Raw genomic sequence first — 56,998 nt, 5'->3', positions numbered from 1 at the left:
CACGGCATTGAGCACTGTGGTTTTATCGTATTCCCGCAGGTCAAACAGCTCCATGCCCACGTTACCAAAACGACGAGAAGGGGCGTAATCACGCATTAATTCCACAATATTATGATGGCTGGAATCGCGGCAAATACGCTCATAAACCGCCAGGACATCCGCTTCAGGTCCTTCAAGCACCTGAAAAAAATGGGTACCGTTAAATAGTAAAATACCGGTCACGCTGGATGACTCATTTATTTTGTTAGCTTTAGTGACTAATCCTTCCAGCATCTTAAGCGGAACGTGGTCAGCGATGTGACTGCGATAGATAATTGTAGACAGCATAAAGTCTTCCAGATTCTTGTTTTTTTACCGCACACATTGCCAGAGCGTTTATCAGGCAAAGCCTGATCCTGCTGTCATATCATCGCAAAATGTGTCTGTGCCATGCTCTTCACCAGCACTGCACCAGGGGGCGCTTACCTGTGATGTTCCGTTGTCACAGAAGAGTTAACGCGATCGATCCGTGGGGTGGATAACAGACCGGGTCGGCGGTAAACAGATTTTTTATTATTCTGTTCTTTACCAGCGTGTTACGCATAGTTTCTATTATATCAGTAGTTCAGCCGTTAGGTATTGAATAGTAGTATCTTTTTTGCATTTTATCGCCCACTAATAAATCCGGCTGGCGCAGTCTGCGATCAGGTTATCTGGCGTAATCAAATTATCCCTTTGGCCTTACGTCCATAACCGGGCAGAAAATAGCAGCGTGTTGATTTGATATGTTTTTTTAAGCGGTATGTACAGTGACGGGTTTAAACGCAATGATTAAAGGATCAGACCTGATTTGGCGAACAATGCCATTTACTGAAACCGGATGCTCATAAGAAGTTAACCTATGCGAAACCGCCCACTGCGAATAAATCTCAAAATCACGGTTTTATAATTATCTCTGTAGTTTTAGGGATAATTCTCAGCTAAGGTCAACAACGCTACATTATTAAATTAAATCGTAATTAACTCTTTTTCTACCTCATTGGCACAGCGACCACCAGGTGCAATCTTATGCTTAAATCAAGCTACTATTATGTCTGTCCTTACACCCGAGGCGGATGGATAATTCATAAAGAAGGTTGTATTCATCTGGATAACGGCCGTGGACGTGAATTTATTGGTTCGCTGTATACCCGTCAGCAAGCCTTAACGGTGGCCAAAATTCATCACCCCGACGTCATCCTGTGTACCGCCTGCCTGAGCCCGTACGTGTGCCCCAGTGCTGGCAGAAGCCTGGCAGCACGCAGTCGGGCCATGCCCATGCGTCATACGCCAAAGTCGTCCTGAACGGAGTATGCTGCGCCAGCGCTGAGCGTGCGTTTCATCTTGTCGGCATAAGGTGTCGGAAGGGCGTGAAAAATCGGGTCATGAAGGCGGGGCGTTCACTGCCGCGTTAAGAGCGAATAACCGCTAAACATGCATCGTATTAATAGTGCAGGGCACGCAGTATAATAAAGCAGCTGCGAACAGCTGCTTTATTCATATTAAGCCTGTTTAGGCTGTCCGTTAGAAGCGGTCAGGCCACCATCAACCGGGAGATTAGCGCCTGTAATATAACGCGCGTCCTCACTGGCAATAAAGGCTATTGCATCAGCAATATCTTCAGGCTCACCCGCACGCCTTAACGGAATGCGATCGTAGAAGCGCTCAAGCAGCGCCTGATCGTTTTTCACGCCTTCGGTCAGATCGGTGAAAGTGAAGCCGGGACAAATTGCATTTACCCGCACGCCGTCAGCGCCGTAATCCATTGCCAGTGACCGGGTAAAGTTGGTCACTGCGCCTTTGGCGGCGTTGTACACGCTCATTCCCCAGTCGCCACCCAAACCGGATACCGATGAGATATTCACCACGTTGCCTTTGGATTTGAGCAGGGCGGGCATGAAGAAGTGAACGCAGTGGAATACGCCGTCGAGATCGACACTCATCAGCTTCTTCCAGTCGGCAGGTTCGATCTCATGGATGCGCCCCTGCACGATAATCCCGGCATTATTGACCAGCACGTCAACCCGGCCATATTTCTCTTCGACGCGGGCTGCCAGGGCTTTTACCTGATCGGCCTCGGCGACATCGCAGGCGGTAGCCAGATGACTGTCGCCAGGCAACTGCGCTAACACTTTTTGCAGCTTATCCTGATGACGTCCAACCAGTACGACAGAGGCGCCTTCCTGTGCAAAACGCCTGGCACTCGCTTCACCAATTCCTGAACCGGCTCCTGTCACTACAACGATTTTACCTGTAAATCTGGACATTTTGCCTCCTTAATGGCGTCGCTTGCTGTTATAACCCTGTTCAGCCTGGCAGCCCTGTGGCCCAGGTCAAGCGCAACGGGACCGGATGCGTATTGTTTAACCGCTAAGCGCCCGAATCGCGTTGCGCAGGACGCCGTTACGGCCTTCTGAACAGGGCCATGCTCCGGCCTTCCAGCTCAAAGTCCTTCTCTTTGGTGATCACCATTCCGTGTTTGCTCACATCGCTGGTGGTCAGCTCCAGTACCCATCCGCCTTCCCCAAACTGAGGAATACGGAATGGGACGTTGCCTTCAAACGGGTTGATCAGCATGAGCACGTCATACCAGACACCGTCCTGATGTTGCAGGTCCGGGCGGCCGATATAGACACCGAGCGTTGAGCCTTCGTCCCACTGTTCCGCCTGCTGTAATCCACCACCGGCATTGAACCACTTAATTTCCATTCCATCGCGCCAGCTTTCACGTCGTAACAGCGGCTGGGTTTTACGCAGCGAGATGACATGGCGCGTGAACTCACGCAAGGCTTCAGCGGAGGCGGGCAGGTTGTCCCAGTGAACCCATGAAATTTCACTGTCCTGACAGTAACCGTTGTTGTTTCCCATCTGGCTGCGACCAAACTCATCGCCCGCCAGCAGCATCGGTGTACCGTGCGAGAAAAATAACGTGGCAAGAAAGTTACGCTTCTGACGCTCACGAACCGCATTGATGCCCTCGTCGTCCGTGGGGCCTTCGGCACCATAGTTATACGAGCGGTTATCATTGTGGCCGTCGTTGTTGTCCTCACCGTTATCGGCATTGTGCTTCTCGTTGTAGGACACCAGGTCGTTCAGCGTGAAGCCATCATGCGCGGTGATAAAGTTGACGCTGGCCCAGGGACGGCGTCCGCGCTGGTCATAGAGATCGCCGGAGCCAAGCAGGCGGGCAGCAAAGTCGGTTGAGACATTGTTCCCTTTCCAGTAATCGCGCACGGTATCGCGATACTGATCGTTCCATTCTGCCCAGCCCGGTGGGAAGCCGCCGACCTGATAACCGCCAGGGCCGATGTCCCAGGGCTCACCAATAAGTTTTAACCGGGAGAGCAACGGGTCCTGGGTGATGGCGTCGAAGAAGCCGCCACGTGGGTCGAAGCCTTCCGGTTCGCGGCCCAGAATGGTGCCAAGGTCGAAACGAAAACCGTCGATATGCATGGAGTCGGCCCAGTAACGCAGGGAATCTGTGACCATCTGCAACACGCGCGGATGAGAGGTATTCACGGTGTTTCCTGTGCCGGTGTCGTTGATGTAGTAACGATGCTGGTCCGGCAAGGTGCGGTAGTAAGAGAAGTTGTCGATGCCTTTAAAGGACAGGGTTGGGCCAAGCTCGTTGCCCTCGGCGGTGTGGTTGTAAACCACGTCAAGGATCACTTCGATGCCCGCATCATGAAAGGCGCGCACCATATCCCGGAAACCCTGAATGCCGCGCGGACCGAAATAGCGCGTCGCCGGGGCAAAAAAGTTCAGCGAATTATAGCCCCAGAAGTTTTTCAGCCCTTTATCCAGCAAGTGTTGGTCGTCTGGAAACCAGTGCACTGGCAACAGTTCAACCGAGGTAATGCCCAGGCTTTTGATATAGCCCACCGTCGATGAATGGCTCATCCCATCGTAAGTGCCGCGCATCTCCGGCGGCAGCGCCATGTTCATTTGGGTGAAGCCCTTCACATGGGTTTCATAAACGATCGTTTCGGACCAGGGAACCTGAGGGCGGTTTTGGTCCTGCCAGTCAAATTCATTCGGGTCAATCACGCGGCATTTCGGCGTGAAGGGCGCGCTGTCGCGATCGTCAAACGTCAGGTCTTTGTCTTCGTGGTACAGATCATAAGCGAAGTGCGCCTCGTTCCACGCAATATCCCCGGCCAGCTCGCGCGCATAGGGATCGACCAGTAATTTATTCGGGTTAAAACGATGACCGTTTTCCGGATCGTAAGGGCCATAAACGCGGTAGCCATACAGGGTGCCTGGCGGTAAACCAGGCACGTAACCATGCCAAACCTCATGGGTAAACTCAGGCAAATCCAGTCTGGCTATCTCATTTTTTCCGCTTGGGTCGTAAAGACACAGTTCTACGCGTTCTGCGTGGGCAGAAAACAGCGCGAAATTTACCCCTTTACCATCGAAGTTTGCCCCAAGCTGTAGACTCGATCCCGACGTGATTTCAAAACGATGATTTGACATCTATCCCTCTCAATTAACGAACCCAGTTACGGCGTTTCAGTCCATGTACTGACCTGCTTTCAGCAAGCGAATAATGCCAGTGCCCAGTAATTATTTAACGTTTCAAGCGTAATGCGATCGGTCAGGGTGATTTCCTGGCCACTTAACACATCACGGTAACGGCGATGTGCCAGTTCGTCAGGCAACACAATCTCTGTGGCGGCCCAGCGCGCCGACGGGGGCGTTTCCAGGTTTTGCTGTGGGTTAAACATCAGCCGGGAGGTGATCACGATAACAGCGTCATTGCCGCGCGTACGGGCAAAGGCCAGTAGCCTGTCCGAATGCGCGCCCTGTGCCGTCAGCGGCAGGTAAGCGCCTCGGGCGAACAGTTCAGGCCGATCCCGACGGGCATTCAGTAGCGCAACCGTCGCTTGCTGGTTAACCTGTCCCTGAAGCCAGCCATCAAGCGTAGCGGGCAGGGCGGTCGTCGCAGCCGCTAACATCTGTTGGAGGGCGGCATAATCAGGCTCACGACGGTTGTCAGGATCGACCAGGCTGAAGTCCAGTGCTTCGCTTCCCTGATAAATATCCGGCACGCCAGGCGCGGTCAGCTTGATGACTCTCTGGCTCAGGCTGTTTATCAGCCCGGTCTGGATAAAGGGCTGCAACGCCTCGACGAAATCCTGCAGGAAAGCCTGATTAGTCGGTGAAAGCAGATGACGCGCGTAGTCCAGCACCGCCTGCTCATAGGCCGTATTGTTCTCTGTCCAGTCAGTACGCAGTTTGGCTTCACGCAGCGCTTTTTCCACATAGCCCGCAAAGCGTTCGGCTAAGGCTTCAAGTCCCGCGCTATCCTGAGGGTCCAGGGTCGGTGGCCAGACGCCAGCCAGCGCCTGATACAGCATCCACTCCACGGACGCCTCCGGTGCAGGGCCATCCTCAAGGGGACGTACCGCCTGACGATTAAGCCCGCGCCAGCGTTCCACGCACGTCGCCCAGCGCTGAGGGGCTTCTGTCAGGGTATAAAGGCGGGCACGTGCGTCCTCGCCTCGCTTGGTGTCATGCGTCGAGCTGGCGGTAAGGGCATCCGGCTGGCGCGCAAGACGCGTTTGCATCTCATGGTGAAACTGTTGCGGGTCAAACTGCTGCTGCAAGGGTTCTGCGCCGACTTCATTAAGCGCCAGCGCCCGGTTCTGTCGGTAGAACAGCGTGTCCTCGATGGATTTCGCCATCAGTGGGCCGGTGAGCTGCTGGAAACGGGTACGGAAGCTGTCCGCCAGCCCGGTGACCTTAGCGTCAACGTTGCCCTGCATAATCTGTAGCAGGAAATCGAGCGTGCGGCTGTCCGGCGCCTGTGCTGACACCTTCACGTTGCTGGCGATATCCTGTAGCCGTTGCAGGTCATCTGCGGGCAGGCCGTGCGCATTCCCGTAGGTGCGGTAAACCGGAAAGGCCACCAGCAGCTCACGCAGTGCGGCGCGCAGCTGATCCGGGTTAACCGTCATCTGTTCACCTGCGGCAATAGCGGTAGCCAGATCCATCAGGCGCGAAAATTCACCCGCAAAGTTGCGGTCTGCCATCAGGCATTTCGCGTTGCGGAGTTCGTCTGCCATCTGGACAGCGTTGCCACTGACGCTCTCATAGGCCTGGCGGAGCGTGTCGAGATGATGATTATCAACCAGGACATGGGACAGCGCGGCGATAAACTCGTAGCCGGTGGTGCCCGAAATCGGCCAGTCGGCGGGGATCTGTTCTCCCTCACCCAGGATTTTCTCGACGGTGATATAACATGCCGCACCGGCCTCGTGGCGCAGCTGTTCAAGGTATCCTTTTGGATCGGCCAGCCCGTCAACGTGATCGACACGCAGGCCGTCAACCGCGCCGCTGTGCACCAGTTCCAGAATAAGCCGGTGTGCATCCCTGAACACTGCCGGATCTTCCACCCGCACACCGACCAGGCCAGTAACCTCAAAGAAACGGCGGTAGGAGAGATCCTGGGCGGCATCGCGCCACGACATCAGTCGCCAGGGTTGCTGTTGGTGCAGGGCCGCCAGCTCGGCTTTGCTGCGAAGCTGGAGAACCGCCTCTTCACGTCCCTGCCAGCTTTCCGGGGTCAGGGGATAGTAGCTCTCAAAATAGGCCAGTGCCGGTTTGCCGGTTTGCGGATCGCGTTTGACGGCGAGGTCTCCGTTTTCCAGCACGGTGTCGAGATCATCGCCCAGAAACGGCAGCGTCAAACGGCGTGACCAGTCGATATCAAAATAGTGGGCATAGCGACTGTTTTGGCCGTGCTCCAGCACGTCGTACCACCAGCCGTTTTCCAGCGATGCCGCCATGTGGTTGGGAACGATATCAATGATGAATCCCATACCGGCCTGTTTCAACGCCTGCGCCAGACGATCAAACCCCGCGCGGCCACCAATGGCCGGATCGATTTGATTCACGTCGGTCACGTCATACCCGTGGGTGGATTCACGGGTCGCGGTAAAGACTGGCGAAGCATAGAGATGACTGATGCCGATGTGTTTCAGATAAGGAATCAGCGCTGCTGCGCGGTCAAAGGTCATGCCATTTCGGAACTGAATACGGTAGGTCGCGGTTGGAATACTCATTTATGCTCTCCGGCAGCCAGACGAACAATCATTGCGTTTGGCGGCAGATTGTCTGCCGGTTGCGGCCAGGCAAAAAGGGTTTCACCCGGCATCTCTGGCAGGGGACGATCCTGTTCACCGATATTCAATGCCAAAGAGAGGGTTCCGGCTGGGAACGTCCAGCTTACGGCAACGAATCCCTCTGCGGTTTCCAGCACCTTCCCGCTATGCCCGCCCGCCGTTGCCAGCAGCGGCACAATGTACTGCTGCCGGATGGCCAGAAGCGAACGGGTCAGCTTCAGCCAACGTTTTCCTTCTTCACTTTCCAGCTTGCGCCAGTCCAGTTTTGATCGGGTAAAGGTCGCTTCGTCATTGGGATCGGGAACGCTTTCACCTTCATGGCCCGCGTGTCCTTCAAACTCTCTCGCCCGGCCTTCTCGCACCGCTTTGGCCAGATCGCCATGGAAATCGGTAAAGAACAGGAAAGGATGGGTTTCGCCGTACTCTTCCCCCATAAACAGCAAAGGGATATGAGGCGACAGCAGGAGCGTGGCCAGCAGCACCTGGGTACGTTCGGCCCCGGCCAGCGAAATCAGCCGTTCTCCCTGCGCGCGATTGCCGACCTGATCGTGATTCTGGATAAAGTCCACAAAGGCCACCGGGGGTTGACCGGTGCTGTCAACGCCGCGCTTTTCACCGGACTGCACGGAGACCTCGCCCTGATAGACAAAGCCCTCAGCCAGCGCGCGCGCCACGCGTTTCTCTGGCTGTTCGGCAAAATCCTGGTAATAAGCATGCGTTTCGCCCGTGGCAAACACATGAACGGCATTGTGAAAATCATCATTCCATTCCCCGGTAAACAGCGGGGCGGAGCCATCTTCTGCTCTGGGATGCAGAAAGATAACGTTGCGACAGTCTTCGGTGGTGAGGTGAATCTGGCGATCGGGAATATCGGCACGAATGCGTTCGGCAATGTCAGTCAAAACATGCTTGTCTGAAATGTCTTCAATCTGGTCGATGGCGTCAAAGCGCAAGCCGTCAAGATGGTACTCCTGCAGCCAGTAGAGCGGGGCTTCAGCGATATAACGCCGCACCGCATCCACATCATAAGCAATACCTGCGCCCCACGGCGTCATCCGGTCTTTATGAAAGAAGTCAGGCGACAGCAACGGCAGATAGTTACCATCCGGGCCAAAGTGGTTAAGCACAATATCCAGTACCACCGCAATGCCATAACCGTGGGCTGCATCAATAAACGCCTTAAAATCGTCAGGCGTACCGTACGCGGCGTGAGGTGCGTAAAGCAGCACGCCATCGTAACCCCAACCACGTTGACCGCCGAACTGAGAGACGGGCAGCACTTCAATCATGGTGATGCCGGTTTCAGCCAGGTAAGGCAGTTTCTTTATCGCGGCCTGGAAGGTTCCTTCTTCGGTGAAGGTGCCCATATGCATTTCATAGACCACGCTTTCCTGCCACGGACGACCTTGCCAGTTGGTGTTCTGCCAATGATAGTGACCAGGATCGATGACCAGAGAAGGGCCGTTGACGTCGTCTTGCTGCGCGCGTGAAGCCGGATCGGGAATCACCGTGCCATCCTTCAGCACGAAATTATAGGCTGCTCCCGCCTGTACACCGCTGACCTGCTGCTCAAACCAGCCGTCTTCGGCTGGCGTCATCGCGATATCATTACCGGAAAGTCTTAATGTGACCTGCTGTTGACCCGTTGCCCACACGCGGAAACGCACGGTACCATCAGCCAGAAATTCACTTCCCCAACTCTTAAAAAAAGATGTAGATCCCATTCCGTTGCCTCGTTAACCAGAAAGTACGCAATAAACATCCTCGCGCTATCGTTAAGCCGATGAGGCGAGTTCAAAGGTATGTCAGCGAGATTCAGCGCCCAGGAGGTCGGTACGCCTTAACAGCCTTAACCAGCGCCATTATTCAGAAAATGTTATGTGTAATACCGCTTCAGGCACCCGGCAGCGCCTGCTTCACACGACTCTCAACAAGTAATCATAGACTACGCTGCGGCATTTACGGTCGCGGTGCACAATGAACAGCGCACCTTTTTCCCCCTTCTACATGACAGGGTTGTCCGATCACCCCGACATCCTTCTGCTGCTGTCTGCGGTAAATCAGATAAAGACCAGGGCTTTTGCAGTAAAAAACCGCTGAAAGCAGCGGTTTTGCAGGGAAAACAGAAAGGGCAGGTGTGACACTCGCGCGCCCCGTGCTCCAGCCACCCCAATCGGAATGGCTGGAACCAGGATCAGGCCGGAATGGTCTGTGCTTTTTGGCTGCGCGACCAGACGCGATGTTCTGCCATGGCGGCGGTAAAATCATTCATCAGCGCAATTTCAGCATTATCGGCTTCCACAATGCCTTCTTCTTGCTGGTTTTCATCCAGATCAAACTGCGCTTTAAAGCGACGTGCGTCGCCACTCAGGCCGATGACTTTCAGATGCTTGTAGGCTTCCAGCAGGAAGTAGCGCGCGTCACCGCTTTTCAGCAGCGCGTCAATGTTACCATCAGGTACCATTATGGCATCGAAGGTCAGTGAAGGGAGACCGTTGAACGTCGCATCGATGGGTAACAGAGAACCGTCGTCGGCGCTGACCTGGCCCATATGTGCCGCCAGCAGTTTGGTATGCACGCCTGCGGCTTTCAGGTGCTGCAGGATGTGCAACACGTCCTCAGCCTTCACGCCTTCGCTTAACAGCAGCGCCACCTGACGACCTTTGATGTCACCATCCGGAATCGCATACAGGCTCAGGCTGTCATCTTTCTGCAGACCATTCACGTCTTTTGGCGCAGCGGTATTCAGCTGTTCGTCGCTAAGGCCAATACCCAGATTGGCTGCCACACCTTGCGCCAGTTTGACATCAATGCGCAGCAGATGGTCAAGCACGCGCTCGCGAATATAAGGACGGGCAACTTTACTCAGCTCGAAAGAGTACGCGCCAATGATGTGCTGCTGTTCAATCTCGGTCTGACTGTTCCAGAACAGGCGAGGTTGAGAATAATATTCGCCAAAGGATGGACTGCGTTCACGGACTTTATGCCCCTCAACACGTTCCTGATAGCTCTCGAAACCACCACCTTTTGCCGCAGGCGGTGTTTCGCGAGGCCAGTTATCGTTAATCGAGTTGGGCTCATAGTTGGCCGGATTGGTGTCAATATCCATCCGGTGCATGCCCTGGCGCTGAAAGTTGTGATATGGGCAAACCGGGCGGTTAATCGGGATCTCATGGAAGTTAGGACCACCGAGGCGACTGATTTGCGTATCGGTGTAGGAGAACAGTCGGCCCTGAAGCAGAGGATCGTTGGAAAAGTCGAGCCCCGGTACGATATGGCCCGGGTGGAACGCAACCTGCTCTGTTTCTGCAAAGAAGTTATCCGGATTGCGATTCAGCACCATTTTACCGACCCGCACGACAGGGACCAGCGCTTCAGGAATCAGCTTGGTGGCATCCAGAATATCGAAGTCGAACTTGAACTCATCCTCTTCCGGGATCAGCTGCAGGCCAAGCTCGAATTCCGGAAAGTCACCCGCTTCAATCGCTTCCCACAGATCGCGACGGTGGAAGTCCGGATCACGCCCGGTCAGCTTCTGCGATTCGTCCCACAGCAGCGAGGCTTTACCTGCCAGCGGTTTCCAGTGGAAGCGAACAAACGTGGCTTTGCCTTCATCGTTAATCAGGCGGAAGGTGTGAATACCAAAGCCTTCCATTGTGCGATAGCTGCGCGGAATACCGCGGTCAGACATTGCCCAGATCACGTTGTGCAGGGTTTCAGGTTGTAGCGACACATAATCCCAAAAGGTGTCATGAGCACTTTGGCCCTGTGGAATTTCATTGTGTGGCTCGGGTTTCACCGCATGCACAAAGTCGGGAAATTTGTGGGCGTCCTGAATAAAAAACACCGGCGTGTTATTACCCACTAAGTCGAAAACGCCTTCATCGGTGTAGAACTTGGTGGCAAAGCCACGGATATCACGCACCGTATCCGCTGAACCCGCGCCGCCCTGAACCGTGGAGAAGCGCACAAACACCGGCGTAATCTGCTCTGGCTCGCTCAGGAAATGGGCTTTGGTCACGTCCTTCATTGAGCAGTAAGGTTGAAAATAGCCGTGTGCCGCCGAGCCCCGCGCATGAACGATGCGTTCCGGAATTCGCTCATGGTCAAAATGGGTGATTTTCTCCCGCATGATGAAATCTTCAAGCAGCGTCGGCCCACGCCCACCAGCGCGTAACGAGTTCTGGTCGTCTGCAATACGGGTGCCCTGATTGGTGGTAAGCGGGCTGCCCGTTCCATCTTTACGGTTCGCTGCTAACTGATCGAGTTTGCTGCTGTGGGTATCGGGCGCTTTAAGGCTGCCTGGTGCCGTGGGTTTCTTACCCGGCGGTGTCGGTTCGGCTGGTGGCTGATGTGAACCATCTTTAGGAGCCAGTGAGCCCAGTCCCGGCTGTGATGATTCCGGGCCGGTCGTGGGGGCCCGATGACTCAGGGGATTATTCTTTTTTTCATTCGACATAACACATTGCTCCAGCTTTTTTTACTACTTGAGGTGCCAGTAAATATAGAACAACTTAATTAATAAGCTTATAAATATTGCGCTTAATCGTTGCGGTTAAATAAAGAGCAGGCGATATTTCTCCTGTTTTTAGTGATTTTCAATCAGCGAAAAAATAATTTAATAGCGAAACTAAATGCTTATTTTAAGCGCGACGGCAATGTGGTATCTCTATCTTATTCAATGGGTTATTTTTTATTTCCCTTTGCTGTCGCCTGGGTGATTACAGCCAGTTGTTTTTTATAAGCCAGGTATTTTCTGAAAATCGTTCCGCTCAGGTTTATTACGTTTTGCTAAAAATAAGCGACGTTTTTCTCTCTCACGCTACGCTTATTATCCTCAAAGCGAAGCGGAAATAAGCGGCGATGGATAAGGCGTAAAAAGCATTACTGGAAAGGGTGAACGGGAATAAAAATGCAGGGGTGAGAGGGGATAAAAATCGCCAGTCCATGGCGTACTACCTCCTTAAGGCGCCTTACTCAGAACTACTTAGAAGTGCGACGGCTTTTTTTGCCTCCTTTCCGACCGGCCTCCCTGGCTCTTTCAGGATCGTTTTTGAAATTACCTCCGCTGGCTTTGCCTCCTGCACTGCCAGCTTCACTGGCTCGGTCTGGATCGTTGGCAAAATTACCGGCACCACCTCTGTATTTCTGTTGTGTCATAGACAAGACCTCATATCAGGGTTCCTTAGATAAGAAGGACTAGCTAGTCACAGCGCTAAGTTTAGTTCTGATACGAAATTATGCCACCCTGAAACCCATTATTCGGTGACGAGATGTTGCGGTTATTACTTGTAAAATCAGGGGATAAGCTGTGCGCGCCGGGCAAGCGGGGCAGGTAGCGCGCGTTGCCGTTATACGCGACCCGTTACAACAAAGGCATTAATCAGGGATTATTCATAAAGTTAGCGTTTAACTTATTGATAGTGCTGGCCTTAATGGCGATTTTAAAATTAGCTGTTAAACTTTCTGGATACTGTTCAGGAGTGTTTATGAAATTAGGCTTTGCATGTAAGTATTTAAACGAAGAGGGCAAGCAGTATTTCCCCTTTCGCGCGACCACGCGAACCCGTTTTCTCAGCCTGGATGAGGCGCAACGCACGGCGCTCATTTATGAGATTTCGAAGACCAATTTGCAGAACCTGTATTTAACGTTGGAAGCCATTGCGGTCCTCCCGGACGCGTTAAGAATGATGCGGATTGGCAGCGATTTACTGCCGTTGTATACCGTACCTGAAGCAAAGCCGTTATTTGCGGCGTTTCTGCCTGAGCTGTATCCGTTGTTTGCCCGCTGCGGTGAGCTGGCGCGGGCGCATCATATCCGGCTGTCATTCCATCCGGGACAGTACAGCGTGCTGGCGTCGGACAATCCTGATGTCGTTTCACGCGCCTTAGAGGATGTGGAATACCATGCGTTGTGCGCCTGTTTGATGGGGTACGGCAAAACCTTCCAGGACTTTAAAATCAACATTCATATGAATGGCAAACTCGGGTTTGACGGGTTTAAACAGGCGTTTCAGCGCCTCAGTCCTGAAGCGCGCTTGATGCTGACGGTAGAAAACGACGAAATTTCGTGTTCACTGGACGATGTGTTGCAGGCAGGGGCGCTGTGTCCGGTGGTGCTGGATATCCATCATCACTGGGTCAAAGAGAACCAGTTTATCCGGGCGGACGATGCACGTATTGCGCGGATTGTTGATTCCTGGCGCGGCGTCCGCCCGGTGCTGCATTACTCCATTTCGCAAGAGGGGATTATCCCCACCGAGGGCTTTCCGGATCAGCACGCCCTGACCGTGCCGAAAACAAAGCTTCGTGCCCATTCCGATTACTATTTCAATCCCACGCTCAACGCCTGGGCATTGTCATTCAGCGATTTCGACATCATGTGTGAGGTGAAAATGAAAAACCTGGCGCGTGAGCAGCTGTACGATTGGGGAAAACGTCAAAACCTGATCGCCTGAGGCGCGCAGGCAAAAAAAAGCCCCTGAATCAGGGGCAAATTTTTAGGGAAGGTAAAGCATCCTTGCTAAGTAGCGTGTCATCATCACAACAAAATTAAAAACGAACGTCGCCCGGCTTACGTTGAAGAACGGTCTCCAGAGCCTGACGATAGATATCCTGTTTGGTCGCGTCGGTTTCACTTTCCAGTTTATGGATCAAACCCAGTAACATATCTTTTTCAGAAACGTGCGCTTTAAAAGAAGCGAGTTCTGACCAGGTCTCTGCAATCACATCTTTTTCGCTGGTGAAAGTGTCACCCGCATTCATGAAATATTCAGAAATCTGAGACTCAGTATTCGTTGTCGTTTGCATGGTAGCCTCAAAATCGGAAGAAGACGTTTTCCTGCCCGTGGCGAAGAAAATTTTGCATCTGAAGGTGGAAATCCACTCACCTTCAGATGCGGTGCAAGGCACCTTTCGTTACAAGTGATTTAACATCACGGCGTAAAGTTATACAAAAAAACTAACTTTGTACAATTTTTTGCGAAGAAAAACCGCTGGTCGGATGAGTTGCTGGCCGAGGGTGCGCTGCTTTCTGCTACTGTTTTTGATATTTAATTATGATTTATAAGGGTTTTTTCTGGTGTTGCCTGCGCCTGTTTTTTTCGTGCGGTTGTACAACACTGCGCAAACTTGTACAGCGTAAGCTGTATAATTCTGGTCAGGAACGCACAAAAAAGTCCCGGACTGGGCAGGGCACGCATCGGGTTGGGAGCCTTTAAGCCGGCTGCGACTGTCCTGTGGGCGACCGCAACGTCGACATCACCGCATGACGGCGCGCGGGCAGCGTATGACCATTTTCCGGATAACGATGCCCCGGCAGAGAATAGCAACCGATGGTCAGCGGCGCATGAACGCTCGACCGGTCAGGCCCGCATTTTTGCGTCCTGTGGTCATAAAGCAGGCTTTGTGGGCGGCGGTGCAATAATTCACTTCCTTCTGTACCCGCAGGGCGTTAAGGTTTACGCCTCTTGGATCAGAAGGAAATGATAATGGTTAACGACTATTTCTCGCTGCCGCCTGCGGGTATGACGCAGGAACAGCATAAACGTACGGTCGCGGTTGCGGCGGCACTGGCAGTGGCAAAAGAGTCAGTCAGCGCCTCAACGTCAGCAAATGGCTCGAAAGCGGCCTGGGATCTGCAAGCGGTGGCAAACGAAATTGCCAATCTGGCCGATGCGATTCAGGATGCGCTGGAGTCTGACAGCGACGTATAACGGTGAGATTGCGCTGTCTGATCGGGCAGCGCGACGGCAAAAAGCACGCTCACGCTCAATAACAAGGCTGTCTGTTTCATCCTCCGCCTCCTGCGCAGCCCGCTTTCCCACCATGTCCCACTGCGCAGCGCTATACAGCCTGTCATCCCGGTAACGTCACCAACACCGCTTGCCGGTTTTACGCAGCCATCAGGCTTTGACGGCACCGATAGCGTTATCGCTCAGAGTGCTGCTGAGAGAAATAAGCCAGCAGACGGGTCATCTTTTGCTGGGGTGAGGTGTAAGTCTCGTCAGTGACTTTACCTGTCCAGCGATCATCTGCTTCAGGGTGAGGTCCGGTTAACACCACCGTCCCTTTTCCGTAGGCATAACGCGCCATCGCCACATCACCATTACGATAAAAGGCCACAGGGGTAAAACCGTCCTGCAGTTTATGGCCGACAAGATAAGGGCCATCCTGATAATAGAATGTCTCTTGTCTGCCATTCCACTTAACAGGGATCGTGTAATCACCCTCATCGGCGATCTGCGATCCCGGACGTCCTGCTTCGGAATCAAGCGGCGAGGCGATCAGCCCCAGCCAGTTACTGTCCGCCAGATAAGCACCCATGCACAGACCGAGGTAACCTTTACCATCGCGGACAAAATCGCGTAGGGCTTTTGCCCCCTCATCCCCCAGGGCTTCATAGGCCGCTGGAATATCCTGACCTCCGCCGGGCTGGATATAAAGATCAACCTGACGCAGGTTCTGAGCATTCAGTGTTTGTTTTTCGTTTTCGCCGATATAAGAAATGCTGAGCGGCATCGCGACGCCGTGTAGCGCTTTCATCACCATTTCTGAACAACCTTCACAGCCTGCCGCACCACGATAAATGGCGATTCTCAGTGGATGATTGTCCGCCAGGCTAAAGCCGGACGCGAGGCTCAAGGCAAGTAGCATCGCGGTTAACATCCCACGAGGATAGCGGACACGTTGTAATGCATTAAAAGCCGGGCGCATGATGCATTTCCTGTCATAGCGAGAAAGAACGCTTCCGTTGCGGCACCCACGGCGCGGCATGAGAAGAGAAGGTCAGCGCAGGCAGACTGGCTGGACGCGATAAAAATAGCGCATTTCAGTGTCCTTGAGCAACTGCTCAATTTTGGGTGACGATCATTCCTTGCCAACCCTTTATTCGCAGAGGGCGTCCAGCAGACCGCCGCCATCGGTGTCGTTGTCTCCTGGACTGCCCGCTTACTGGCCGTTATTGGCTATAACCCGAAGCGATGATTTTCGCTGCGCCCGCCAGAACCGCTTTGCGCGAAGCGGCATGTGGGTCGGGCTGGGTGTAATAGGTGACCAATACCAGCGGTGCATGGTGCGGTGGCCAGATAACGGCGATATCGTTGGTGGTGCCGTAATCGCCGCTGCCGGTTTTATCCGCAACTGTCCAGTCAGCGGGCAGGCCGGCACGTAGGCTGTTCGCCCCTGTGGTGTTGCCTTTCATCCAGTCGCTCAGTTGCTGACGTTGCGCCGGTGCCAGCGCACTGCCCAGCACCAGCTTTTGCAGGCTTTGCATCATGGCAGCAGGCGATGTCGTATCGCGTTTATCACCCGGGATGGCGGTATTCAGATCCGGTTCTTTGCGATCGAGCCGAAAAGTGGTATCGCCAATGCTGCGCGCAAAACGGGTCACCTTCTGCGGACCACCCAGGCGCGTCAGCAGTTTGTTCATCGCCGCATTGTCACTGTATTGCAGCGCAGCCGCGCTGAGTTCAGCCACCGTCATTGTGGCACCGACGTGTTTTTCAGTTATCGGGTTGTAATTAACCAGATCAGTTTTGTGGATCGCGACGTTTTCATTAAGCAATCCGCTCGCGGTTTCACTCTTTTTCAGGATGGCCGCAACGGCGAAAACTTTGCTGGTGCTGCAGAGCGGAAAATGCGTGTTGCCACGATAGGTAAAAACGGCGCTATCGGCGGTGTCCGTCACTGCCACTCCCAGCCTTCCGCCTGCGGTCTGTTCCAACTGTTGAATATCGCGTTGCAACGCGGCGTCATCAAAGCTGGCCTGTGCGGCAAGCGGGGTCGCGAGCGCCAGCAGGATAACGGCAGGGCGTGCGCGTTGTGTGAATAGATTAATCATATAAAACCTCATCTGATAAATGTCCGCATCGCTGAGTGCCGTCTGCGGCCGGGAAGTGCATGGCGGTTTACCGCATCATTGCGCGGCAGGACGCAATAAGAAACAGACTGGCTGCCCCTCAATAAACTTATGTCGCTTTAAACGGCGTGACGCGTCAGGCCATTCAGCCTTGCAGCACGCTATTCCCCGACTTTGTTAAATTACAAGGGAGATGGTAGGGGATTTCAAAATGTCGACAAGCGAGATAATTTGAGTGGAGACTAAAGAATTTCTGGGGGTAAACGTGAAAAATGATGTACCGCTTAACGCGCTTCGGGCTTTCGAAGCCTCCGCCCGCCACCTGAATTTTACCCATGCGGGGCTGGAGCTGTTTGTCTCTCAGGCCGCCGTCAGCCAGCAGGTCAGGCTGCTGGAAGAACGACTGGGCGTCGTATTATTCCGTCGATTGCCGCGTGGTCTGGAGATGACGGATGAGTCGCGGCTGCTGTTTGCGGAAGTGTCAGCGGCCTTCACGCAGCTCGAAAGCGCCTGGCGTCGCTTTGAAGGTGGAGAATACCGCGAGGTGATGACGATTGCCTGTGTGGGTACCTTTGCGCTGGGCTGGCTGTTACCCCGGCTTGAGGTGTTTCGTCAGCAGCACCCGGCGCTGGAGCTGAATGTGCGCACTAACAATAACGTGGTCAGCCTGGCGGGGGAAGGCGTGGACTATGCGATTCGGTTTGGCGCGGGTGCCTGGCCCGCCACACACAATGAGCGGCTGTTTACGGCACCGCTGACGGTGCTCTGTCGGCCGGACATCGCCAGCCGTCTGCAGCAGCCTGCCTGTTTGTTGCGGGAAAACCTGTTACGTTCCTATCGGGCTGATGAGTGGGACAGCTGGTTTACGGCGGCGGGAATGGCACCGCCCAGGATCACCGGCCCGGTATTTGACTCGTCACGTTTAATGGTTGAAGCCGCGATCCAGACCGGCGCTGTTGCTCTGGTGCCGGCGTGCATGTTTCAGCGTGAGCTGGATGCCGGCACGCTGGCCCGTCCTTTTACGCTTGAGATCGATGTCGGTGGCTACTGGTTAACCTGGCTCCGCTCAAAGAAGATGACGCCCTCGATGGAAATATTCCGTGAATGGATAGTGCAGCAGGCAAAAGGCGGTCATGAAGAGCCGGATCAGCCCGATGCAGGCGGCGCGCCTTAATGCTAAACGCCATCTGAGCAGCAGCATCGTGCTCAGGCGGCAAGGCGGCGCTGTATTCACTCATCGCGCAGAGAAAAAGCGTTAACGGCTACCCGCTATGACGGATGTAAAAAATAGCCTGTTCGGGATGATTCATTTCATCAGGCTATCGCTGTGTGGAAGCCTGCGGTGTTCAGTTTTTTCAGTTTCGTCACGCCTTCTGTTATTAAGAAACCAGATAATAAACTCACTGTTATTTTTCACGCCAAGCTTTTTCATTACGCGTTGTTTAATATAATATGCAGCGTGTACAGGGAGTGCCATCCAGCTTGCTATCTGTTTCATATCCATTCCCGTCATAAAAAACCACGTTAATGAAATCTCATCGACCGTTAAACAAACCTGTTGTCCGTCGTTATTTTTTATTTCCATGCTGTGCTCCTTTTCAACATACAGCTGTCTGATCAGGGCTCATCATAGCGCTGGGATGAAGTAATGGCATTTCACGTATTCTTTGCTTATCTTAAGTCTTTAATCTTCATTTAAATCAATTGATTATTCTTGTTTTCCGATCTGATCTGCCTGAGAAAGGTCAGGTTAAGCGAAGAACATATAACGCATCATATCGCCGCTGCGCGCCAGTGCATCAAATATCGTGGGGCTTGTTGAGTCCGTGTGATATACAGACTACTCTGCGATTGCTTTTTATCGCGTTGGATCGAATGCGCGGCTGAGCCTTACGGCAATAAACACCTGCGCTTCTGGTGTTAATCCTGTTGGACAGATAACACCATTTGAATTTTGCGCAATAAACTTCTCTTTGGCTCGTTATGTATTATGCGGCTTCTGTATTTGAATAAATAGGTAAGGCTAAGGAAAGGGGAGGTAAAACGTAACGATCCCCAATCGGGTTTACATTATGTTATCGCCAGGGATTCAGGGATATATATTTCAGAATACAGGCGTGACAGGTAATTTAAATCCAGCCAGTAACAAAGAACTGAAAACAACCGGGCGAGTCGTCAACAGAACCGCCTTATGTCTTGTTTTGCGCAGTACAGAACGTCAGCCAGAGACGTGTAAACCCGCTGTGTACTTCTGCAGGACGATGGCAAAAAAGGGGAGCCATCAATGAAAAAATGCCAGGCGTGCAGAAGGCAACAGGTGAAAGCATAACCTGAATGCACAATCGTTAAGCGGCTGCATAAAACCGACACCGCTTCGCTGTAACAAAATCTTCATCCACATCAACCGCTTCATATAAACCTCTGCCGTTTCACTTGATCAAACCCATCGATCGCGATTACTGTAAATATATACAGTTATTTTGAAGGGGAGGTGAGTATGGAATTTATCAGGCCAGCAAAAGTCAGTGCGCTGTTACCGCTGCCACTGTTTATGGAGCGGGTGCCATGTGGTTTTCCGTCACCGGCTCAGGACTATGTTGAGCAACGTCTTGATTTGAACAAGCTCATCGTTCAGCACCCCAGTTCGACCTACTTTGTACGGGTAAGCGGAGAGTCGATGACCGGCGCAGGCATCAACGACGGCGATATGCTGGTGGTGGACAGCGCGCTAAGAGCCTCGCATGGCGATATCGTGGTGGCGTCCGTGGACGGAGAATTTACCGTTAAGCGTCTTCAGCTTCAGCCCTGCCTGCAACTGATGCCGATGAACCGGCAGTTTAAACCGATTGCGATTAGCACGGAAGATGCGCTGGAAGTGTTTGGCGTGGTGACCTATGTGATCAAGTCGGTTTATTAATCATGTTTGCGCTGGTGGATGTGAACAATTTTTATGCCTCCTGTGAGACGGTGTTTCGCCCCGATCTCAAAGGAAAGCCCATCATTGTGCTGTCTAACAACGACGGCTGTGTGATTGCGCGTAATGCAGAGGCAAAAGCGCTGGGCATTACCATGGCTGTGCCGTTCTTCAAAATGAGAGAGATTATTGCCCGCCACAACGTACAGGTCTTTAGCTCCAACTACGCGCTTTATGCGGATATGAGCACCAGAGTAATGACGTTGCTGGAGGAAATGGCCCCGTCGGTGGAAATCTACTCGATTGACGAGGCTTTTCTGGATTTAACGGGCGTCAGCCATTGCATGTCGCTCGACACGTTGGGCCACGAGATCAAAACCCGGATAAAAAAAGAAGTTCATCTCAACGTCTGTGTCGGCATAGCCCCCACCAAAACGCTGGCGAAGCTGGCGAATTTTGCCGCTAAAAAATGGGCAAACTACACCAAGGGTGTTGTCGATCTGTCCGATCCTGCACGTCGGGAAAAACTGCTGGTGAAGGTGCCCGTTGCGGAGGTCTGGGGCGTAGGTCGACGGCTCAGTCAGCGGCTTGAGGAAATGGGCATAACCTCGGCCGCGGACCTGGCGCGTCAGCGCCCCAGCCTGATTCGTAAGAACTTCAGCGTGGTGCTGGAGCGCACGGTCAGAGAATTATGTGGCGAACCCTGCCAGGATTTAGAGGCGCTCGAACCCACCAAACAACAGATCATGTGCTCACGTTCCTTCAGCAGCCGCCTCTCAGACTATGCCCAGGTGCGTGAGGCGGTCTGTACCTATGCCGAACGTGCCGCCGAAAAACTGCGTAAAGAAAACCAGTACTGCAGACAAATCGGGGTATTTCTGCGCACCAGTCCGCATGCACCCGGCGAAAATTTTTACGGTAATCAGGCGACAGGGCAACTCCTGACGCCGTCCCACGATACGCGCGATATTATTCGGGTGGCGACCGAGATGCTCGACTATATCTGGATAGAAGGACACCGCTATATCAAGGCCGGCATAGTCCTTAGTGATTTCTTCGATCATGGCGTGACGCAGTTGGATATGTTCGATGAGCGTTCGGTTAACCCAGGCCGTAACGATCTGATGCAGGTGATCGATCGGATTCATAAAGAGGGCAAAGGAAAGATGTGGTTTGCCGGGCAGGGCACGGAAAAACGCTGGGCCATGAAGCGCGAGATGTTGTCGCCTTGTTACACCACAAGGTATTCAGACCTTCTTGTCGTAAAATAACCTTTTACATCATCATATTATGATTTTTCATGACGCAAGGTGCACACGGATGCCCGATCAGTCATTTGTTGAAATCCAGTTTGTCCTCAACATAATCTTGTATCTGAAAAAGTGCGGGTAGCATGAAACCAGTACGCAGACGTCAATGCTCGCGGCTCACCCGGATCTTGCACACCTCAATCCGAAGATTCTCTTTGAACTGAGCCACCGGCTTCATTTTTTTTTAGGTGAAGGTTCCGCGTTTTACCTGAAAGAAGGACTGTTCCGGTAATGCCTGTTAGCGCGATAAGCGAACTCATCCCAGCAAAAGCAACCATCAGTCCCCCAGCTGCGAGCAGCCCGGAAAGAAGGCCAGAAAGGGCTTCAGCAGTGTTTGCCAGTGTAGAGAACGTGCCGAATGTCTTACCTGTATTCTCCGCTGGGGACAACGTCTGTATAACTGTCACAAGCGCAATATCTACAAAGGCACCGCTGATCCCAAGTATAAATGCGAGAGGAAGAAGAAAATTAAAGGAATACAGAGCGGTAAGTGACATTACAAATAAAAGCATACCGTACAAGAACCAGTACCGCATTACTCTCTCGGGTGAAGCCTGCTTTAAAAACCGACCATAGATAAGTCCACCAGTGATCGTGCCTGCGGCCATGAGAGAAAAGATCCAACTGGTTATCAGTTCCCCCTGTCCGTGACTGACTGTCATCGCAGGAATTATAAAACGCAGAACCGATCCGGTGAACAGGATGCAGACGGAAGAGCACAGTATGGTGATAAATAGCCCACGGGTGTCATAATAAAGGCCCTGAATACAGGACCAGGTTTCCTTATAAACATTTTTGATCCTGAAAGCCGATATTTTTACCGCTACCGTTTCAGAAAATGTGAAGAGGAAAATAATCGATACAGCATAGGTCAAGGTGTTAAAGAGCAGGACCCATGATTTATCCGAGAATGTGAGTATGAAGGAACAAATAAGAGGGCCTGCCACCGAAGCCGTTTCTTCGGCTACCTGCGATATACCATTAGCACCGGCAAGCCTTGATGCATCAACGGTTCTGGGCACAGCGGTCTGATAGCTTGGCTGGAAGATACTGCGGCCAATGGTTGTCAGCACAGAAGCCACGATAAGGACGGTGATACTGACCGAACCATTCAGGCTGCATATGAAAAGAAGAAGCGACACAATAAGACGCAGCCATTCGCTGAGTAAGAGGTTATGTTTAAGGCGATAATTATCTGCCATCCAGCCTCCAACCGGGCCGAAGAACAGAAAGGGAATAAACCGGAAAAAGTAAACGAAACCGGTAAGCAGATAATCATGATGTGTGCTCTCCAGCACGATAAATACGAAAACCACTTCGTATGCATAATCGCCTGTCTTTGACATAAAAAGCGAGGCGAGAAGGGTTCGGAAATTCTTAATCTTCAGCCAGTTCATGACAGTCCATTCCCATACTGAAACGCGAAGCGCCCAGCGCAGAAACGCCCTCCGCCAGTTCGGTAATTCTGACGTTCCTGAGTGCGCCATTTGAGCTGGTACGGGCGATAAAGGATGAAGCAAAGTTGAGCGCGATCCCCATACCGATACACATATGCATCCCGGTTCCGAAAGAAAGTGGTTTCTCTTTTCGACCCGGAATGAACTGGAAAGGCTCATCAAAAAACCCGGCATCGAAATTAGCCAGCGCGGTATAGAACATAACCCTGTCACCCTTTCGTAGATTCAGCCCTCTGAAGCTCAGATCCTGAGACATCACTCTTCCTACGGAGAGAACGGGGCTGTAAAAACGCGAGGCCTCAACCACTATGTCGCGGACATTATCTGCATTTACTCTCAGACTGAAGTGAGATATGGCCCAGAGCGTGGCCACAATGAGCTGCATGGTCGTCTGATGCGCAGCAATATAGGCGATAGCTCTGTCTGACGCCTGAACATCGGTGCAGGGATCACAGCCAGAAGTCATGTCTCTGCAGGCTTCAAAAACGGCCATAAAGGAATGCGCAATGTCAACAAAATGTTCCTTTCCCTTTACTCTGCCGTCGAAAAGCATACCCACATTATACGCATGATCCGACAAGTGGCGGGCAGGTTCTAACCCGACAAGCATGGCCGCAAGCGTGTTATTGAGGTTGATAAGATCATGCTCATCAAGGTATTTCTTTTCCCTGATCTGCAAAAGTGACCTTTCAATCATCTCGTCGCAGGGCAATTTTTTGAAATTTTGATGAATAAGCCGGACCACATCACTTTTACAATCGTCCCGAAAAATCAGTGACTGATTAATAAGTAACATAAAACGTTCAATGATCGCCTTTTCTTGCTGAAATATGCTGAGGGGAACAAGCATTCTGTTCTTGGTAACATAATGGCTGTTCAGCAGTTCTGAACAGCCAGCATAATCATAAATAACCCAGTGTTAATCACCTGTCAGCAATTTCATATATAATAAAAAATTAATAAAAGTTAACTTTGCATTTACATTGTTGTGATAATGATCGCGAAAAACTTAATGAAAATTATCTATTAATGCGTTGGTTTTGATTGGAAAAATATATCTGAAATATTTCGCCTAAAAAAATAATAATATTTATAGTTATTTAATCACAGGATGAAATTACTTAAACATATATCACCCTGATGTCTTGATGCTGGCATTAAAATTTTTTTAGCATGGCTACAGCTTCCTTACCCGGCGTCGAAAACTGCACCCAGTGATGCGCCGTCACGTCAAGTGCGAAAACTTTCGTATATCCCTCTGTCAATTTCAGGCTTTTGTGGCCCATCAGGCTCTGTAGCGGCTTCAGCGGAATCCCCGCATAAAGCATGTGCATGTAGCTGTGCCGGAAGGTGTGCGGCGTCACAGGAACGGAGAAAATCACACCGCCTTCCGTTGCGACCGCTACTGCACAAAGGGATGGGATAGCGTCAGGGTGAAATCTGCACGGATCAGGGCAAATGCTTCATTAATACGTGCCCGGTGTTCCACATCGTGGTCAGCCGCTTCTCTCAAACTATGCCCAGGTACGTGAGCCGGTCTGTACCTGTGCCGAACGTGCCGCCGAAAAACTGCATAAAGAAAATCAGTACTGCAGACAAATCGGGGGACGTCTGCGCACCATCCGCATCAGCGATTTTCCCGTGGTGAAATGATGGAACCAGCCAGGTTGAGATCGAGGTTGAGGGCAGGGCAGACAACGGAATGCTCTCATAAAGGGTTCGTTTTGTGCTGGCGCGCTGCTTAAACCTGACTTTCTGGTCTAGGATGAAACAGGTATTCATTCGCCCTTAAGGAGAACATTGTCATGTCAGAACTTAGTAAATCTCCGGTGGCAGATCAGGCTGAACATAATGCCTTTTTCCCATCAGCCTACTCTCTTGACCAGTTCACCAGCCCTAAATCCGATCTGAGCGATGCCGGGTACGCGCAACCGCACACCGGGAATAAAAAAATTCTGGTCATCTGTGCCGACGAACGCTATCTGCCGTTGGATAACGACACGCTATTTTCAACCGGGAATCACCCGATTGAAACGTTGCTGCCTATGTACCACCTGTATCAGGCCGGCTTTCAGTTTGACGTTGCCACACTGTCTGGACAAATGGTGAAGTTTGAACACTGGGCAATGCCACAGCAGGATGAAGTGGTTGTGGGATTTTATAACCACTGTCTGTCGCTGTTCCGTTCGCCTTTGACGTTAAGTGACGTTGTAACCTCACTTACACCCCATTCCGATTATGCCGGTGTGTTTATTCCGGGCGGGCACGGTGCATTGATTGGACTGCCCGAAAGTGAAGCGGTGGCAGAGGTTATCCGCTGGACGCTGGCAAACGATCGCCATCTGATTTCGCTGTGCCATGGCCCGGCGGCGTTCCTGGCGCTGGACAAAGGTGAAAATCCCCTTAACGGCTATGCAATCTGCGCGTTCCCGGACTCAGCCGATAAGCAAACCCCCGATATGGGTTATATGCCAGGGCACCTGACCTGGTATTTTGGCGAGAAGCTCCAGGCGATGGGGTTAACGCTGGTTAACAGTGATATCAAAGGTACCGTGCATAAAGATCGCCGCGTACTGACCGGTGACAGCCCGTTTGCCGCGAATGCCTTAGGTAAACTGGCCGCAGAAGAATTGTTAAACGCTAACCGCTAAAAGCTAAAAGGTTCGTACCCCTGTCCCGCGCCCGGCGTGGTCCAGGCCAGGCTTCTGCATTCGGGCCGGGATTCGGGGTATACTTGTGATCCACGACTGAGATACAATCACCCGCGCATATCGTTTTCGGCCGAGCCGAAGATGCCGCCTTTCAAATTGGTCGTCATGAACAGCCAAATCTCTACAGCGTATCAACACAAAGAACGAGGTCGGCCCAGAGAGTTCAATATGGAACAGGCTCTGGACCAGGCGATGATTGTGTTTCGGCAAAAGGGATATCATGCCGCATCGCTAGCCGATTTGGGTAAAGCAATGAACCTCTCTGTGGGAAGTATCTATAAAGCTTTCCAGGATAAGCGCTCCTTGTTTCTACTGGTCTTTCAGCGCTATATCGCCGTTCGCAATGAGGATTTGCGCGGACGACTGGCCCGATTTTCTACCGGCCGCGCGAAGTTAACCGAGCTGTTACAGTTTTATCTGGATTCCTCCCGGGCGACAGAAGGGCGAACAGGTTGTCTGGTGGTAGGCAGCGCCATTGAGTTACAGGTGCTGGACGCAGAGCTGTCGCAGCTGGTTGCGCAGGTCATCAACCGTAACAAGCAATTTTTGATGGCGTTATTGCAGGAAGGGCAGCACGATGGCTCGATCTCAGCCAGTCTGGATGTTGAGACGGCGGCAGGCCTGATTTTGCGCATCGCATTTGGTATGCGCGTCACGGGCAAGGTCGCCGATGTAACCGATGAGCAAGCGACTATTGCGCTGGCCCTGAAAATACTGGATTAACATTTGTCTATTTAGGAAGCGAATGTTTCCTAAATTTTGACACAACGCTGACCGTGACTGCACAACATGTGGCGCGTTGACTGGGCGGCCGAACACACGCCGTCGCGATAAATTGATGATATTAAATGAAAAGTAAGGTTCGAGGAAAAGGCGTGAAACAAGACAGGACAGAAATTGGTGAAGAGATACACGCGCTGTTAGGCAGGATTGTGTCAGGTATTCTCCAGCCCGGAGAAACGGTGACAGTACAGGAAATTATTAGCGCCCTGCATCAGCAAAGTGTTCTAACGGAGTGCGAAAAAACCAGGCTGACCTGTGAACAGGCTATCCGCATCCTGGCGCATAAACTTCACTAGCGGATAGCAATGACGGGCAGGACGTTTCCTGCATAACAGTAACAGCAGTAACAGCAGCTATGCCGCGACTGCTCTGACAAAGACCAACCCGCCTGAATAACGGCAGCCCGTTGCCGTATCACCGCCCAAAGAGCAATCCAATCAGTTCACGACACAGACGCTCTTCTTCCTCACTTGCCGACAGCTCAAGGCGGCGCAGCAGCTTAGTGCAGATAGCTTTACGATTCACGTTCTGGCCTGCACGTAAAATATCAACCACGATCTGCCCCAGCATTTCTTGCTGTGAAGGCAGGCTGGCCGCAGCAAAATAACGGGAGATATCGTCGGCGCTCTGAGGTAGGCGATGGTTGTGTTGCATAGGTGCTCTCGCAGTGGTCCAAAAATAGTCAGTTGAAAGTTACGTAAAGTTATACAATAAAATAAAACTTGTACAGCTATTTCGATGGAAAATTGTGCGGAAGGTAACAGGAAGCAAGTGAAGTGCGTCAAAGCAGGTGATCGGCAACAAAACGCGCCAGGAGCGGATGATGATTGCGCGGACGCAGAGCGCGCCCGCGCAGAGGGATAACCGACTGACCTGCTGAGTTAATGCTCGGTCAAATTGGCGGGCACCTGGCCGGTAACAACCATCCAGCTGAGTTCTGCCCGTTCCCGTGTCGCGACGTTAATAAAGCTTTTCAGCCATTTACGGGCATCTGCAATCTGAATAACCCGCTCGTCGTCGATTTCATTGTCCGCCATGATGCTTAGCTGACGGATCAACGAAACCACAGTTATCTCCTCATCCTGTAGTGCCAGGTTCACCGCAGCTTCACCAATAATCTTATGACCGGTAGCTTCATCGTGAAAATACATATGCAACTCCTGAGTGAGTGAGAATGTCGTCGACCCAGTAATTAGTCTAGTAAAAGAAATGCATAACGAAAGTGTTATTTCATTAGGCGTTACCTATCAAATAAACCTGCATAAAAAGTGAACTTTGCGGTAAGCAGGCTAACCTCCTCAAAAGGAAGGGAAAAACACATATAAAGCGGTTTTACGCGAAAAGATTGAAGTGATTAAACCACTAGATATGTATTTATTGGCCTGAAATTAAGATAGGTCCTTGACGAAAATAGACTGATATCGCGCCATTATTATGACTTTTCCAGCGGAATAACAGCGATACCGCGGCGAGAAAAGGGCCAATAACATCAAGAAATATCACGTGGGTGATTAAAAAAGCGATCTGCCTGATACGGGAGCCAGGGCAACGGACTTTCATACAGCGGCAGGGCGGCCTGTGCAACAGCTTACCTTTATCTGTGCCGCACAAAATCCTGAAAACAATAAATGGATTTGCGATTGTCGCCTGTGGATTAACGGTTAAAACAGAAGGTCTTTAAGAAAGGGGCAGGGCAGATGGGAAATAAAAATGCCGCCCTGGGTGGGCGGCAATGATATTAGTGGGGTACTTCAGAGACAGCTTTCACGTCTGTTTTATTGATCTGCTGTTTCACACCGTTAGCATCGGTGTAACCCAGTAAACCGGCATCCGATTCAGAGGGTTTGCCATCGCTAATAATCGTACGGCCATCGTTAGTATGAATAGCATAACTGGTACGTGTGCAACCGGTTAATGCGGCCATGCCGATCAAAACTGCCAGCGGTAAAATCAGAGTCTTCTTCATATTATTCACCTTATATCCATGATGGAATTAATTAGTTATTAAGTTCACTCATATTGCTGATCTGATCGCGATTGATTTGTTCGGTTTTGCCTGTCTGTGCGTCGCGATAGGAAACCAGTCCGGTATCGCTGTCAATTTGAGGCTTACCATCGGTCACTATGGTGCGGCCGTCTGAAGTCTTAATGGATTGATTTGAAGAGCAACCCACTAATGTTGCCAGTGAAAGGGCAAGCAAAACGGCAGCTGAGAAGGATTTAGTATGCATTTCATCTCCTTGAAGTGGACCTTGAATTAAACAGCATAGTCGCTTTTGAGATTTTTGCAGGCGTAAAAGCGAAACAGCGCAAATTACCGGATGGAAAGCGCGAATCGCTAAATCAGTTCAATAACGAACCATGTTTCTCAGAAAATTCACATTTATCCCCTGTCGTTAGGTATTTTACCTGACGCCCTATAACCTCGTTTGCAGGTTAACTCAAAAAAAGGAATCGATAATGAAATGGCAAATGGGTGCAGTTGCAGCGTTATTAATGGGCTCAGTCAGTGCGTATGCAGCAGAATCAACCAGTATGAAAAATCCGCTGAGTGTTCATGTATTAAACCTGGAATCTGGCACGCCAACCCCGGGTATTTCCGTTGACCTCGAACATAAAGAGCAGGGCAAATGGGTAAAACTCGCCTCGGGTGTCACCGATAAAAACGGCAGAATTAGCGCACTGTTTCCAGATGACAGGAAATTTGAAACAGGAGATTACAAAGTCGTCTTTAAAACAGGCGATTATTATCAGAAAGTGCAGCACAAATCATTTTTTCCGGAAATTCCGGTGATATTCCATATGGACAGTAGCGAGCCGCATTACCATATTCCGTTACTGCTGAGTCCTTACGGCTATTCCACCTATCGCGGTAATTAACAGCGCCCGGCAGCGCCCTGATAACCTCCGCTGCCGGCACGTTTTACCTCATCTCGCGTCAGCAACACGCACTGGCTGACCGCTTAACCGCAGCCCTGCTTGTATGGTCATAAAGCCTGTTTAGACGGACTCATTGAATAACGATCAGAAGCGATATGTCACCAGCAGGCTTACGGTGGGCGATGTTTTTCGTTGCACAATCGGGCTATTGCGCGCATCCCCCGTCAACTGCGTAACGCCTGCTGCGGCAACCACGCTCCAGTCCTCATTGAACTTATGTGTCCAGTCAAGATTCATCGACCAGGCGTAAACTCCCGCTCCGGCATCATATCGGGTAAACCTTGATGCGGCTGATTGGGATGCACTGACTCCGTAGTAAGTCTGCATGTATTTGTCCGTCCCCCAACTGCCGGTCAGCGCCAGCGTTACGGTATTATTCGGTGAGGTATAAAGCGGGCTATTAATGCCAAAATGCAGTGCCGCGCCATTGTTTCGTTCAGAAAATGGCACTTCAGCCTGCAATTGCAAATTAAGCCAGTCGGCCACCCGGTATCCCAGGCCAAACACACCGAGAGCCGAGCCTTTGACGTCGCCCATACCACGCAAATAGTCGCTGCCGTCGCTCAGCGAGTCGCTGTCCACGTCGTGATCCTTCCGACCTGCGCGATAGCTCAGCGCAGCGTTGTAATCGAATTTGCCGATGTTATTGCCGTAACCGATGCCCCGCGTGGAGCTGGCGAAGAAACCATTTGCCATTGTGTAATCCAGCACCATGGCGGTCGTGACGCGGCTTTTATCCGAACCAGAATAGCGTGGCGTCACGTTCGCGCCGCCTCCCAGAGTCAACGCGTTGTCCTGATTCTGTGCTGCCGCCAGTATCGGGGTTGCCAGTAACGCCAGGACGGTGCCCGGCAACATTTTTTTCAGGCTGCGCCCCGGGAGTGAAAAGGGGAACTTATGACGCAGTATGTTATTTCTCATTAAAGAAGTCCTCGTGGATTCAAATGATTACGATACAAGCGGGTTGTAAACGCCAGAACGCGCATTTTGCAGGCGCCCGCTAAAGTTCTCATGAGCCCATAATGAAGAAAGGGTGAAGCAACCACAGAGGCGGCAAAGCTGATAGATTTCCTGATACCGTTTTTTTCTTCAGACGTTCTTCATTCACTGTTGATACCGTAACCATTGTGAAAATACTCCTAATCGAAGACGACCTGGATCTCGGCAACGGCGTACGTATTGCCCTTGCAGATCAAGGATTTGATGTTATATGGGTTCGCCGCAAAGAGGATGCGCTGCATCAGCTTGATGTCTGCGTGCCTGAACTTGTGTTGCTCGACCTCGGATTACCCGACGGCGATGGCATGAGCCTGATGGCGTACTTGCGTCAGCAGCTCAAGGGTATTCCCGTCATCATCCTGACGGCGCGAGGCACACTGCACGATCGCCTTTGCGGGCTGGACGCGGGTGCAGACGACTATCTCGTCAAACCGTTTGTTCTCGCCGAGTTGTTGGCGAGGGTGAGAGCGCTTGCGCGCCGCAGTTATGGTTTTCAGAACGAGGCGATAGAACTGCGCGGATTATCGCTTTATGTGCCCACACGACGCGTGACCGTGAATGCACAGCATATTGAGTTGACGGCAAGTGAATACGCGCTGCTTGAAACGTTGATGTTGCGCACTGACCGCGTGCTTACTCGCAGCTTTCTGGAAGAAAGGATCTTCGGCGCAAAAGAAAATATGAGTAATGCGCTCGATGTGCATATGGGGAATTTGCGTCGCAAAATCGGCGACGGCTATGTGCGAACGGTGAGGGGCGTTGGGTATGTCATTGATACCGTACCCATTCAGAAGGGGGCAGGTTGATGCGAAATGTCTGGCGCCTTCTGAGAACCCCAACGTTCGTACGGCGAATTATGGTAGCGCAAATGCTATTGCTCACCCTGCTCTGGTGTCTTTTTCTGACTTACGTTTTGTGGGAGGACTTGCGTAGCCCGCCAATATTAACGGGCAGCAAGACGTACGAAACCATTTTTACTGTGGTTAAGAATATGGACGATCGCCCGCAGGAGCGAACGCATGTGCTGGCTGCATTAAGTAAGGCAGTGCGGGAAAATTATGGCGGCGGTGAAGATCCAAAACTCTCAATCAGCCTTATCGTACGCAAGAATAAAGAGATAGTTTATGCCTCTGATGGTGCGCCAGCGGGCGTGATAAACAGCCGTTATGGAAAAATTGAGCGTGTTGAGAGTGATGGTCGCGCCTGGACCAGCCGTACCTTAAAGTCCGGGAACGCCGACACAGAGGTCACGCTTATCACCCCTGCTGGAGGCTGGAATTTCTTTATCTACCTGAACTCGCGCGGCTACTACGTGATGCCGCTGCTGGTATGCATTCCGTTTCTTTTGTTTCCTGCGTGGCTGTCAATCCGCATTGCCATGCGCCCATGGAATAAGGTGGTAAATGAAGTGTCCTTACGCACGCCGGACGATCTCTCGCCCTTAAAAGCAGTGCCAAAGCACAGGGAGCTTCGCCAGATGGTTGACGCTGTTAATGGATTTCTTGCCAGAGTGCGGGAAAGCACTGAACGGGAACGCGTTTTCATTGCCGATGCCGCTCACGAGCTGCGTACCCCCCTGGCGGCGATGCGAATCAATGTTGAGGCGTTGCAGTCTTATGTGAGCAGTGACAGCCAAAAAGAGTTGCTTGCAGGCATTATTCGCAGCAACAGCCGTGCGGCTCGTCTGGTCAATCAGTTGCTGCTGATGATGCACAGCGAAGCGCGCATTGACACGGTTATGGAGCCTTTGCAGATGACAACGCTCATACAAGAACGCATGGCCGGGCTGGCACCGCTCGCGGCGGAACGCAGAATTGAACTTGAATTCTACGCCGAAGAGGAAATCTGGGTGACTGGCGTCAGGGAGCGGTTGATGTCGCTTATTGATAACGTAGTTGAAAATGCAGTGAAGTACAGCCCTGGGGGCGGGAGGGTTGAGGTGGAGTTACGATCCTTAGACCAATCCACGCAGTTACGTGTTTCAGATGCAGGGCCTGGCATTCCCGTTGAATTGAGGGAGCGCGTATTCGACAGATTTTTTCGTGATCCCAATCAGATGCAAAGCGGAAGTGGGCTGGGACTTGCCATCGTCAAAGCCGTTGCGCAGCAACACAACAGCAGCGTACGCCTCAGTACGTCGGAAGAAGGTGGGCTAATGGTTTCGGTTAATTTCCCGAATCACAAATCCGCCTGAAAGCAAACACCATCTTGATCCGCGCCGGCGCAAGGCATTTACCTGAATGATGGAGTTAAAAGTGAAATACGTTGCTCTGACAAGTCTGTTATTTTCGCTCTCACTCAGCGGGTGTGCTATTACCGTCAGCGAACTAAAAAGCAGCCAATCCTCTTTTGACGGCAGTTTCGTGAGCAAGGCAGGGTCATCTGATACTTATCGAACCATAAGGCTCATGGCAAGGCAGTGCCTCGAATATGAGGCATATTCAGGAAATCCGGTAATCGTATTAAGCGAGTTTGATGGTGAGCGCAAAAAAGGGGAGATTAATCAGAAGTTCCTTTCACAGGGACTGTTGATTAACAACACGCTAATTGAGATCGAAAGCCCTAATGGTGACCACGCGCAGGTCAGCCTGTATACAACCAAGAACCTCTTGAGCACGGGTATCCGGTCGCCAAAGATAAGTGATATCAAGCGCTGGGCTGACGGCGATAAAACGTGCTAGCGCGACGCTGCGAAGCATCCCTGTGATATGACTTGCGCCATATTGATTAACACACCGCAATGTTAACTAATACCTTCATCAGAGGTGAGAGCCACTGCGAACGTCCGCTCCTCGCTCGTAGCGGCCGTTGAGGCCCAAAGGTCCGCTCCGTGCCAGAGACGGAAGTTGATAATGGAGCTCGAACGCAAACCTTATACGACAAATCTTTTGAAATTGCTCCTGAGGCCTGTATATTTAAACAGCACTTTATTTGAAAAGGATATTTTAGATGAATAACATTGTCGAAGGGGTAAATTTAGAGGTTTGCGCTAATCCTCACGCTGCACAATTACTTGCGATTGAAGAAGGCCTTAATGATTTTAACGATTTAATGACGGGGATGAGTGACCGTCAGCCATTGGCTATATTAATAAAATCAAATACAAACGGTGAAGTACTGGGGGGCATGCAGGGGCGCTCTTCGTTAGGACTACTTTTTATAGATCTTTTCTATCTGCCACCAGAGTTGCGGAAGATGGGGATTGGTACAGAAATCCTTTCCCGCTTTGAGGAGGAAGGCAGAAAAAGGGGCTGTACTGCTGCATTCTTATACACAATTAGCTTTCAGGCCCCTGATTTCTATAAGAAGCACGGTTGGGAAGAGTTCGGGCGTATTGAGTGCAAACCTGAAGGAACAAGCCGTATCTTTATGAAAAAATCCTTATAAAAGGTCTGCTGTCCGCTCTCAGCGGACTTTTAGCACTTGCCGTCCGCTTTGTGCCAAACGCGGACATTGCCGAAGAAGGATATGTGGAAATAAATAGCAAAAAGATAAAACGATTATTGGCTCTCAATTTCTTGATCGGTTAGTCCCAATTTTTCCGGTACGATATCTTTGAATATTGCTATCAACTCAGGATCCATAAAAAGGTATTCGTCAGAGATATTGAGCACATGTAGAGGCTTGAATGCGATGATCCTGCCATATTGGGCCACTAAGCGGTTTTTGTGCTTCTGTTCCATCACACAGACAACATCAGCCCATTGAAGCAATTCGGCAGAGACTCTTTTTTTTGCATCCCGGCTAGTCCCAGCGGAAAGTACGGCAAGGCATGGATAACGGCGGAACACCTGTTCCGCCGTGGGGCTTCGCCATTGATTACGACTGCATATAAAAAGTACGTTCATCAGAATAGTGGTACTCTTCCAGGCCTCTCAAGGCAAGCTGTTGGTTAGTAATACGTGGATACTCAAGCCCCAGTTGTGCTGCACGCAACAATTTATCCGACCGCGTGTAAAGCATCTTCCAGTTTTTTTCGCCACGGAAGTTTAATAAGATCTTGCGGATATCACGAGACTTGTTACGTCGCTTCTGTGCATTGCGCCAAGCTCTAGTACGTTTAGTTTCCATTGTTCCACTCTCTCTGATTAATCGGGTGAGCAGCCGCGATAATACGGGGAGAACAAACTGGAGAAATATAGCTTTTTACGGAGAAAATTTATAGTCCGGATTATGGTGAATCATTGCTCTGCTCCCCGTTAATTGACACAGAGCAAGGTAAGCAATGTCCGCTCTTCGCTCACAGCGGACATTCATCACCTGTAATCACTTCACGTCTTTAAACACTCTCCTTGGCTGACATTAAACACAACTGCTCACCCGGCAGGGCGGCGGTGCTTTCACCCCCGTTCTTCCTCATTCTGCCGACTTGTTTAAAAACTTTTGCTGATGCCCAGGCTATCATCGGTTAAATTGCCCTGAGAGGCCGGAGCGCGCGCAAGGCGCTATCCGGTGCAAGGTCAAAAACACCTAACAAAGCAGAAGGCCCCATTACCTGCTTTCCTTACAGGAGAATCGCTGATGTTAAAAGGACTCACCGTTGCCGCCGTGGTCATGCTGTCGGGCTGCAGCCTGATGCACAAGGCTCCACCAGCACCAGAAACGTTGCATTACCGCTGTGGCACATTGCCCCTTACCGTCACCCTGGATAATGCCAAACAGCAGGTCAGCTTTATTATGGATGGCAAGCCGCTGACGCTGACGCAAACGGTTTCTGCGTCCGGCGCACGGTATAGCGACGGTAACTACGTTTTCTGGTCTAAAGGGAACGGCGCGTTCATTGAGCGTAATGATAAGATCGTTGTAAACGATTGCGAATTGCAACCGGCCAGTTAACGTTTACCGGAGTGAGTGTGCATCATGAGTGACAGTGACATGCTACAAACTATTGCCCATCTGCGCCGTGAATACACACGGGGTGGGCTACGTCGCAAAGATTTACCCGATAATCCGCTGGCGCTGTTCGAAAGCTGGCTAAAGCAGGCCTGCGAGGCGCAACTGCCTGATCCCACCGCCATGACAGTGGCCACGGTGGACGAGAATGGACAGCCTTATCAACGCATTGTGCTGTTAAAACATTTCGATGAGCAGGGCATGGTGTTTTACACCAATCTGGGCAGTCGCAAAGCACAGCAGCTTGGTCATAATCCGCGTATTTCGCTTCATTTTCCCTGGCACTTTCTGGAGCGACAGGTGATGGTTTTAGGCGAGGTCGAGAAGCTGTCGCCGCTGGAGGTATTAAAGTATTTCAGCAGCCGTCCGCGTGACAGTCAGATCGGTGCCTGGGTTTCCAAACAGTCAAGCCGGATTTCAGCCCGTGGCGTGCTGGAAGGCAAGTTTCTGGAGCTGAAGCAAAAATTCCAGCAGGGTGATGTACCGCTACCCAGTTTCTGGGGCGGTTATCGGGTGAAATTTAGCACTATGGAATTCTGGCAGGGGGGCGAACATCGTCTTCACGATCGTTTCCTTTATCAGCGGGATCACGACGGCTGGAAAATTGACCGACTCGCCCCCTAAAACTGCGCTTTCCCCCTCATCAGCGCTGGCACAGAAGGCGTCAGCGCTTTATGCTATAGCCCTTAATTTTTTCCTTCCGCAACTCAGCGGAAAGCTGTGTACCAGCATAGGTGCAGCCTGATCAATTTGGAGTCAGTGATGACCAGCAGTAACCTGATACAACAATTGCAAGAGAGGGGCCTGATCGCCCAGGTGACGGATGAAGACGCGTTAGTCGAGAAACTGGCGCAAGGGCCAATTTCGCTCTATTGCGGCTTTGACCCCACTGCTGACAGCTTGCATTTGGGCCATCTGGTACCGCTACTCTGCCTTAAACGTTTTCAGGATGCCGGGCACAAACCGGTTGCGCTGGTAGGCGGCGCAACGGGGTTGATTGGCGATCCCAGTTTTAAAGCCGCAGAGCGTAAACTCAATACCAGCGAAACCGTGGGTGAGTGGGTAGAAAAGATTCGCAGCCAGGTCGCACCTTTCCTGGACTTTGACTGCGGGGCCAACAGCGCGATTGCCGCCAACAACTATGACTGGTTTGGCAATATGAACGTGCTGACCTTTCTGCGCGACATCGGTAAACACTTCTCTGTTAACCAGATGATCAACAAGGAAGCGGTTAAACAGCGCCTGAACCGTGACGATCAGGGCATCTCGTTCACCGAATTCTCCTACAACCTGTTGCAGGGTTACGACTTCGCCTGTCTGAACGAGCTGCACGGCGTCTCCTTGCAGATCGGTGGTTCTGACCAGTGGGGTAACATCACCTCCGGTATCGATCTGACGCGTCGTCTGCACCAGAATCAGGTGTTTGGTCTGACCGTCCCGCTGATCACCAAATCGGACGGCACCAAGTTCGGTAAAACCGAAGGCGGCGCGGTCTGGCTGGATGCGAAGAAAACCAGTCCATATAAGTTCTACCAGTTCTGGATCAACACCGCCGATGCGGATGTTTACCGCTTCCTGAAATTCTTCACTTTCCTGAGCATCGACGAGATTAATGCCCTGGAAGAAGAAGATAAAAACAGCGGAACCGCGCCGCGCGCACAGTATGTGCTGGCTGAGCAGGTCACGCGCCTGGTGCATGGAGAAGACGGCCTGGCGGCGGCAAAACGTATTACCGAGAGCCTGTTCTCTGGCGCGTTAAGCGATATGACAGAGGCCGACTTCGAACAGCTGGCCCAGGACGGTATGCCGACCATCACGCTGAGTGCCGAGGACGATCTGCAACAGGCGTTGGTCAAAGCTGAGCTGGTGCCTTCACGCGGTCAGGCGCGCACTATGATTGGGTCGAATGCCGTGTCGCTGAATGGCGAAAAGCAGTCTGATGCCGAATACCGTTTTAGCGACAGCGATAAGCTGTTTAACCGCTTTACGCTGCTGCGTCGCGGTAAAAAACATTATTGCCTGATTAACTGGCAGTAACCTTTCAGGGCCGGTTTCCGGCCCTTTTTTATGGCAAGGCACTACAGGGCAAAAAAGTGAAAAACGTTTTAGCAATTCAGTCGCACGTGGTGTTTGGTCACGCGGGTAACGCGGCGGCAGAGTTCCCGATGCGCCGTATGGGTGTGAACGTCTGGCCGCTGAATACCGTGCAGTTTTCTAACCATACGCAATATGGACACTGGACCGGTACTGTTATGCCGGCCACGCATTTAACCGACATTGTTAAAGGCATCGCCGATATTGACCGCCTGAAAACCTGTGATGCGGTATTAAGCGGTTATCTGGGATCGGCCGAGCAAGGCGAAAAGATTCTGGAAATTGTGCGTCAGGTGAAAGTCGCGAATCCGGAAGCCTGGTATTTTTGCGACCCGGTGATGGGGCACCCGGAGAAAGGCTGTATCGTCGCGCCCGGCGTAGCCGAGTTCCACTGCAAGATGGCGTTACCCGCCAGCGATATCATCGCGCCGAACCTGCTGGAGCTGGAAATGCTCAGCGAACGCACCGTAACCAGCGTGGAATCGGCCGTAGACGCGGCACGTATGCTGATAAGTCAGGGGCCGAAAGTGGTGCTGATTAAGCATCTGGCGCGCGCAGGACGCCGCAGTGACCGTTTTGAGATGCTGCTGGTTACCGCCGATGAAGCCTGGCACATCAGCCGTCCGCTGTTGGATTTTGGTGTACGTCAGCCGGTGGGCGTGGGCGATTTAACCAGCGGCTTATTGCTGGTCGATCTGCTGCACGGGCTATCGCTACAGGCTGCACTGGAACACGTGACGGCGGCGGTCTATGAAGTGATGCTGAAAACGCATGAAATGGGTGAGTATGAACTGCAGCTGGTTGCCGCGCAGGACGCCATCGCCCGACCGACGCACGCTTTCCCGGCTGAGAAGCTGTGAAGCTGTAAAGAAAAGGGCCGGTAAGGCCCTTTTCATATTAGTTAAGTCCTTCCGCTTTAAGCGCGGCCTGTACCGACGGCCGCTCTGCGACGCGTTCAAACCAGCGTTGCAGGTGATCCAGTGCTGCCAGGTCCAGACTCAGGGCTTTCGCCCAACGTGTAACCACATATAAATAAGCATCCGCGACGCTGAAATGCACGCCCATCAGCCACTGTTTGTCTTCGAGTTCACCATTCACCCAGGCAAATTTCGCTTCCAGCTGGCGACGTACCAGGGCTTTGTACTCCTCTGGCGCATCGTTGCGGAACAGCGGAGAGAAGCTCTTGTGTAACTCGCTGCCGATATAGCCGAGCCACTCAATCGTATGGTAACGGGTCAGGCTTCCCACCGGCGCCAGCAGGTGACGGTCGGGCTTGAGGTCGGCCAGATACTGCACAATGGCCCCGCCTTCGGTCAACACATTGCCATCACTCAGTTGCAGTGCCGGCACCTGGCCTTTGGGATTAATCTGGCGAAAATCTTCACCGCGTTCGGTGAGCTTAGTTTGCAGATCGACATTAACCTGGGTGAAGTCCAGACCACATTCCCGCATAACGATATGCGGTGAAAGGGAACAGGCACCAGCTTTACAAAACAGTTTCATAACGAGGTCACCATATTGCGAATCGTGTTTGCATAGTAATCGCCTGACGCGGAATTGCCAGTAATAAGAATGCGGCGTTCACTGGAAATTGACCGGCGACAAAAACAAAAAAACCGGGCCAGGCCCGGTTTTAATGAAAAGGCATAAGGTCAATCAGACTTTGTCGGCTGCCGTATCCTGGGTCATACGATTCAGCAGCGGCGCGGTTATCATCATCAGCACGGCAATGACCGCGGTAGCAATACCAATCTCCTGGAACACTTTGCCGTAGGTGGCCAGAGAGATCAGCGGGTCGGTAACGTTTTCAGGGACCGCCATCAGATTAGCGACTTTACCGGCAATCACTGCTGCGCCAGCCGTCGTCAGGAACCATGAGCCCATAATAAAGCCCATCAGACGCTGAGGAACCAGCTGCGCCACCATCGCCAGGCCCAGACCGGAAATCATCAGTTCACCAATGCTCTGCAGACCATAGCTGAGAATTAACCAGTTAACGGACACGATACCCGCGTCGCTGGCAAACTTCGCGCCAACCGGTAACACCAGGAAGGCCGCCGAACACAGCACCATACCGATGGCGAACTTATGTGGCATGGGCAGTTTATCGCCCAGCTTGTTATAGACTGCGGCCAGAATCGGGCTGGCAAGCATAATCCAGAACGGGTTCAGCGCCTGGAATTGCTCAGGGGCAAAGGTGATGCCAAAAATGGTGTGCTCAACGTTGCGAATGGCAAAGAAGTTAAGCGACGTTGGCATCTGCATATAGAGGACGAAGAACACGATGGCTTCTACCATCAGCAGGAAGGCCACAATCATACGACGGCGCGCTGCACCATGCAGGGCAAAGGCTTCTTTGGCAAAGATGACAAAGATGCCCAGCGCGATCAGGCCCAACAGCACACGGGCGATCGACTGATGATGCAGCATCCAGTTTGCCAGGGCGATCAGGACCACAATCCCCACCAGGGTCATCAGCAGTTTGCCGAACTGAAGTGGCGCAAAGTCTGGTTTGGAGCCGAAGTCTTTCACCAGGCGTTTACAGAACAGGAAGTTAAGCAGCGTAATGACCAGGCCAACCACCGACAGCGAAAACGCCACGTTGTAGCCATATTTCTCTGCTAACCATGGGGTCAGCATCATTGAAAACAGCGAGCCGATGTTGATGGACATGTAAAACATGGTGAATGCACCATCAATACGCGGGTCGTCTTTGTCATAACACGTAGAGAGCAGCGAAGAGGGGTTAGCTTTAAATAAGCCACTTCCGACGGCGATGGTTGCCATACCAATATACACCACGCTGACGTTGTGGCCCGAGAAGGCCACCAGCGCGTAACCTATTGCCAGCACCAGCACGCCCAACACGATAACGCGTTTGGTGCCCAGAACTTTATCGCCCAGCCAGCCGCCGATGGCGACCAGACCATAAACCAGGGCGCTAAAGGAGGAGAACAGGGTGATAGAGTCGGACTCTGACATCCCCAGTTGCCTGACCAGGTAAACCGCCATGATGGCCTGCAGGCCGTAATAACCAAAACGTTCCCATAATTCGATCGTAAAGATCAGATAAAACGCTTTAGGCTGTTTAAATGCATTAAGGCTGACCGCCTCGTCGGTGTGTTTGTTTGCAGTTGACACTTGTACCTCTGTTATTTCATATCCTGTGTCGCGACAGGAATTAAGTCCGCGCCATGTGATCGGACCATGGGCCAGATTTTTATTAGATGGGAAAAACGGCGACTAATTTGGCTGAATAAAGGCGACAGGGCAAGCCTTTTCTACCTTCTGCGGGAAACCGGTTATCTGGCGTTAAAACCTAAATAAATATTATTAATTGGCATTTTGTTATGATTTAAGTCGATTTAACAAAATAACATCGCAACCTGGTGGTTATCAGAGCGTTAATAATGATATTAACTGCTGAAAGACCGTTGCGCCGAGCTTTACATCGAAATGTGATATTTCATCAGGATAATCTGGCTAAAATGCAGGTTCTGAAGCCGATTTGATGAAATAGTCTGCGGATTATGGCGGAAATGACCGGCAAAGGCGTGAAAATGTTGATTAAGGTCACATTTATCAATGTTAATTCATAGAGAGAAAAAAGGTTTCCAGCGGAAATAATGCCTGTGAAGCTTCACTAATCCTGTCTGAACAGGGCGCGAAAGTATCTGAATGCTCGACAGAAAATTAAGCTTAACGTAGCATCATTATTTCCTTAACAAGGATTTCGCTATGCCGTTACCTTTACGTCTCGCGCTGGTGGGCGACTACCGTCCAGAAGCCGTTGCACATCAGGCCATTCCTCTGGCGCTTGCCCGTGCCGCTGACTTTCTCGCTATCGATATTGACCCGCAGTGGGTTGCTACGCCTGAGCTGGGCGACTTATCCGCCATCAGGCAAAGCGATGCCGTCTGGCTGGTACCTGGCAGCCCCTATAAAAATGATGAAGGCGTATACAGCATGCTGCGCGACGTGCGGGAAAGCGGCAAACCTTTTCTGGGCTCCTGTGGCGGTTTCCAGTATGCCGTTATCGACTATGCGCGCAACGTACTTGGCTGGCACGATGCAAATCATGCCGAAACCCATGATGAAGGGCGGATGGTCATTGCGCCGTTAAGTTGCTCGCTGGTGGAGCAGCGCGGTGAGGTCACTTTTGCACCCGATTCGCGCATTGCCAGGGCCTACGGGGAATTATCCAGTGACGAAGGATATCACTGTAACTTTGGCGTTAACCCGGCATTCATCGCGGCGCTGGAAGGCAGAAACCTGCGGATTACGGCCTGGGATCTGGACGGTGATGTGCGCGGCATAGAACTGACCGATCATCCTTTTTATGTCGCCACGCTGTTCCAGTCTGAGCGCGCCGCATTACAGGACAAGGATTCCCCGTTGGTGATTGCCTGGATGCAGGCGGCGCTGAAGCAGCGTTAGGTCAAAAAGCAAAAAGCCTGTGTCTCCAAAGGCTTCTCTCAGTCGGGGCTGTTTATCAGGCAGGATATCGGCCTATTCGACTTTATCAGGATACTCGCACAGGTCTTCAATCAGGCAGGACCCACAGCGCGGCTTGCGGGCGACGCAGGTATAACGACCGTGCAGAATCAACCAGTGATGACAGTCAACTTTGAACGCCTTCGGCACCACCTTCAACAGCTTTTCTTCAACCTGTTCGACGTTTTTGCCGGGGGCAAAATTCGTTCGGTTGCAGACGCGGAAAATATGCGTATCCACAGCGATGGTGGGCCAGCCAAAGGCAGTATTAAGCACCACGTTTGCCGTTTTACGGCCAACGCCGGGCAGCGCCTCCAGCGCGGCACGGTCTTCTGGCACGTTACCGCCGTGCTGTTCCAGCAGAATGCGACAGGTCTTAATCACATTCTCTGCTTTGCTGTTATACAGGCCGATAGTTTTAATGTATTCCTTAACGCCATCCACGCCCAGCGCCAGCATCGCGGCGGGCGTATTGGCGACCGGGTAGAGCTTTGCGGTGGCTTTATTGACGCTGACGTCAGTCGCCTGAGCCGAGAGCAGTACCGCAATCAGCAATTCAAACGGCGAGCTAAACTGCAACTCGGTGGTCGGATGGGGATTAGCCTGCTGCAGACGGCTGAGAATCTCTGTACGTTTTGTCTGGTTCACACGGCGTTTCCGGTCGTGCCTTGCGGTGCGGCAAGGGCCTGCTCTTCAGCACGGCGCAGCGCCCGCTGCTTCATTTTCTGATCGATCAGGTATTTACCCGCCAGCATCATGCCCAGACCAATAAATGCGCCAGGCGGTAACATGGCCAACAGCATCGGCGAATTAAAGTGGATCACTTCGATGCGCAACACTTTGGCCCACGGGCCTAAAAGCTGGTCCGCGCCGTTAAACAATGTACCGCTGCCAATAATTTCCCGAAGGGAACCTAATACCACCATCGCGCAGGTTGCGCCCATGCCGATGGCAAAACCATCAAGCGCGGCAAGGGGAATACTGCTTTTCGACGCGACAGCCTCGGCCCGTCCCACCACGATACAGTTCGTTACGATCAGCGGAATAAAAATGCCGAGCGACTGGTACAGGCCGTAAGCATAAGCATTGATCAGCATCTGAACACAGCTCACCACGGACGCAATGATCATCACGTAGATAGGGATACGAATTTCCGACGGCACCCAACGGCGCGAGGCGGAAATAAAACTGTTGGTCAGGGTCAGCACCAGCGTGGTCGCCAGACCAAGCCCTAGCGCATTGGTGGCGGTGGCGGTCACCGCCAGCAGCGGACACAGGCCCAGCAACTGAACCAGCGCCGAGTTGTTTTTCCATAGCCCGCCTACCAGCAGGTTTTTAGCTTCACTCATTTGCGTCTCCACACTCGGGTAACGAAGAGAGTTTTCCCTTAAGGGTTTCAATTAACAATGCCGTCCGTTTGGTGGCATTGACGACGGCACGGGGTGTAATCGTGGCACCGGTAAACTGATCAAATTCGCCGCCATCTTTTTTCACGGCAAACGCTTTATCGTCCGGGCCCGTCACCACTTTGCCATTAAAACTGTTGATCCAGTCAGAAATACGCAGCTCTATTTTATCGCCCAGGCCTGGCGTTTCATGATGTTCAATCACACGCACGCCCAGGACTTTGCCGTTAAAGTCCGCCCCGACCAGCATCTGGATAGCACCAGAGTAACCGTCGGGTGCCGTTGTTTCCAGAGCGGCAGCGACAGGCTGATTGCCTTTACGCGCCAGGTACAGATGGTGAGGGCTGGCATTTCCCAGCGCCGTATCAGTGACAACGTAACATTCCTGCTGAATGTGGTTATCATACATATCGGTTGGCACCACCTGATCCAGCAGATTTTTTTGCTGTAACTGCGTCTGGTGCTCAACGGTGGGCTTGGTTACCGTATTCACAATGGCGGTAACGCCGGTTGTAATGGCGGCGAACAGCGCCAGCGTCACGCCATTTTTGCGTATCGTGTCCAGCATCATTTAATCCTTTTGATGGCCGTAAACACGCGGCTGAGTGTAATAGTCAATCAGCGGTACGCATATATTAGCCAGCAATACGGCGAAAGCAACGCCGTCCGGGTAACCGCCAAAGCTACGAATTAGCCAGATAAGCAATCCGATCAGGGCACCGTAGATCAAACGGCCACGATCGGTCGTCGATGCGGTGACCGGATCGGTCGCAATGAAAAACGCCCCGAGCATCGTCGCACCGGAAAACAGGTGAATCATCGGGCTGTTCAGTGAGGCGGGCGAAAACAGCCAGCCCAGCGTCGCGCAGAAGGCGAGAAACAGCAAGATGGCGGCCGGGATATGCCAGCGAATGGCGTTTTTCCACAGCAGGAACAGGCCGCCAACCAGGTAACCCAGGTTAATCCACTGCCAGCCGAGACCCGCGAGCACGCCGCTGTAAATAGGCTGAGCCAGCAGTTGCTCTGCGCTGTGTCCGGCGCGCAGGCCGGTTTTAAACGTATCGAGCGGTGTCGCCTGACTCACGCCGTCGGCCCCGAGCTGCAGTTGCTGCAAGGTGTCGCCCGCCAGGGTATGACCGGTAAAGATCATATTCAGCGAATCCAGCATCCCCGGTTTGATCATCTGCAGCGATTCCGGCGGCATCCAACTGGTCATCTGCACCGGAAACGAGATGAGTAACACCACATAACCCACCATCGCCGGGTTAAAGGGGTTTTGTCCCAGTCCGCCGTACAGCTGTTTGGCGATCACAATGGCAAAGATCGTACCAATGACTACCAGCCACCAAGGGGCCAAAGAGGGGATGCTTATCCCCAACAGAATCGCCGTCAGCAAAGCTGAGTTATCGGCCAGATTGGCAGCAACCGGCGTTTTGCGCAGACGCAGTATTGCCGCCTCGGTGAGCAATGCGGTCAGCGAGGCCAGAATGACCTGCAACAGGGTGCCAACACCAAAGAAATAACACTGTGCCGCAAAGCCCGGCAGGGCAGCCAACACAACCAGCATCATGATGTTGCCGGTGCTGCGACGGTTATGGGTATAAGGTGAACTTGCTATACGGAAAGCCATTTATTCCTCAGGTGTCAATGTCGATTGCGCTTTACGCGCTTTGGCACGTTCGATGGCTGCCGCAATAGCGGCTTTGCGCGCATCCGTGGGGTGCTCAAGTTCAGGTGCCTGTTCGGCTTCGGCATTCGCATTATTGGCTTGTTCTTGTGCCATTTCTGCCTGCTCGACGTCCTGGTGCGCCTCCGTAGCAGCCAGTGCTGCATCCCGCGAGGCGGCCTCTGCCCGGGCAAGTGCGGCAGCGGCTTTTTTGGCTTTCGCACGTTCGACGGCGGCAGCGACCGCCGCTTTACGTGGGTCCTCTTCCGTCGTCGGGGCGTCCTGCCCCGCATCAGCACTGTCCGCCGCCGCCGCCTGCGCGGCTTTTCTGGCTTTGGCACGTTCGACGGCGGCGGCGACTGCCGCTTTGCGCGGATCTTCTTCCGTCGGGGCGTCCTGCGCCGCATCAATACTGTCCGCAGCCGCAGCCGCAGCCTGAGCGGCTTTTCTGGCTTTGGCGCGTTCAACGGCGGCGGCGACTGCCGCTTTACGTGGATCTTCTTCCGTCGTTGGGGCGTCATGCGCCGCATCAGCACTGTCCGCCGCCGCAGCAGCCTGAGTGGCTTTTCTGGCTTTGGCGCGTTCGACGGCGGCAGCGACCGCCGCTTTACGTGGGTCTTCTTCCGTCGGAGCGTCCTGCGCCACGTCAGCACTGTCCGCAGCAGCAGCAGCCTGCGCGGCTTTTTTGGCTTTGGCGCGTTCGACGGCGGCGGCGACTGCGGCTTTGCGCGGATCTTCTTCCGTCGTCGGGGCGTCCTGCGCTACGTCAGCACTGTCCGCCGCCTGCGCGGCTTTTTTGGCTTTGGCACGTTCAACGGCGGCAGCGACCGCTGCTTTGCGTGGATCTTCCGCCACCTCTTCGGTGGATTCTGGCGCATCAGGCACGGCTGATTTTTTTGCTTTAGCACGCGCAATGGCGGCTTCAACAGCCGCTTTACGCGGATCGGTGGCCTGACGGCTCAGCGCCTGAGTTTCTGCCTGCGCCTCGGCCTGGCGTAAACGTGCCTGAGCGTGGCGAGCCTCGGCGACGGCCTCTTCACTTTCAACACCTTGTTGCGCTTTGGCGCGCGCTTTCGCCGCAGCCAGTTCGCCACTGTCGCTACGGGCCACGCGCTGTTTCGCTTCAGCATGGCGCGCTTCACGCGCTTGTTTTTCCCGTTCCAGTCGGGCCTGACGCGCTTCAAATCGCGCTTTGGCTTCAAGTGTGCGTTTGGCTTCCAGGTCGATAGCCCGCAGCTCGGCTTTTTCCTGACGATAATACTGGACCAGCGGGATATTGCTGGGACAGACATAGGCGCAGGCACCGCACTCAATACAGTCATCAATGTGATGCGCACGGGCTTTATCGTGATCGCCGCCCTTGCTGTACCAGTAAAGTTGCTGCGGCAGCAGTTTAGCCGGGCACGCGTCAGCACAGGCAGAGCAACGGATACAGGATTGCTCCTGTTCGTCATTGCCCATTTCGGTGCTGGACGGTGCCAGAATGCAGTTGGTGATTTTTACGACCGGCACATCCAGTGACGGCAGGGTAAAGCCCATCAGCGGGCCACCCATAATAACCATCTGGCGTGGTGAGGGATGAAAACCGACCTGATGTAACAGATGACTGATGGGCGTGCCTAAGCGGCTCCAGACGTTACGCGGCTGGGCAATCGCCTCACCGGTCAGGGTGACTACGCGCTCGGTAATGGGCTCGCCATTGATAATGGCGCGTTTTACCGCCCAGGCCGTCCCGACGTTTTGCATCAGCACGCCGATATCAGTGGAGCGTCCGCCATGCGGAACTTCATTGCCGGTAAGAATTTTGGTGAGCTGCTTGGCTCCGCCCGACGGATACTTGGTGGGGATAACGCGAATCTGCAGATCGCGCTCGCCACCCAGCGCCTGTTTCAGTGCGGCGATAGCTTCAGGCTTGTTATCTTCGATGCCAATTAACACCCGTTCTGCCTGTAATACCCAGGCGAGAATACGGCTGCCTTCCAGCACTTCGGCTGCGTAGTCCTGCATCAGACGATCATCAGCGGTGATATAGGGTTCGCACTCCGCCGCATTGATAATCAGGGTGTTAACGCCGCGCAAGCCGCCTTTCAGTTTGGTGGCGGTTGGGAAGCCCGCGCCGCCCAGACCCGCGATGCCGGCGTCATGAATGCGTTTCATGATAGCGGCACGTTCGTACTGGCGATAGTCCGGCAGCGGTTCCAGCGAGATCCAACGGTCTTCACCATCAGGCGTCAGGAAAATGCACAGTTCAGACAGGCCAGACGGGTGAGCCGTCATGTGCGGGCCAATCGCTTCAATCACGCCAGAGGTTGGCGCGTGCACCGGTAGCATTCTGCCCTGGCCAAACGTCAGCGCCTGACCACGCAGCACCTTATCGCCCGGCGAGACACCGATCTCACCTTCATGACCAATATGCTGCTTAAGCGGAATAATAAACCGGTGCGGCAGCGGCAATTCGGCAAGCGGCGTGCCGTTGGACTGGGTTTTCATTTCCGGCGGATGAATGCCGCCCTGAAAATCCCAGACCTTATCTTTTTTGAAAAAATTGAGCAGATTAAGCATGACTCTCTACCGGGATCACCCGAACAGGAATGGCTTCAAGATCCCATTTCCAGTTGGCCGTGGTGGTGGCAACCGGACGCATCTCAATACAGTCGGTAGGACAGGGCGCCACACAAAGGTCGCAGCCCGTACAGACATCACTCAGCACGGTGTGCATGGCGCGCGTTGCGCCGACGATGGCATCCACCGGACAGGCCTGAATACATTTGGTGCAGCCAATGCAGTTTGCTTCGTCAATCCACGCCACGGTACGCACGGGCGCTTTGGCGTCTTCGTCACCGTCAATCGGTTGCGGTTCCACGTTGAGCAGCGCCGCCAGCTTCAGCATGGTCTGTTCGCCGCCAGGCGCACATTTATTAATGGCTTCACCGTTATTTCCCACCGCGTCAGCATAGGGACGACAGCCGGGGTAACCGCACTGACCGCACTGGCTCTGCGGAAGAATGGCGTCAATTTGTTCGACAATCGGATCTTCTTCCACCTCAAAGCGTCGCGAGGCGTAACCCAGCAGCGCGCCAAAGACCAGGCTCAGGGCGCTCAATACAGCAACAGCTATCCAAATCGCACTCATCAGAATTTCACCAGACCGGTAAAGCCCATAAAGGCCAGTGCCATCAGACCCGCGGTGATCAGCGCAATGGAGTTTCCTTTGAACGGCGCGGGGACGTTCGCCAGCACCAGACGCTCACGCATACCGGCAAACAGCACCATAACCAGTGAGAAACCCAGCGACGCGCTGAATCCATACAGCGCCGCCTGCAAAAAGGTATGGTTGAGATTAACGCTCAGCAACGGCACGCCCAGCACGGCACAGTTGGTGGTAATCAGGGGCAGGAAAATACCCAGCAGTCGATAGAGCGACGGGCTGGTTTTACGCACCACCATTTCGGTGAACTGCACGACCACGGCGATCACCAGGATATAGGCCATGGTCCGCAGATACACTAAGTCCAGCGGCACCAGAATAAGGTGGTTCACCAGCCATGCACAAATGGAGGCCAGTGTGATAACAAATGTGGTGGCGAGGCCCATGCCAATGGCCGTTTCCAGCTTTTTGGAAACGCCCATAAAGGGACACAGGCCGAGAAACTTCACTAACACGAAGTTATTCACCAGCACAGTACCAACAAAAAGGAGGAGATAATCGGTCATTTTTTCGCCTGATTGCCACAAAGCGGCTTATTATCATTGATAACGCGTTGTATCACAACTGTGACACAACATTGCCTGCGGGCAACCGCACTCAGGATTAAACTTTTGACGATAATCAGGGCATCACCGCTGGATAAACGTCGCTTTAACCCGTTCCGAGCGCTTGAAATAGGGCACAAAAACCGCCGCTGCCGCGAGTGAAAGCAGTAGCGTCTGCAAGGCGCGGGCGTCAGACACCGGCGTAAAAGCAAAGGTCTTTATGGCCAGCAGAACGGTAATCAGCAGCCAGACGATATAGTGGCGCGGCAGCCGGTAAGAGCGTTTGAAGAATATCCAGACGACCCACATGCTGTAAGCCCACAGCAGCGTCGCGGTAAACAGTGAAATGGCCCAGTAGCTGGTGACAAGTGAACTGTGGTTAAACAGGGTGGCGCGCCATTGCGCATCAAACAGCGGCGTCAGATACATCGCCATGACCAGCGCCGTGGTCAGCAGCGTCATTAACAACCATGCCAGCGGCAGCAAAAGCCAGCCACCAATACGTGGTGCGGCATCCTGTGTGTTCATTGCGGTTAATCCTGTCTCAACGTTGGAAGCGGCTCAGAATAGCATGTTAAGACCGAAGGGAACCAATATGACGATGTATCAATAAACGTCATTCACGGCAGTATCAGACGACGTAGCGCCATACCGACTTAGGCACGCAGCCCAGATCAAACAGACGACCACCGGACACCAGCTCTGCACGTCGATGATCGGCGGCACGGTACATATTGATAATGTCGATATCGTCAGAAAGCGAATAATTCAGATGGTCATACAGTTTTTCAAGACTATCGAGGTTGTTCACTTTACGAAATTTTAAAAGATAATCGTGCGCAGTCATTTTTATCATAACGAATAGAGGGTGAAAGAATGCCAAGTATAGGGAGACACCGGACTGTGTCCAGCGCCAGGGCGTAAAAAAAGCCAAAATCAGACAATCGTGAGAGATTGCTCGCTAAACAACAGTTTTAACGACTTTAGTCCTGAGTAACAGGCGTTGCCGTTATCGGGTCAGGCGTTAAACAGATGTTATGCCTGTTACGCTAAAGAGACCAGGTAACTTTTTATCTGTTTATATGCACAAATCCGCTGTTGTTAATACCGGTTTGCGTGACCTGAAGAAGATAAAGACACTAAACCCTCAACAAACGCTTATAGCGGAATCGTTTCATTCGATATACAGGCCCGCCTGGCGATGTGCTGGAAATCACAAAATACACTTTTTGTGGGCGAATAAATGCCATAACTCATTATGTACGCCTCTCTGTAATCGTTTTCAACTGCGTCACACTTAAGCGATTCTGTTTATTACATTTATTTAGCATATGGTGAAAAAATAAACAGGCGTTTTGTCCATAATGCCTCGCCAGATTTGCCGCCATCAAGAGCGTAACTCCTTTAAATAGCTATATTTTGTGAAGCATGTCGCCCTAATTCAGCGTTTTTTACGTCAGTCTTTACAGGCACTTTACCCTATACAGCAAACGCCCTTCAGAGGAATAAAAACTATGTGGAAACGTTTACTCCTGACCACGCTGGTCAGCGCCGCATTAAGTGGCTCAGTGTTAGCGGCGGAAATGACGGTGGGATTCTCGCAGGTAGGTTCAGAATCCGGCTGGCGCTCGGCTGAAACCAACGTGGCAAAAAGCGAAGCAAAAAAACGCGGCATTAATTTGAAAATTGCCGATGGACAACAGAAACAAGAGAACCAAATCAAAGCCGTACGTTCTTTTATTGCTCAGGGCGTTGATGCCATCTTTATCGCACCTGTCGTTCAGACAGGCTGGGAACCGGTGTTGGAAGAAGCAAAAGACGCCAAAATCCCGGTTTACCTTCTGGACCGCGCCATTGTTGTTAAAGACAACTCGCTGTATCAGGCTGTGGTAACGGCGGATAACGTGCTGGAAGGCAAACTTATCGGTGACTGGCTGGTTAAGACCGTGGGCGACAAGAAGTGTAACGTCGTAGAGCTGCAGGGCACCGTGGGTGCCAGCGTTGCCATCGATCGTAAGAAAGGCTTTGCTGAAGCGATCAGCGGTCATCCGAATATCAAGGTCATTCGTTCTCAGTCTGGCGACTTTACCCGCAGTAAAGGGAAAGAAGTCATGGAAAGCTTTATCAAAGCAGAGAATAACGGCAAAAACATTTGCATGGTTTATGCCCATAACGATGACATGGCCATCGGTGCTATCCAGGCAATTAAAGAAGCCGGTCTGAAGCCGGGTAAAGATATCCTTACCGGTTCCATTGACGGTGTGCCAGACATCTATAAAGCCATGCTGGCAGGCGAAGCCAATGCCAACGTGGAGTTAACGCCAAATATGGCTGGCCCGGCATTTGATGCACTGGAAAAATTCAAAAAAGACGGCACCTTACCGCCAAAAATTATCAGAACAGAATCAAAACTCTTTTTACCTGCTGACGCGCAGGCAGAGTTAGATAAGAAAAAGAACATGGGTTACTAAGCCGCAGGCCGCCCTTCGGGGCGGCTTTCTATGATGTAGTGCGGAGTTGACAGCATGACCACACACGACGAACACCCTCTTTTAGCCATCAGCGGCGTCAGCAAAGGCTTCCCCGGCGTGAAAGCGCTGGATGATGTCTCACTCAGCCTGCGCAAAGGCGAAATCATGGCGCTGCTGGGTGAAAACGGCGCAGGAAAATCCACACTGATTAAAGTCCTGACCGGCGTATATACCCGGGACAGCGGCACGATCACGTTAAACGGTCAGTCGATTTCGCCGCGCAGCACCGCCGAAGCCCAGGAGATTGGTATCGGGACGGTCTATCAGGAAGTTAATCTGCTGCCGAACATGTCGGTGGCTGACAACCTGTATATCGGTCGGGAACCGCGCCGTTTCGGCATGATTGACCGTAAGCGCATGGTTCGCGATGCCGATGCCCTGATGCGTAATTACGGTTTTGCCCTGGATGTCACCCGACCTCTCGGTCACTACTCGGTCGCGATGCAGCAGATCATCGCCATCTGCCGGGCCGTCGATCTCTCTGCGCAGGTCCTGATTCTGGACGAGCCCACCGCCAGTCTGGATGCCAGTGAAGTTGAAATGCTTTTTACCCTCATGACGCAGCTAAAGAATCGCGGCATGAGCCTGATATTTGTGACGCATTTTCTGGATCAGGTTTACCGCATTACCGACCGCATCACCGTCCTGCGCAATGGTAAATTCATCGCCACGCATGACACAGCAACCCTGCCGCAGATTGAGCTGGTAAAGTTGATGATTGGCCGAGAGCTGATGGCCACCGCATTGCAACGGCAGGGCAGTACGCTGCGCAGCAATCAGCCTGTGGTGTCGTTTGAAGACTACGGCAAAAAAGGCACTATCGATCCCTTCAACCTGCAGGTCAGACCTGGCGAAGTGGTGGGGCTGGCCGGATTGTTGGGGTCCGGTCGCACGGAGACGGCAGAAGTCCTGTTTGGTATTCGTCGCGCCGATCGCGGTACGGCAAAAATCAAAGGGAAGGTTGAACATATTCGCACGCCTGCACAGGCTTCTCGCCTTGGCATGGGGTTCTGCCCGGAAGACCGTAAAACAGACGGCATCATCGGCGCAGCCTCGGTGCGTGAGAATATCATTCTGGCATTACAGGCGCAGCGCGGCTGGTTACGTCCGATTAAAAAGCGGGAACAGCAGGCCATTGCCGAGCGCTTTATTAAAAGTCTGGGTATTCGCACACCGCACGCGGAGCAACCTGTGGAGCTGTTATCCGGCGGTAATCAGCAAAAGGTCCTGCTGTCACGCTGGCTGGTGACGAAACCGCAGTTTCTGATCCTGGATGAGCCGACGCGCGGGATTGACGTGGGCGCTCATGCCGAAATTATCCGCTTGATAGAATCCTTATGTGCCGATGGCCTGGCATTGTTGGTGATTTCCTCGGAGCTGGAAGAGCTGGTGGGCTACGCCGATCGCGTATTGATCATGCGTGACCTGAAACAGGTGGCGGAGATTCCACTGGAGCAGCTTTCTGTGGCGGCAATCGTTAACGCTATTGCTGATGGAGGTACGCAGCATGCTTGAATCCCCGGTCACCGCGACCAAACCTCAACGTCGCAAGTTCAGGCTGCCGCCCGGCATGCCGCAGATTATTGCCCTGTTGCTGGTGCTGTTAGTTGACAGCCTGGTCGCGAATAACTTTTTTGCGATTCATCTTCAGGACGGACGGCTGTTTGGCAGTCCGATCGACATTATCAACCGCGCCGCGCCCGTTGCTTTACTGGCCATCGGCATGACGCTGGTCATCGCCACCGGCGGGATCGACCTGTCGGTCGGCGCCGTGATGGCGATTGCCGGCGCCACCGCCGCTACGCTGACCGTCGCCGGGCACGGTGTACCCTTTATCATTATGGTGACGCTGGCCAGCGGTCTGGCCTGCGGCATATGGAACGGCATTCTGGTGGCCTTGCTCCGTATCCAGCCGTTTGTTGCCACGCTGATTTTAATGGTCGCCGGACGCGGTATTGCTCAGCTTATTACTCAGGGGCAAATCGTAACCTTTAATAATGACAGCCTTGGCTGGTTTGGGAATGGGGCGCTGTGGTTGTTACCGGTGCCGGTGTGGATTACCGTGGCGGTGGCGCTGCTGGTCTGGCTGCTGGCGCGCAAAACGGCGCTGGGGCTGTTTATTGAGGCCGTGGGCATCAACTTGCGTGCCGCACGTAATGCCGGGGTGAATGGCTGGCTGGTGGTGATGTCCACCTACGCCATCAGCGGGCTCTGCGCAGCGGTAGCCGGCCTGATTGTGGCGGCGGATATTCGTGGCGCAGATGCTAACAATGCCGGATTGTGGCTGGAACTGGATGCGATTCTCGCCGTGGTCATCGGCGGAGCATCCCTAATGGGCGGCCGGTTTAACATCGTGCTGTCATTGATAGGTGCGCTGATTATTCAGTCGATGAACACCGGTATTCTACTCTCTGGCTTTCCGCCAGAGTTGAATCAGGTGGTGAAGGCGATAGTGGTCATGTGCGTTCTGCTTCTACAATCCCCGCGCTTTATTGCGATGTTTAAACGGAGACGTCCATCATGATTAAACGTCATCTGCCTCTAATGATCACCCTACTGGTGTTCGTCATGGGCTATCTGTTTTGCCTGAGCCAGTTTCCCGGCTTTGCTTCCACGCGGGTGATCTGTAACATTTTGACGGATAACGCCTTCCTCGGCATTATCGCTGTCGGTATGACCTTTGTGATTTTATCGGGCGGCATCGATCTTTCAGTGGGGGCCGTCATTGCATTTTCGGGTGTATTTTTGGCAAAGGTTATCGGTGACTATCACCTCAACCCCGTCCTGGCGTTTGCCCTCATCCTGAGTATGGGAGCGATGTTTGGTGCCATGATGGGCTGGCTGATTGATGCGCTGAAAATTCCCGCATTTATTATCACCCTGGCGGGCATGTTTTTTCTGCGCGGCTGCAGTTACCTGGTCTCTGAGAATTCTATTCCGATCGATCATCCTCTTTACGCCACGCTGTCCAGCATGGCATGGAAGGTTCCGGGGGGCGGGCGGCTCAGTTTGCTGGCGCTGATCATGCTGGTGGTGGTGGCGGGCGGGATCATTCTGGCGCACCGCACTCGCTTTGGTAATCAGGTTTATGCGATTGGCGGCAGCCTGACCTCCGCGCAACTCATGGGCGTTTCAACCCGCGCCACCACCATTAAGATCTACATGCTGTCGACTACCCTGGCGACGCTGGCCGGCATTGTGTTTTCCATCTATACCTCGGCGGGCTATGCCCTGGCTGGATTGGGCGTGGAACTGGATGCGATTGCCTCTGTAGTGATTGGCGGAACCTTACTCTCGGGTGGCGTAGGCACGGTGCTGGGCACCTTGTTCGGCGTGTTAATTCAGGGGCTTATTCAAACCTGGATCAACTTTGACGGCACGCTCAGTTCCTGGTGGACCAAGATTGCTATTGGCATTTTGCTGTTTGCGTTTATCGCGTTACAGCGCCTGCTGACGGTAATTTGGGATCGTCAACGGAACGCGCCGGTGAAACGGCTGATTCAATAAGCTAAGGGCGGCGCTGATGCGCCGCTTTTTTGAGTAGCAGGTGGCGCAACCCATAATCGGTAATGGTAGGTGAGAGAGCGTGAGTGAATAAGCATTGCCTCAACAGGGATTATTCATCGTGCGGGTGCATGCGTTGTATCACATCATGCCAGCCTGCATGCTTTCTCAATCACGGATAAAGCATGTCCATTCCCTCTGCGTTATGTCGGTTTATTATTGCTAGCAGGTCATAACGCATTTGCAATGAATGCCTGTCCTGTACGTATTTGGCCTGTTTCAGAAGACGTTAACGACGGCCCGCCTCTTTTTTCACGGCAGAATAAGGTTAATGATGGAGAAGAGGGTGCCAGCGGTATAACTGCGTCACCGGATTGCCAGTCTGGCAAGCGCTGGATTTACGCCTTTATCAGCGCGATGTCGCTGATTAGCGAGAGTAAGAGGGTGACGTTTAGCCGTGAAACGCTTTGTTTTTTCCAGGCAGTGCTAATATCTTTGAAATAATGATGGCAAATAACAGAGACCTGCTGTGGGAATGAATAAAACCTATAAACCCTCGTTAAAAGGGCTTCTGTGCCTGCATTCTGTTGGTTGCATAGTCATTACTGCACTCATGCTGATATTGGTGGTGGGCGTTGTTCTTAAGGTTCTGACTGAAAAAAGAATCATTGAATCTAACACCGCCTATGCCCGTAAGCTTGCTGATATGACCGACAGTACATTCAGAACGGCACAAAAAGAGCTTGCATACAGTGCCACTCAGATTAAACGTTTTGAAGACAAACAGGCACTACAGCAAGAAGCTGACAGATTAAGACTGCAATCGGATATGTTCAGTTCAGTCGTGATGCTAACGCCAGACGGTTACGTTGCGGCATCCTCTCCACCAGGTTTACTGCCTGTTGGTACGTCTTTGAATGTTGCCCCTGAGCAGTTGATGGCGGTAAAAAAGGGGGCGTTCGTATCAGAACCCTTTACACCTTCCACAGGTAACTATCTCATTTTTTTGTCGAACCCGATCTATTCCTCTTCGGGGGCGTATCTGGGTTATATTGCAGGATCTATCTACCTGAAAAGAAAAAGTATTTTAAGCCGCCTCATGAGCCATCATTTTTATACTGATAAAACAACGATCAGCATTGTTTCAGATACTGGAGAAGTCATTTATTCACCTGATGAGATGCTTACAGGAAAAAACAATCCTTTGACTACCAGCCTGACGACGCGGCTGAATCAGGCCAGCAGCGGTGGATTAAAGACAACGTTAGAACAACGCGACTGCCTGTTAGGCTATTCAGACGTTATCAAAACCAACTGGCACGTATTCGTATGCGTTTCGCCTGACGTGGTCAGCACGACACTCACGCTTATCGCTAAAGATGTGTTGGTTTATGGACTGGTGATAGCATTGCTATTGGTCGGTGTGAGCATCTTTGTTTCCACGCAGATTTCCAAACCGCTCGAAAGACTCGCTGGCCTGACCCGGTCTACTACAACGAAGGATTTGCCTCCCAAAATCAAGGGCATAAAAACGTGGTATAAAGAATCTGACCGGCTGAAAAAATCTTTTTTGGCTTATTCGAACACAATTAATAAAACGTTGGCCATATTACGTGATGATGCAATAACCGATCATCTGACCAAACTGTATAACCGACGTGGATTTGAGCAACTTACCGCGCCTTACCTCTCTGCTAAAAACGAACATAGTCTTGCCTCTTTCGATATCGATTACTTTAAGCGCATTAATGATCACTATGGGCATGATATCGGTGATAAAACGTTAGTGGCCGTCGCGATGTTTTTAAAAAAAGGCTGCCGCACTAACGATATTGTTTGTCGGTTTGGTGGCGAAGAATTTGTTGTTTTCTTTCCGAATACACAAATCTCAGAGGCTGAATCTATTGCAAATCGTATCCGTGAACATATCGCATGTGCGCAATTTAGCGAAGTAGGAAAAATGACAATATCAGCTGGCGTGGAGAGTTTAGCTCACCATAACAACGATATTGAGGAAACATTGCTTTCCGTTGACCAATGGTTGTACCAGGCAAAGCATGAGGGGCGAAACAGAGTTGTTTCTGCCAGAAGTAAACTGATTTCGTCGTAAAAAATGCACTGCACGACGTCAAGATTATCAACATTGAGATCTCAGCGTCGTGCAGTGGACAAGGGTGAAAAATCGTTAAAAAAGCTAACTACTTCTTTCACAGACGAAAAGTGGCGTAGTCTCAGAGTAAAAAAGCCAGGCTTTATCACCGTAAGGCCTGATTTTCAGCAGCAGAGGCTTCCCTTTTTCAATAAAGAAATCAGGTAGCCATTTTCTTTGATCCTGAACGCTCATGGTCATTTGTGGCGAGTTGATGACCAAATCTGAGTTAAGGTGATAATAATAGCCCTGTTCTCGATAGGAGAAAGATATGGTTTTACTTAAATAACCATCGCCTTTATTTTTTTCATGAAGCGTACCCGAGAGAGCCAGTATCCCTTTGCCATTCTGGATGTTTTGAGAAATGAATAAATTTAGCGTGCTATCTTG

At 52.2% G+C, this 56,998-nt stretch carries 58 protein-coding genes and 1 pseudogene (2 of these 59 cut by a window edge); 25 read left to right on the top strand and 34 right to left on the bottom strand.

What is annotated here, in order from left to right:
* Positions 1–327, bottom strand: partial view of a diguanylate phosphodiesterase gene (locus tag QNH99_RS12445; RefSeq protein ID WP_145393311.1) — the 5' portion only. The gene continues 885 nt to the left of window position 1, outside the view; the window shows 327 of its 1,212 coding nt (coding positions 1–327); it begins with the start codon at positions 325–327; its stop codon lies off the left edge, out of view.
* 720 nt (positions 328–1,047) lie between these two features.
* On the opposite strand from QNH99_RS12445, the gene QNH99_RS12440 reads away from it, so the two are divergent.
* Positions 1,048–1,323 carry a hypothetical protein gene (locus QNH99_RS12440; protein ID WP_063879414.1) on the top strand — a complete coding sequence of 92 codons (276 nt, stop codon included), beginning with the start codon at positions 1,048–1,050 and terminating at the stop codon, positions 1,321–1,323.
* A gap of 197 nt (positions 1,324–1,520) precedes the next feature.
* On the opposite strand, the gene QNH99_RS12435 is transcribed toward QNH99_RS12440, so the two are convergent.
* From QNH99_RS12435 to QNH99_RS12410, 6 genes are all read right to left on the bottom strand, one after another.
* Positions 1,521–2,285: an SDR family NAD(P)-dependent oxidoreductase gene (locus QNH99_RS12435; RefSeq protein WP_063879415.1), complete on the bottom strand. Its 765-nt coding sequence runs from the start codon at positions 2,283–2,285 to the stop codon at positions 1,521–1,523.
* Positions 2,286–2,421: 136 nt separating this feature from the next.
* Positions 2,422–4,494, bottom strand: coding sequence for a glycogen debranching protein GlgX (glgX, locus tag QNH99_RS12430; RefSeq protein ID WP_145393310.1), 2,073 nt, complete (start codon positions 4,492–4,494; stop codon positions 2,422–2,424).
* Between the two features lie 59 nt (positions 4,495–4,553).
* A complete protein-coding gene (gene treY / locus QNH99_RS12425) occupies positions 4,554–7,085 on the bottom strand; it encodes a malto-oligosyltrehalose synthase (RefSeq protein WP_410516752.1) in 2,532 nt (843 codons plus the stop codon).
* Complete coding sequence (gene treZ, locus QNH99_RS12420) at positions 7,082–8,869, bottom strand: malto-oligosyltrehalose trehalohydrolase (RefSeq protein ID WP_410516751.1); 1,788 nt, start codon at positions 8,867–8,869, stop codon at positions 7,082–7,084. Before treZ ends, treY begins: the two co-directional genes overlap by 4 nt.
* 470 nt (positions 8,870–9,339) lie before the next feature.
* Positions 9,340–11,604 carry a catalase HPII gene (gene katE, locus QNH99_RS12415; RefSeq protein ID WP_410516750.1) on the bottom strand — a complete coding sequence of 755 codons (2,265 nt, stop codon included), beginning with the start codon at positions 11,602–11,604 and terminating at the stop codon, positions 9,340–9,342.
* Positions 11,605–12,128: 524 nt separating this feature from the next.
* On the bottom strand, positions 12,129–12,305 hold the full coding sequence (locus tag QNH99_RS12410) for a general stress protein (protein WP_074181015.1): 177 nt from the start codon (positions 12,303–12,305) through the stop codon (positions 12,129–12,131).
* A 329-nt stretch (positions 12,306–12,634) separates the two neighbouring features.
* Between QNH99_RS12410 and QNH99_RS12405 the strand changes: the two genes are divergently transcribed.
* Complete coding sequence (locus QNH99_RS12405; protein ID WP_410516749.1) at positions 12,635–13,603, top strand: UV damage endonuclease UvsE; 969 nt, start codon at positions 12,635–12,637, stop codon at positions 13,601–13,603.
* Positions 13,604–13,697: 94 nt separating this feature from the next.
* Here QNH99_RS12405 and QNH99_RS12400 read toward each other — a convergent pair whose 3' ends face one another.
* The gene (locus QNH99_RS12400) at positions 13,698–13,955 is read right to left on the bottom strand and encodes a biofilm development regulator YmgB/AriR family protein (RefSeq protein WP_410516748.1); all 258 of its coding nucleotides are present in this window, start codon (positions 13,953–13,955) and stop codon (positions 13,698–13,700) included.
* 406 nt (positions 13,956–14,361) lie between these two features.
* On the bottom strand, positions 14,362–14,568 hold the full coding sequence (locus QNH99_RS12395; RefSeq protein ID WP_410516747.1) for a hypothetical protein: 207 nt from the start codon (positions 14,566–14,568) through the stop codon (positions 14,362–14,364).
* 67 nt (positions 14,569–14,635) lie between these two features.
* Here QNH99_RS12395 and QNH99_RS12390 point away from each other — a divergent pair, with 67 nt between their 5' ends.
* Positions 14,636–14,860 (top strand): hypothetical protein, encoded by a 225-nt coding sequence (locus QNH99_RS12390; RefSeq protein ID WP_063879422.1) that lies wholly within the window; start codon positions 14,636–14,638, stop codon positions 14,858–14,860.
* Positions 14,861–15,074: 214 nt separating this feature from the next.
* Here QNH99_RS12390 and QNH99_RS12385 read toward each other — a convergent pair whose 3' ends face one another.
* Together QNH99_RS12385 and bla are read right to left on the bottom strand one after the other, a co-directional pair.
* A complete protein-coding gene (locus tag QNH99_RS12385) occupies positions 15,075–15,860 on the bottom strand; it encodes a BPL-N domain-containing protein (protein ID WP_410516746.1) in 786 nt (261 codons plus the stop codon).
* Between the two features lie 244 nt (positions 15,861–16,104).
* The gene (gene bla, locus QNH99_RS12380; protein ID WP_410516745.1) at positions 16,105–16,986 is read right to left on the bottom strand and encodes a class A beta-lactamase; all 882 of its coding nucleotides are present in this window, start codon (positions 16,984–16,986) and stop codon (positions 16,105–16,107) included.
* Between the two features lie 283 nt (positions 16,987–17,269).
* On the opposite strand from bla, the gene QNH99_RS12375 reads away from it, so the two are divergent.
* Positions 17,270–18,178, top strand: coding sequence for a LysR family transcriptional regulator (locus QNH99_RS12375; protein ID WP_410515400.1), 909 nt, complete (start codon positions 17,270–17,272; stop codon positions 18,176–18,178).
* A gap of 132 nt (positions 18,179–18,310) precedes the next feature.
* Here the strand turns inward: QNH99_RS12375 and QNH99_RS12370 are convergent, their stop codons facing one another.
* Positions 18,311–18,589, bottom strand: a complete 279-nt coding sequence (locus QNH99_RS12370; protein ID WP_241536596.1) for a helix-turn-helix transcriptional regulator — start codon at positions 18,587–18,589, stop codon at positions 18,311–18,313.
* 912 nt (positions 18,590–19,501) lie between these two features.
* Here QNH99_RS12370 and umuD point away from each other — a divergent pair.
* Together umuD and umuC are read left to right on the top strand one after the other, a co-directional pair.
* Positions 19,502–19,921, top strand: coding sequence for a translesion error-prone DNA polymerase V autoproteolytic subunit (gene umuD, locus QNH99_RS12365; RefSeq protein WP_063879427.1), 420 nt, complete (start codon positions 19,502–19,504; stop codon positions 19,919–19,921).
* Positions 19,922–19,923: 2 nt separating this feature from the next.
* On the top strand, positions 19,924–21,189 hold the full coding sequence (gene umuC, locus QNH99_RS12360) for a translesion error-prone DNA polymerase V subunit UmuC (protein WP_283356101.1): 1,266 nt from the start codon (positions 19,924–19,926) through the stop codon (positions 21,187–21,189).
* Positions 21,190–21,365: 176 nt separating this feature from the next.
* Here umuC and QNH99_RS12355 read toward each other — a convergent pair whose 3' ends face one another.
* The 3 genes and pseudogenes from QNH99_RS12355 to QNH99_RS12345 form a co-directional block, all read right to left on the bottom strand.
* The gene (locus QNH99_RS12355) at positions 21,366–22,625 is read right to left on the bottom strand and encodes an MFS transporter (protein ID WP_145393301.1); all 1,260 of its coding nucleotides are present in this window, start codon (positions 22,623–22,625) and stop codon (positions 21,366–21,368) included.
* Positions 22,606–23,535, bottom strand: coding sequence for a cytochrome P450 (locus QNH99_RS12350; RefSeq protein WP_256853636.1), 930 nt, complete (start codon positions 23,533–23,535; stop codon positions 22,606–22,608). The genes QNH99_RS12355 and QNH99_RS12350 overlap by 20 nt, the downstream gene beginning before the upstream one ends.
* A gap of 307 nt (positions 23,536–23,842) precedes the next feature.
* Positions 23,843–24,076, bottom strand: a pseudogene (locus tag QNH99_RS12345) (tyrosine-type recombinase/integrase); the annotation flags it as partial.
* An 82-nt stretch (positions 24,077–24,158) separates the two neighbouring features.
* Between QNH99_RS12345 and QNH99_RS12340 the strand changes: the two are divergent.
* The 4 genes from QNH99_RS12340 (at position 24,159) to QNH99_RS12325 (ending at position 26,475) form a co-directional block, all read left to right on the top strand.
* Positions 24,159–24,338: a hypothetical protein gene (locus tag QNH99_RS12340; RefSeq protein ID WP_410516744.1), complete on the top strand. Its 180-nt coding sequence runs from the start codon at positions 24,159–24,161 to the stop codon at positions 24,336–24,338.
* Between the two features lie 152 nt (positions 24,339–24,490).
* Positions 24,491–25,336: a glyoxalase III HchA gene (hchA, locus tag QNH99_RS12335; protein ID WP_096012636.1), complete on the top strand. Its 846-nt coding sequence runs from the start codon at positions 24,491–24,493 to the stop codon at positions 25,334–25,336.
* Positions 25,337–25,477: 141 nt separating this feature from the next.
* Entirely contained in the window at positions 25,478–26,119 is a 642-nt protein-coding gene (locus QNH99_RS12330) for a TetR/AcrR family transcriptional regulator (protein ID WP_109716265.1), read from the top strand.
* 125 nt (positions 26,120–26,244) lie between these two features.
* Positions 26,245–26,475, top strand: coding sequence for a hypothetical protein (locus tag QNH99_RS12325; RefSeq protein WP_217268393.1), 231 nt, complete (start codon positions 26,245–26,247; stop codon positions 26,473–26,475).
* Between the two features lie 118 nt (positions 26,476–26,593).
* Here QNH99_RS12325 and ycgZ read toward each other — a convergent pair whose 3' ends face one another.
* The 4 genes from ycgZ to QNH99_RS12305 form a co-directional block, all read right to left on the bottom strand.
* Positions 26,594–26,833: a regulatory protein YcgZ gene (gene ycgZ, locus QNH99_RS12320; protein WP_063879432.1), complete on the bottom strand. Its 240-nt coding sequence runs from the start codon at positions 26,831–26,833 to the stop codon at positions 26,594–26,596.
* Between the two features lie 227 nt (positions 26,834–27,060).
* Positions 27,061–27,330, bottom strand: a complete 270-nt coding sequence (locus tag QNH99_RS12315; RefSeq protein ID WP_063879433.1) for a hypothetical protein — start codon at positions 27,328–27,330, stop codon at positions 27,061–27,063.
* A 587-nt stretch (positions 27,331–27,917) separates the two neighbouring features.
* Positions 27,918–28,145: a YgdI/YgdR family lipoprotein gene (locus QNH99_RS12310; protein WP_063879434.1), complete on the bottom strand. Its 228-nt coding sequence runs from the start codon at positions 28,143–28,145 to the stop codon at positions 27,918–27,920.
* Between the two features lie 31 nt (positions 28,146–28,176).
* Positions 28,177–28,410: a YgdI/YgdR family lipoprotein gene (locus tag QNH99_RS12305; protein WP_063879435.1), complete on the bottom strand. Its 234-nt coding sequence runs from the start codon at positions 28,408–28,410 to the stop codon at positions 28,177–28,179.
* Between the two features lie 229 nt (positions 28,411–28,639).
* Between QNH99_RS12305 and uraH the strand changes: the two genes are divergently transcribed.
* On the top strand, positions 28,640–29,059 hold the full coding sequence (uraH, locus tag QNH99_RS12300; protein WP_283356105.1) for a hydroxyisourate hydrolase: 420 nt from the start codon (positions 28,640–28,642) through the stop codon (positions 29,057–29,059).
* Between the two features lie 144 nt (positions 29,060–29,203).
* Here uraH and QNH99_RS12295 read toward each other — a convergent pair whose 3' ends face one another.
* Positions 29,204–30,040: a MipA/OmpV family protein gene (locus tag QNH99_RS12295; RefSeq protein ID WP_410516743.1), complete on the bottom strand. Its 837-nt coding sequence runs from the start codon at positions 30,038–30,040 to the stop codon at positions 29,204–29,206.
* Between the two features lie 206 nt (positions 30,041–30,246).
* On the opposite strand from QNH99_RS12295, the gene QNH99_RS12290 reads away from it, so the two are divergent.
* The 4 genes from QNH99_RS12290 (at position 30,247) to QNH99_RS12275 (ending at position 33,505) form a co-directional block, all read left to right on the top strand.
* Positions 30,247–30,924 carry a response regulator gene (locus tag QNH99_RS12290; RefSeq protein WP_063879438.1) on the top strand — a complete coding sequence of 226 codons (678 nt, stop codon included), beginning with the start codon at positions 30,247–30,249 and terminating at the stop codon, positions 30,922–30,924.
* On the top strand, positions 30,924–32,312 hold the full coding sequence (locus QNH99_RS12285; RefSeq protein WP_410516742.1) for a sensor histidine kinase: 1,389 nt from the start codon (positions 30,924–30,926) through the stop codon (positions 32,310–32,312). The genes QNH99_RS12290 and QNH99_RS12285 overlap by 1 nt, the downstream gene beginning before the upstream one ends.
* Before the next feature lie 49 nt (positions 32,313–32,361).
* Positions 32,362–32,799 carry a hypothetical protein gene (locus QNH99_RS12280; protein ID WP_370513126.1) on the top strand — a complete coding sequence of 146 codons (438 nt, stop codon included), beginning with the start codon at positions 32,362–32,364 and terminating at the stop codon, positions 32,797–32,799.
* 268 nt (positions 32,800–33,067) lie between these two features.
* Positions 33,068–33,505 (top strand): GNAT family N-acetyltransferase, encoded by a 438-nt coding sequence (locus QNH99_RS12275; protein WP_145393296.1) that lies wholly within the window; start codon positions 33,068–33,070, stop codon positions 33,503–33,505.
* Between the two features lie 113 nt (positions 33,506–33,618).
* Here the strand turns inward: QNH99_RS12275 and QNH99_RS12270 are convergent, their stop codons facing one another.
* Positions 33,619–33,966 (bottom strand): low molecular weight protein tyrosine phosphatase family protein, encoded by a 348-nt coding sequence (locus QNH99_RS12270; protein WP_145393295.1) that lies wholly within the window; start codon positions 33,964–33,966, stop codon positions 33,619–33,621.
* Entirely contained in the window at positions 33,938–34,189 is a 252-nt protein-coding gene (locus QNH99_RS12265; protein ID WP_145393294.1) for a hypothetical protein, read from the bottom strand. The genes QNH99_RS12270 and QNH99_RS12265 overlap by 29 nt, the downstream gene beginning before the upstream one ends.
* A gap of 450 nt (positions 34,190–34,639) precedes the next feature.
* On the opposite strand from QNH99_RS12265, the gene QNH99_RS12260 reads away from it, so the two are divergent.
* From QNH99_RS12260 to pdxY, 4 genes are all read left to right on the top strand, one after another.
* A complete protein-coding gene (locus QNH99_RS12260) occupies positions 34,640–34,954 on the top strand; it encodes an MliC family protein (protein ID WP_063879446.1) in 315 nt (104 codons plus the stop codon).
* Positions 34,955–34,978: 24 nt separating this feature from the next.
* Positions 34,979–35,635, top strand: a complete 657-nt coding sequence (pdxH, locus tag QNH99_RS12255; protein WP_096012623.1) for a pyridoxamine 5'-phosphate oxidase — start codon at positions 34,979–34,981, stop codon at positions 35,633–35,635.
* A gap of 138 nt (positions 35,636–35,773) precedes the next feature.
* The gene (gene tyrS, locus QNH99_RS12250) at positions 35,774–37,048 is read left to right on the top strand and encodes a tyrosine--tRNA ligase (RefSeq protein WP_109716272.1); all 1,275 of its coding nucleotides are present in this window, start codon (positions 35,774–35,776) and stop codon (positions 37,046–37,048) included.
* Positions 37,049–37,104: 56 nt separating this feature from the next.
* Positions 37,105–37,965 carry a pyridoxal kinase PdxY gene (gene pdxY / locus QNH99_RS12245; RefSeq protein ID WP_241536589.1) on the top strand — a complete coding sequence of 287 codons (861 nt, stop codon included), beginning with the start codon at positions 37,105–37,107 and terminating at the stop codon, positions 37,963–37,965.
* Positions 37,966–38,002: 37 nt separating this feature from the next.
* Here pdxY and gstA read toward each other — a convergent pair whose 3' ends face one another.
* Positions 38,003–38,608 carry a glutathione transferase GstA gene (gene gstA, locus QNH99_RS12240; RefSeq protein WP_063879450.1) on the bottom strand — a complete coding sequence of 202 codons (606 nt, stop codon included), beginning with the start codon at positions 38,606–38,608 and terminating at the stop codon, positions 38,003–38,005.
* Positions 38,609–38,761: 153 nt separating this feature from the next.
* Positions 38,762–40,246 (bottom strand): dipeptide/tripeptide permease DtpA, encoded by a 1,485-nt coding sequence (gene dtpA, locus QNH99_RS12235; protein WP_109716273.1) that lies wholly within the window; start codon positions 40,244–40,246, stop codon positions 38,762–38,764.
* A gap of 597 nt (positions 40,247–40,843) precedes the next feature.
* Between dtpA and QNH99_RS12230 the strand changes: the two genes are divergently transcribed.
* The gene (locus QNH99_RS12230; RefSeq protein ID WP_109716274.1) at positions 40,844–41,542 is read left to right on the top strand and encodes a CTP synthase C-terminal region-related (seleno)protein; all 699 of its coding nucleotides are present in this window, start codon (positions 40,844–40,846) and stop codon (positions 41,540–41,542) included.
* Between the two features lie 72 nt (positions 41,543–41,614).
* Here QNH99_RS12230 and nth read toward each other — a convergent pair whose 3' ends face one another.
* From nth to ydgT, 9 genes are all read right to left on the bottom strand, one after another.
* Complete coding sequence (gene nth / locus QNH99_RS12225; RefSeq protein WP_109716275.1) at positions 41,615–42,247, bottom strand: endonuclease III; 633 nt, start codon at positions 42,245–42,247, stop codon at positions 41,615–41,617.
* The gene (locus QNH99_RS12220; RefSeq protein ID WP_063879454.1) at positions 42,244–42,948 is read right to left on the bottom strand and encodes an electron transport complex subunit E; all 705 of its coding nucleotides are present in this window, start codon (positions 42,946–42,948) and stop codon (positions 42,244–42,246) included. Before QNH99_RS12220 ends, nth begins: the two co-directional genes overlap by 4 nt.
* On the bottom strand, positions 42,941–43,573 hold the full coding sequence (gene rsxG / locus QNH99_RS12215; RefSeq protein WP_283379462.1) for an electron transport complex subunit RsxG: 633 nt from the start codon (positions 43,571–43,573) through the stop codon (positions 42,941–42,943). The genes QNH99_RS12220 and rsxG overlap by 8 nt, the downstream gene beginning before the upstream one ends.
* A gap of 3 nt (positions 43,574–43,576) precedes the next feature.
* Entirely contained in the window at positions 43,577–44,635 is a 1,059-nt protein-coding gene (gene rsxD, locus QNH99_RS12210) for an electron transport complex subunit RsxD (RefSeq protein WP_410516741.1), read from the bottom strand.
* Positions 44,636–47,233 carry an electron transport complex subunit RsxC gene (gene rsxC, locus QNH99_RS12205; RefSeq protein WP_410516740.1) on the bottom strand — a complete coding sequence of 866 codons (2,598 nt, stop codon included), beginning with the start codon at positions 47,231–47,233 and terminating at the stop codon, positions 44,636–44,638.
* Positions 47,226–47,804, bottom strand: a complete 579-nt coding sequence (rsxB, locus tag QNH99_RS12200) for an electron transport complex subunit RsxB (protein WP_063879457.1) — start codon at positions 47,802–47,804, stop codon at positions 47,226–47,228. The genes rsxC and rsxB overlap by 8 nt, the downstream gene beginning before the upstream one ends.
* Positions 47,804–48,385, bottom strand: a complete 582-nt coding sequence (rsxA, locus tag QNH99_RS12195) for an electron transport complex subunit RsxA (RefSeq protein WP_013025663.1) — start codon at positions 48,383–48,385, stop codon at positions 47,804–47,806. Before rsxA ends, rsxB begins: the two co-directional genes overlap by 1 nt.
* A 123-nt stretch (positions 48,386–48,508) precedes the next feature.
* Positions 48,509–48,952 carry a DUF2569 domain-containing protein gene (locus tag QNH99_RS12190; protein ID WP_096012618.1) on the bottom strand — a complete coding sequence of 148 codons (444 nt, stop codon included), beginning with the start codon at positions 48,950–48,952 and terminating at the stop codon, positions 48,509–48,511.
* 103 nt (positions 48,953–49,055) lie between these two features.
* Positions 49,056–49,271, bottom strand: a complete 216-nt coding sequence (ydgT, locus tag QNH99_RS12185) for a transcription modulator YdgT (RefSeq protein ID WP_063879459.1) — start codon at positions 49,269–49,271, stop codon at positions 49,056–49,058.
* A gap of 667 nt (positions 49,272–49,938) precedes the next feature.
* Between ydgT and ytfQ the strand changes: the two genes are divergently transcribed.
* The 5 genes from ytfQ (at position 49,939) to QNH99_RS12160 (ending at position 56,569) form a co-directional block, all read left to right on the top strand.
* Positions 49,939–50,895, top strand: a complete 957-nt coding sequence (ytfQ, locus tag QNH99_RS12180; protein WP_063879460.1) for a galactofuranose ABC transporter, galactofuranose-binding protein YtfQ — start codon at positions 49,939–49,941, stop codon at positions 50,893–50,895.
* 54 nt (positions 50,896–50,949) lie between these two features.
* Positions 50,950–52,470 (top strand): sugar ABC transporter ATP-binding protein, encoded by a 1,521-nt coding sequence (locus QNH99_RS12175; protein WP_109716278.1) that lies wholly within the window; start codon positions 50,950–50,952, stop codon positions 52,468–52,470.
* Complete coding sequence (gene ytfT / locus QNH99_RS12170; protein WP_014593626.1) at positions 52,463–53,479, top strand: galactofuranose ABC transporter, ATP-binding protein YtfT; 1,017 nt, start codon at positions 52,463–52,465, stop codon at positions 53,477–53,479. Before QNH99_RS12175 ends, ytfT begins: the two co-directional genes overlap by 8 nt.
* Positions 53,476–54,462, top strand: a complete 987-nt coding sequence (gene yjfF, locus QNH99_RS12165) for a galactofuranose ABC transporter, permease protein YjfF (protein ID WP_014593627.1) — start codon at positions 53,476–53,478, stop codon at positions 54,460–54,462. The genes ytfT and yjfF overlap by 4 nt, the downstream gene beginning before the upstream one ends.
* A gap of 526 nt (positions 54,463–54,988) precedes the next feature.
* Positions 54,989–56,569, top strand: coding sequence for a sensor domain-containing diguanylate cyclase (locus QNH99_RS12160; protein WP_014605916.1), 1,581 nt, complete (start codon positions 54,989–54,991; stop codon positions 56,567–56,569).
* An 84-nt stretch (positions 56,570–56,653) separates the two neighbouring features.
* Here the strand turns inward: QNH99_RS12160 and QNH99_RS12155 are convergent, their stop codons facing one another.
* Positions 56,654–56,998, bottom strand: the 3' portion of a protein-coding gene (locus QNH99_RS12155) for a hypothetical protein (protein WP_063879465.1). The gene runs 114 nt beyond the window's last position; the window shows 345 of its 459 coding nt (coding positions 115–459); the start codon falls outside the window, past its right edge — the gene reads right to left on this strand; it ends in the stop codon at positions 56,654–56,656.

The sequence above is a fragment of the Pantoea allii genome (assembly GCF_046529425.1).
GTDB lineage: Bacteria > Pseudomonadota > Gammaproteobacteria > Enterobacterales > Enterobacteriaceae > Pantoea > Pantoea allii.
This window is presented reverse-complemented; position numbering and strand designations above follow the sequence as displayed.

Bases quoted from the DNA above. Each gene is read 5' to 3' on its own strand.
- QNH99_RS12440 (WP_063879414.1), top strand. From the start codon at position 1,048: ATGCTTAAATCAAGCTACTATTATGTCTGTCCTTACACCCGAGGCGGA.
- QNH99_RS12435 (WP_063879415.1), bottom strand. From the start codon at position 2,285: ATGTCCAGATTTACAGGTAAAATCGTTGTAGTGACAGGAGCCGGTTCA.
- glgX (WP_145393310.1), bottom strand. From the start codon at position 4,494: ATGTCAAATCATCGTTTTGAAATCACGTCGGGATCGAGTCTACAGCTT.
- treY (WP_410516752.1), bottom strand. From the start codon at position 7,085: ATGAGTATTCCAACCGCGACCTACCGTATTCAGTTCCGAAATGGCATG.
- treZ (WP_410516751.1), bottom strand. From the start codon at position 8,869: ATGGGATCTACATCTTTTTTTAAGAGTTGGGGAAGTGAATTTCTGGCT.
- katE (WP_410516750.1), bottom strand. From the start codon at position 11,604: ATGTCGAATGAAAAAAAGAATAATCCCCTGAGTCATCGGGCCCCCACG.
- QNH99_RS12410 (WP_074181015.1), bottom strand. From the start codon at position 12,305: ATGACACAACAGAAATACAGAGGTGGTGCCGGTAATTTTGCCAACGAT.
- QNH99_RS12405 (WP_410516749.1), top strand. From the start codon at position 12,635: ATGAAATTAGGCTTTGCATGTAAGTATTTAAACGAAGAGGGCAAGCAG.
- QNH99_RS12400 (WP_410516748.1), bottom strand. From the start codon at position 13,955: ATGCAAACGACAACGAATACTGAGTCTCAGATTTCTGAATATTTCATG.
- QNH99_RS12390 (WP_063879422.1), top strand. From the start codon at position 14,636: ATGGTTAACGACTATTTCTCGCTGCCGCCTGCGGGTATGACGCAGGAA.
- QNH99_RS12385 (WP_410516746.1), bottom strand. From the start codon at position 15,860: ATGCGCCCGGCTTTTAATGCATTACAACGTGTCCGCTATCCTCGTGGG.
- bla (WP_410516745.1), bottom strand. From the start codon at position 16,986: ATGATTAATCTATTCACACAACGCGCACGCCCTGCCGTTATCCTGCTG.
- QNH99_RS12370 (WP_241536596.1), bottom strand. From the start codon at position 18,589: ATGGAAATAAAAAATAACGACGGACAACAGGTTTGTTTAACGGTCGAT.
- umuD (WP_063879427.1), top strand. From the start codon at position 19,502: ATGGAATTTATCAGGCCAGCAAAAGTCAGTGCGCTGTTACCGCTGCCA.
- umuC (WP_283356101.1), top strand. From the start codon at position 19,924: ATGTTTGCGCTGGTGGATGTGAACAATTTTTATGCCTCCTGTGAGACG.
- QNH99_RS12355 (WP_145393301.1), bottom strand. From the start codon at position 22,625: ATGAACTGGCTGAAGATTAAGAATTTCCGAACCCTTCTCGCCTCGCTT.
- QNH99_RS12350 (WP_256853636.1), bottom strand. From the start codon at position 23,535: ATGCTTGTTCCCCTCAGCATATTTCAGCAAGAAAAGGCGATCATTGAA.
- hchA (WP_096012636.1), top strand. From the start codon at position 24,491: ATGTCAGAACTTAGTAAATCTCCGGTGGCAGATCAGGCTGAACATAAT.
- QNH99_RS12330 (WP_109716265.1), top strand. From the start codon at position 25,478: ATGCCGCCTTTCAAATTGGTCGTCATGAACAGCCAAATCTCTACAGCG.
- QNH99_RS12325 (WP_217268393.1), top strand. From the start codon at position 26,245: ATGAAAAGTAAGGTTCGAGGAAAAGGCGTGAAACAAGACAGGACAGAA.
- ycgZ (WP_063879432.1), bottom strand. From the start codon at position 26,833: ATGCAACACAACCATCGCCTACCTCAGAGCGCCGACGATATCTCCCGT.
- QNH99_RS12315 (WP_063879433.1), bottom strand. From the start codon at position 27,330: ATGTATTTTCACGATGAAGCTACCGGTCATAAGATTATTGGTGAAGCT.
- QNH99_RS12310 (WP_063879434.1), bottom strand. From the start codon at position 28,145: ATGAAGAAGACTCTGATTTTACCGCTGGCAGTTTTGATCGGCATGGCC.
- QNH99_RS12305 (WP_063879435.1), bottom strand. From the start codon at position 28,410: ATGCATACTAAATCCTTCTCAGCTGCCGTTTTGCTTGCCCTTTCACTG.
- uraH (WP_283356105.1), top strand. From the start codon at position 28,640: ATGAAATGGCAAATGGGTGCAGTTGCAGCGTTATTAATGGGCTCAGTC.
- QNH99_RS12295 (WP_410516743.1), bottom strand. From the start codon at position 30,040: ATGAGAAATAACATACTGCGTCATAAGTTCCCCTTTTCACTCCCGGGG.
- QNH99_RS12285 (WP_410516742.1), top strand. From the start codon at position 30,924: ATGCGAAATGTCTGGCGCCTTCTGAGAACCCCAACGTTCGTACGGCGA.
- QNH99_RS12280 (WP_370513126.1), top strand. From the start codon at position 32,362: ATGGAGTTAAAAGTGAAATACGTTGCTCTGACAAGTCTGTTATTTTCG.
- QNH99_RS12275 (WP_145393296.1), top strand. From the start codon at position 33,068: ATGAATAACATTGTCGAAGGGGTAAATTTAGAGGTTTGCGCTAATCCT.
- QNH99_RS12270 (WP_145393295.1), bottom strand. From the start codon at position 33,966: ATGAACGTACTTTTTATATGCAGTCGTAATCAATGGCGAAGCCCCACG.
- QNH99_RS12265 (WP_145393294.1), bottom strand. From the start codon at position 34,189: ATGGAAACTAAACGTACTAGAGCTTGGCGCAATGCACAGAAGCGACGT.
- QNH99_RS12260 (WP_063879446.1), top strand. From the start codon at position 34,640: ATGTTAAAAGGACTCACCGTTGCCGCCGTGGTCATGCTGTCGGGCTGC.
- pdxH (WP_096012623.1), top strand. From the start codon at position 34,979: ATGAGTGACAGTGACATGCTACAAACTATTGCCCATCTGCGCCGTGAA.
- tyrS (WP_109716272.1), top strand. From the start codon at position 35,774: ATGACCAGCAGTAACCTGATACAACAATTGCAAGAGAGGGGCCTGATC.
- gstA (WP_063879450.1), bottom strand. From the start codon at position 38,608: ATGAAACTGTTTTGTAAAGCTGGTGCCTGTTCCCTTTCACCGCATATC.
- QNH99_RS12230 (WP_109716274.1), top strand. From the start codon at position 40,844: ATGCCGTTACCTTTACGTCTCGCGCTGGTGGGCGACTACCGTCCAGAA.
- QNH99_RS12220 (WP_063879454.1), bottom strand. From the start codon at position 42,948: ATGAGTGAAGCTAAAAACCTGCTGGTAGGCGGGCTATGGAAAAACAAC.
- rsxG (WP_283379462.1), bottom strand. From the start codon at position 43,573: ATGCTGGACACGATACGCAAAAATGGCGTGACGCTGGCGCTGTTCGCC.
- rsxD (WP_410516741.1), bottom strand. From the start codon at position 44,635: ATGGCTTTCCGTATAGCAAGTTCACCTTATACCCATAACCGTCGCAGC.
- rsxC (WP_410516740.1), bottom strand. From the start codon at position 47,233: ATGCTTAATCTGCTCAATTTTTTCAAAAAAGATAAGGTCTGGGATTTT.
- rsxB (WP_063879457.1), bottom strand. From the start codon at position 47,804: ATGAGTGCGATTTGGATAGCTGTTGCTGTATTGAGCGCCCTGAGCCTG.
- rsxA (WP_013025663.1), bottom strand. From the start codon at position 48,385: ATGACCGATTATCTCCTCCTTTTTGTTGGTACTGTGCTGGTGAATAAC.
- QNH99_RS12190 (WP_096012618.1), bottom strand. From the start codon at position 48,952: ATGAACACACAGGATGCCGCACCACGTATTGGTGGCTGGCTTTTGCTG.
- ydgT (WP_063879459.1), bottom strand. From the start codon at position 49,271: ATGACTGCGCACGATTATCTTTTAAAATTTCGTAAAGTGAACAACCTC.
- ytfQ (WP_063879460.1), top strand. From the start codon at position 49,939: ATGTGGAAACGTTTACTCCTGACCACGCTGGTCAGCGCCGCATTAAGT.
- QNH99_RS12175 (WP_109716278.1), top strand. From the start codon at position 50,950: ATGACCACACACGACGAACACCCTCTTTTAGCCATCAGCGGCGTCAGC.
- ytfT (WP_014593626.1), top strand. From the start codon at position 52,463: ATGCTTGAATCCCCGGTCACCGCGACCAAACCTCAACGTCGCAAGTTC.
- yjfF (WP_014593627.1), top strand. From the start codon at position 53,476: ATGATTAAACGTCATCTGCCTCTAATGATCACCCTACTGGTGTTCGTC.